The 57,671-nt window shown below is 68.9% G+C and carries 43 protein-coding genes, 1 tRNA gene and 3 pseudogenes (1 of these 47 running past the window's edge); 18 read left to right on the forward strand and 29 right to left on the reverse strand.

The window, feature by feature from the left end; genetic code table 11:
- The first annotated feature begins 929 nt into the window (after positions 1-929).
- Positions 930-1,391: a hypothetical protein gene (locus ACFU53_RS01175; RefSeq protein ID WP_383984535.1), complete on the forward strand. Its 462-nt coding sequence runs from the start codon at positions 930-932 to the stop codon at positions 1,389-1,391.
- Between the two features lie 320 nt (positions 1,392-1,711).
- Here the strand turns inward: ACFU53_RS01175 and ACFU53_RS01180 are convergent, their stop codons facing one another.
- Complete coding sequence (locus tag ACFU53_RS01180; RefSeq protein ID WP_383984538.1) at positions 1,712-1,891, reverse strand: hypothetical protein; 180 nt, start codon at positions 1,889-1,891, stop codon at positions 1,712-1,714.
- Between the two features lie 177 nt (positions 1,892-2,068).
- Between ACFU53_RS01180 and ACFU53_RS01185 the strand changes: the two genes are divergently transcribed.
- Both ACFU53_RS01185 and ACFU53_RS01190 read left to right on the forward strand, forming a co-directional pair.
- Positions 2,069-2,683 (forward strand): hypothetical protein, encoded by a 615-nt coding sequence (locus tag ACFU53_RS01185; RefSeq protein ID WP_383984541.1) that lies wholly within the window; start codon positions 2,069-2,071, stop codon positions 2,681-2,683.
- A 51-nt stretch (positions 2,684-2,734) separates the two neighbouring features.
- The gene (locus tag ACFU53_RS01190; protein ID WP_383984544.1) at positions 2,735-5,044 is read left to right on the forward strand and encodes a hypothetical protein; all 2,310 of its coding nucleotides are present in this window, start codon (positions 2,735-2,737) and stop codon (positions 5,042-5,044) included.
- Positions 5,045-5,212: 168 nt separating this feature from the next.
- On the opposite strand, the gene ACFU53_RS01195 is transcribed toward ACFU53_RS01190, so the two are convergent.
- Entirely contained in the window at positions 5,213-8,497 is a 3,285-nt protein-coding gene (locus ACFU53_RS01195) for a tetratricopeptide repeat protein (protein WP_383984547.1), read from the reverse strand.
- 187 nt (positions 8,498-8,684) lie between these two features.
- Between ACFU53_RS01195 and ACFU53_RS01200 the strand changes: the two genes are divergently transcribed.
- Positions 8,685-8,855: a hypothetical protein gene (locus ACFU53_RS01200; protein WP_383984550.1), complete on the forward strand. Its 171-nt coding sequence runs from the start codon at positions 8,685-8,687 to the stop codon at positions 8,853-8,855.
- A 390-nt stretch (positions 8,856-9,245) separates the two neighbouring features.
- On the opposite strand, the gene ACFU53_RS01205 is transcribed toward ACFU53_RS01200, so the two are convergent.
- The gene (locus ACFU53_RS01205) at positions 9,246-10,637 is read right to left on the reverse strand and encodes a sporulation protein (protein WP_383984553.1); all 1,392 of its coding nucleotides are present in this window, start codon (positions 10,635-10,637) and stop codon (positions 9,246-9,248) included.
- 359 nt (positions 10,638-10,996) lie between these two features.
- Between ACFU53_RS01205 and ACFU53_RS01210 the strand changes: the two genes are divergently transcribed.
- The 4 genes from ACFU53_RS01210 (at position 10,997) to ACFU53_RS01225 (ending at position 15,000) form a co-directional block, all read left to right on the forward strand.
- The gene (locus tag ACFU53_RS01210) at positions 10,997-12,700 is read left to right on the forward strand and encodes an asparagine synthetase B family protein (RefSeq protein ID WP_383984556.1); all 1,704 of its coding nucleotides are present in this window, start codon (positions 10,997-10,999) and stop codon (positions 12,698-12,700) included.
- Positions 12,701-12,728: 28 nt separating this feature from the next.
- Positions 12,729-13,163 (forward strand): NUDIX domain-containing protein, encoded by a 435-nt coding sequence (locus ACFU53_RS01215; RefSeq protein WP_383984559.1) that lies wholly within the window; start codon positions 12,729-12,731, stop codon positions 13,161-13,163.
- 76 nt (positions 13,164-13,239) lie between these two features.
- The gene (locus tag ACFU53_RS01220) at positions 13,240-14,559 is read left to right on the forward strand and encodes a UDP-glucose dehydrogenase family protein (RefSeq protein WP_383984562.1); all 1,320 of its coding nucleotides are present in this window, start codon (positions 13,240-13,242) and stop codon (positions 14,557-14,559) included.
- A 367-nt stretch (positions 14,560-14,926) separates the two neighbouring features.
- Positions 14,927-15,000, forward strand: a tRNA-Met gene (locus ACFU53_RS01225).
- Positions 15,001-15,545: 545 nt separating this feature from the next.
- Here the strand turns inward: ACFU53_RS01225 and ACFU53_RS01230 are convergent.
- From ACFU53_RS01230 to ACFU53_RS01265, 8 genes are all read right to left on the reverse strand, one after another.
- Positions 15,546-15,761: a hypothetical protein gene (locus ACFU53_RS01230; RefSeq protein ID WP_383984565.1), complete on the reverse strand. Its 216-nt coding sequence runs from the start codon at positions 15,759-15,761 to the stop codon at positions 15,546-15,548.
- 140 nt (positions 15,762-15,901) lie between these two features.
- A complete protein-coding gene (locus ACFU53_RS01235) occupies positions 15,902-16,606 on the reverse strand; it encodes a restriction endonuclease (protein WP_383984569.1) in 705 nt (234 codons plus the stop codon).
- Positions 16,603-16,869, reverse strand: a complete 267-nt coding sequence (locus tag ACFU53_RS01240) for a hypothetical protein (protein ID WP_383984572.1) — start codon at positions 16,867-16,869, stop codon at positions 16,603-16,605. The genes ACFU53_RS01235 and ACFU53_RS01240 overlap by 4 nt, the downstream gene beginning before the upstream one ends.
- A 652-nt stretch (positions 16,870-17,521) precedes the next feature.
- Positions 17,522-18,202: a carbon-nitrogen hydrolase family protein gene (locus tag ACFU53_RS01245; RefSeq protein WP_383984776.1), complete on the reverse strand. Its 681-nt coding sequence runs from the start codon at positions 18,200-18,202 to the stop codon at positions 17,522-17,524.
- Positions 18,203-18,253: 51 nt separating this feature from the next.
- Positions 18,254-19,047, reverse strand: a protein-coding gene (locus ACFU53_RS01250; RefSeq protein ID WP_383984779.1) for an IS5 family transposase whose coding sequence is annotated in 2 segments (ribosomal slippage) — positions 18,254-18,712 and positions 18,715-19,047 — 792 coding nt in all. Because the reading frame shifts where the segments join, the coding sequence is not laid out codon by codon here.
- A 460-nt stretch (positions 19,048-19,507) separates the two neighbouring features.
- The gene (locus ACFU53_RS01255; RefSeq protein ID WP_383984575.1) at positions 19,508-21,760 is read right to left on the reverse strand and encodes a Helicase associated domain protein; all 2,253 of its coding nucleotides are present in this window, start codon (positions 21,758-21,760) and stop codon (positions 19,508-19,510) included.
- A gap of 189 nt (positions 21,761-21,949) precedes the next feature.
- Entirely contained in the window at positions 21,950-24,964 is a 3,015-nt protein-coding gene (locus tag ACFU53_RS01260; protein WP_383984578.1) for an AAA family ATPase, read from the reverse strand.
- A 14-nt stretch (positions 24,965-24,978) separates the two neighbouring features.
- A complete protein-coding gene (locus tag ACFU53_RS01265; protein WP_383984581.1) occupies positions 24,979-26,133 on the reverse strand; it encodes an exonuclease SbcCD subunit D in 1,155 nt (384 codons plus the stop codon).
- Positions 26,134-26,550: 417 nt separating this feature from the next.
- On the opposite strand from ACFU53_RS01265, the gene ACFU53_RS01270 reads away from it, so the two are divergent.
- Positions 26,551-26,709, forward strand: a complete 159-nt coding sequence (locus ACFU53_RS01270; RefSeq protein WP_383984584.1) for a hypothetical protein — start codon at positions 26,551-26,553, stop codon at positions 26,707-26,709.
- A gap of 223 nt (positions 26,710-26,932) precedes the next feature.
- Here the strand turns inward: ACFU53_RS01270 and ACFU53_RS01275 are convergent, their stop codons facing one another.
- From ACFU53_RS01275 to ACFU53_RS01290, 4 genes are all read right to left on the reverse strand, one after another.
- Positions 26,933-27,820 carry a hypothetical protein gene (locus tag ACFU53_RS01275; protein ID WP_383984587.1) on the reverse strand — a complete coding sequence of 296 codons (888 nt, stop codon included), beginning with the start codon at positions 27,818-27,820 and terminating at the stop codon, positions 26,933-26,935.
- A gap of 954 nt (positions 27,821-28,774) precedes the next feature.
- Positions 28,775-30,643 (reverse strand): protein kinase, encoded by a 1,869-nt coding sequence (locus ACFU53_RS01280; RefSeq protein ID WP_383984590.1) that lies wholly within the window; start codon positions 30,641-30,643, stop codon positions 28,775-28,777.
- Positions 30,644-31,319: 676 nt separating this feature from the next.
- Positions 31,320-32,129, reverse strand: a complete 810-nt coding sequence (locus ACFU53_RS01285; protein ID WP_383984593.1) for a septum formation family protein — start codon at positions 32,127-32,129, stop codon at positions 31,320-31,322.
- Positions 32,130-32,484: 355 nt separating this feature from the next.
- Positions 32,485-34,383, reverse strand: coding sequence for a protein kinase (locus ACFU53_RS01290; protein ID WP_383984596.1), 1,899 nt, complete (start codon positions 34,381-34,383; stop codon positions 32,485-32,487).
- 636 nt (positions 34,384-35,019) lie between these two features.
- On the opposite strand from ACFU53_RS01290, the pseudogene ACFU53_RS01295 reads away from it, so the two are divergent.
- A pseudogene (locus ACFU53_RS01295) lies at positions 35,020-35,143 on the forward strand (IS21 family transposase); the annotation flags it as partial.
- Positions 35,144-35,253: 110 nt separating this feature from the next.
- Here ACFU53_RS01295 and ACFU53_RS01300 read toward each other — a convergent pair.
- The gene (locus tag ACFU53_RS01300) at positions 35,254-35,490 is read right to left on the reverse strand and encodes a response regulator transcription factor (RefSeq protein ID WP_383984599.1); all 237 of its coding nucleotides are present in this window, start codon (positions 35,488-35,490) and stop codon (positions 35,254-35,256) included.
- A gap of 380 nt (positions 35,491-35,870) precedes the next feature.
- Here ACFU53_RS01300 and ACFU53_RS01305 point away from each other — a divergent pair, with 380 nt between their 5' ends.
- The gene (locus ACFU53_RS01305) at positions 35,871-38,300 is read left to right on the forward strand and encodes a SpoIIE family protein phosphatase (protein WP_383984782.1); all 2,430 of its coding nucleotides are present in this window, start codon (positions 35,871-35,873) and stop codon (positions 38,298-38,300) included.
- A gap of 55 nt (positions 38,301-38,355) precedes the next feature.
- On the opposite strand, the pseudogene ACFU53_RS01310 reads toward ACFU53_RS01305, so the two are convergent.
- Positions 38,356-38,818, reverse strand: a pseudogene (locus ACFU53_RS01310) (sensor histidine kinase); the annotation flags it as partial.
- 15 nt (positions 38,819-38,833) lie between these two features.
- On the opposite strand from ACFU53_RS01310, the pseudogene ACFU53_RS01315 reads away from it, so the two are divergent.
- Positions 38,834-39,103, forward strand: a pseudogene (locus tag ACFU53_RS01315) (transposase); the annotation flags it as partial.
- A gap of 286 nt (positions 39,104-39,389) precedes the next feature.
- On the opposite strand, the gene ACFU53_RS01320 reads toward ACFU53_RS01315, so the two are convergent.
- The gene (locus tag ACFU53_RS01320) at positions 39,390-39,839 is read right to left on the reverse strand and encodes a hypothetical protein (protein ID WP_383984602.1); all 450 of its coding nucleotides are present in this window, start codon (positions 39,837-39,839) and stop codon (positions 39,390-39,392) included.
- A 737-nt stretch (positions 39,840-40,576) separates the two neighbouring features.
- Here ACFU53_RS01320 and ACFU53_RS01325 point away from each other — a divergent pair.
- The 3 genes from ACFU53_RS01325 (at position 40,577) to ACFU53_RS01335 (ending at position 43,381) form a co-directional block, all read left to right on the forward strand.
- Positions 40,577-41,473, forward strand: a complete 897-nt coding sequence (locus ACFU53_RS01325) for a hypothetical protein (RefSeq protein ID WP_383984605.1) — start codon at positions 40,577-40,579, stop codon at positions 41,471-41,473.
- 276 nt (positions 41,474-41,749) lie between these two features.
- On the forward strand, positions 41,750-42,103 hold the full coding sequence (locus ACFU53_RS01330; protein ID WP_383984608.1) for a transposase: 354 nt from the start codon (positions 41,750-41,752) through the stop codon (positions 42,101-42,103).
- Positions 42,104-42,316: 213 nt separating this feature from the next.
- Positions 42,317-43,381: an IS110 family transposase gene (locus ACFU53_RS01335; RefSeq protein ID WP_383984611.1), complete on the forward strand. Its 1,065-nt coding sequence runs from the start codon at positions 42,317-42,319 to the stop codon at positions 43,379-43,381.
- A gap of 361 nt (positions 43,382-43,742) precedes the next feature.
- Here ACFU53_RS01335 and ACFU53_RS01340 read toward each other — a convergent pair whose 3' ends face one another.
- The 4 genes from ACFU53_RS01340 to ACFU53_RS01355 all read right to left on the reverse strand — a co-directional run bounded on the left by ACFU53_RS01340 (position 43,743) and on the right by ACFU53_RS01355 (position 46,978).
- The gene (locus ACFU53_RS01340; protein ID WP_383984614.1) at positions 43,743-45,209 is read right to left on the reverse strand and encodes a UvrD-helicase domain-containing protein; all 1,467 of its coding nucleotides are present in this window, start codon (positions 45,207-45,209) and stop codon (positions 43,743-43,745) included.
- On the reverse strand, positions 45,206-45,688 hold the full coding sequence (locus tag ACFU53_RS01345; RefSeq protein WP_383984616.1) for a hypothetical protein: 483 nt from the start codon (positions 45,686-45,688) through the stop codon (positions 45,206-45,208). The genes ACFU53_RS01340 and ACFU53_RS01345 overlap by 4 nt, the downstream gene beginning before the upstream one ends.
- Positions 45,685-46,545, reverse strand: coding sequence for a DUF6083 domain-containing protein (locus tag ACFU53_RS01350; RefSeq protein WP_383984619.1), 861 nt, complete (start codon positions 46,543-46,545; stop codon positions 45,685-45,687). Before ACFU53_RS01350 ends, ACFU53_RS01345 begins: the two co-directional genes overlap by 4 nt.
- 169 nt (positions 46,546-46,714) lie before the next feature.
- Positions 46,715-46,978, reverse strand: a complete 264-nt coding sequence (locus tag ACFU53_RS01355; RefSeq protein ID WP_383984622.1) for a helix-turn-helix transcriptional regulator — start codon at positions 46,976-46,978, stop codon at positions 46,715-46,717.
- A 150-nt stretch (positions 46,979-47,128) separates the two neighbouring features.
- Between ACFU53_RS01355 and ACFU53_RS01360 the strand changes: the two genes are divergently transcribed.
- Together ACFU53_RS01360 and ACFU53_RS01365 are read left to right on the forward strand one after the other, a co-directional pair.
- Entirely contained in the window at positions 47,129-48,217 is a 1,089-nt protein-coding gene (locus ACFU53_RS01360; RefSeq protein WP_383984625.1) for a hypothetical protein, read from the forward strand.
- A 182-nt stretch (positions 48,218-48,399) separates the two neighbouring features.
- The gene (locus ACFU53_RS01365) at positions 48,400-49,053 is read left to right on the forward strand and encodes a hypothetical protein (RefSeq protein WP_383984628.1); all 654 of its coding nucleotides are present in this window, start codon (positions 48,400-48,402) and stop codon (positions 49,051-49,053) included.
- Between the two features lie 459 nt (positions 49,054-49,512).
- Here ACFU53_RS01365 and ACFU53_RS01370 read toward each other — a convergent pair whose 3' ends face one another.
- The 6 genes from ACFU53_RS01370 to tpg form a co-directional block, all read right to left on the reverse strand.
- The gene (locus ACFU53_RS01370; RefSeq protein WP_383984631.1) at positions 49,513-50,184 is read right to left on the reverse strand and encodes a DUF7002 family protein; all 672 of its coding nucleotides are present in this window, start codon (positions 50,182-50,184) and stop codon (positions 49,513-49,515) included.
- Between the two features lie 221 nt (positions 50,185-50,405).
- Positions 50,406-51,128 (reverse strand): helix-turn-helix domain containing protein, encoded by a 723-nt coding sequence (locus tag ACFU53_RS01375; RefSeq protein WP_383984634.1) that lies wholly within the window; start codon positions 51,126-51,128, stop codon positions 50,406-50,408.
- The gene (locus ACFU53_RS01380) at positions 51,128-53,248 is read right to left on the reverse strand and encodes a hypothetical protein (protein ID WP_383984637.1); all 2,121 of its coding nucleotides are present in this window, start codon (positions 53,246-53,248) and stop codon (positions 51,128-51,130) included. The genes ACFU53_RS01375 and ACFU53_RS01380 overlap by 1 nt, the downstream gene beginning before the upstream one ends.
- On the reverse strand, positions 53,248-53,865 hold the full coding sequence (locus ACFU53_RS01385) for a helix-turn-helix domain-containing protein (RefSeq protein WP_383984640.1): 618 nt from the start codon (positions 53,863-53,865) through the stop codon (positions 53,248-53,250). Before ACFU53_RS01385 ends, ACFU53_RS01380 begins: the two co-directional genes overlap by 1 nt.
- Before the next feature lie 130 nt (positions 53,866-53,995).
- Positions 53,996-54,997: a hypothetical protein gene (locus tag ACFU53_RS01390; protein ID WP_383984643.1), complete on the reverse strand. Its 1,002-nt coding sequence runs from the start codon at positions 54,995-54,997 to the stop codon at positions 53,996-53,998.
- A gap of 99 nt (positions 54,998-55,096) precedes the next feature.
- Positions 55,097-55,666, reverse strand: coding sequence for a telomere-protecting terminal protein Tpg (tpg, locus tag ACFU53_RS01395; protein ID WP_383984646.1), 570 nt, complete (start codon positions 55,664-55,666; stop codon positions 55,097-55,099).
- 125 nt (positions 55,667-55,791) lie between these two features.
- Between tpg and ACFU53_RS01400 the strand changes: the two genes are divergently transcribed.
- Positions 55,792-56,826 carry a TniQ family protein gene (locus ACFU53_RS01400; protein WP_383984649.1) on the forward strand — a complete coding sequence of 345 codons (1,035 nt, stop codon included), beginning with the start codon at positions 55,792-55,794 and terminating at the stop codon, positions 56,824-56,826.
- Between the two features lie 53 nt (positions 56,827-56,879).
- Here the strand turns inward: ACFU53_RS01400 and ACFU53_RS01405 are convergent, their stop codons facing one another.
- Positions 56,880-57,671 carry the final stretch of a helix-turn-helix domain-containing protein gene (locus ACFU53_RS01405; RefSeq protein WP_383984652.1) on the reverse strand. 1,350 nt of this gene lie beyond the right edge of the window, so only the last 792 of its 2,142 coding nucleotides appear in the window; the start codon falls outside the window, past its right edge; its stop codon occupies positions 56,880-56,882.

Below are 57,671 nucleotides of genomic sequence, written 5' to 3' on the forward strand. Positions count from 1 at the left end.
CGGCACGACTGTGTGTCGTGTACGGGGTTGGCCCTGGCGGGCCAACTTGGTTGGTTTCTCTGTGAGTTGGCGGGCCTGGCGGCCCGCTCGGCAGAGGGATGGGTGTCCTGCCTGGCGGCAGGACGAGGGGTGGTGAAGGCCCCTCCCCTGGCGGGGAGGGAATGGTGAGACTTGAGGACCGGCGCCTGGCGGCGCCGGTGATGTCATAACGGGGTGGGTTGCACAGATATTTGGGTTGCTTGCAGCTTCCCTGTCGGGAAGCTTGAGTAAGTGTTCGGCTGTCTCAGGACTGAGGAAGTGTCAGTTTCCTTTGCTGAGGCAGGTGTTGTGTTTCTTTGGCGGTTCATGCCTGACGGCATGGGGTGGCGGCAGGTACATGTTCCTCGTCTTTCTGCGGGAGATGCCGCCTGACGGCGTCAGGAGGTTTGGGCGGTGGCGTCAGGAGTATGGGTTTATGTGTTGTTGGCCGGTCTTCTGGCGGCCAAACGGTAAGCCGCAGTGCCGCAGGGGTTCCTCAGATCTCCTGGATCGCCAGTGCGTCCGCTGATCCGGCAAGCGGGCGGGCCGTCCCAGCTACGGCCTGATCTGGCACTTCGGCCGCTGGGTTGCTCCGGTACTCCCCCATTGCCGCTTAAAGTGCCTGGAGGTTGCCGTCGGCTCCTTCATCTGAACATCCCACTCCAGGAGACTCAGTGAGACGCGCTGTCATACCCGTCTTGATCATGTCCTGCGCCGCCCTGCTCGCCGGGTGCGGCCGCGGAGAGATTGACGCGAAGGGTGACATGCCGCATAACGCCGCCTCCGAAGCCGGGTCTAGCCCCCCGCAACCCCCTTCGGCGGAGCCCTTCCCTGACACCGGCGCCCTGGTCAAGAAGAGCGTGGGCAGCGCGGCGAAGCACGCTGACCGCTCTGGATTCTCACTGGACTTCATGACTTACACCCACGGCGACGGGCTGGCTGAGGCGGGTTATGAGATCAACCTCTACACCCACAACGAGGACCACAAGGTGTCCTTCGTGACGGACTTGTCCTCGATCGCACGACACAAAAACAGCCTGGTCTGCCGGGCAAAGAAGACCGGACCGAAGTCTTACGCGATCTACTTCGACGACACCTACGACCTGTGCCTGCGCAAGAGGAAGCCGAAGTCAACGCCCACCCCTACTCACTCGCCCGAACCCACGCTCATCCATACGCCGACGAAGTCCGCGCCCACCTACGCGCCGCCCAAGCCTGCCGGGTGCACACCGAAGTCTCCGGCCGGCAACTGCTATCAGGCTGGGCAGTTCTGCCCGCAGGCGCTGGCGGGAACCTCGGGTACGAACTCGTCGGGCACAGTGATCTACTGCCGGTTGGACTCGACGGACAACCGCTGGCACTGGCGGTACTGACCTCGCCCTCGCCCACAGGCCCACACGCGGAAGGCTGCATGCCGGGGGGCAGCTCCTCTGGAAGGACGGGCTGAGCTGGGACGTTGGCGAATCGCCTGTATACCGGTGCGGTTGCCCCTCGTTGAAGCGCCGCAGGAAGGCGTGTCGGCCATACCCAAGATCGCCGAGCGGTCCGCGCTGATGAGTGGCGGGGCGACCGGAACCACTGGAAAGATCACAGCCCAAATGTGAACTCGCAGCTCGGTGCTGGTGGGGTCGTCCCTCCAGAGGAACTACGCCAGCTCAGCCCGGCTTGGGGCCTGTTGTCCGGGCGGGCATGCTCAGTCGCGGGAGCGTGGCGAGCGGCCGAGCAGCACGGCCAGTGCCTTGAGGGCTGCTTGCCGGCGCTGGGCCGTCGGTGCGTACACGGCGGTCAGGGCGAGTCCCCCGACGGTGAGGGAGTGGGTCGCCAACAGGGTGGTGGCGAGGGGGCTGTTGAGCAGGTCGAGCAGTCGGTACATGGGCGTGGCCTCCTTGGGTGTTCCGCCGGTGCGGCGGGGCTCTTGGTGGCCTTATTGGGCTCCGTCCGACAGGTTTCCGGCGATGTTCTGGATGGAGGGTGGGGAGCGTCTACGCTGGTCAGTGCCCATATGGCGGGTTTTCCGGGGCAAGCGCGGCGGACGGATGTAGGGGGGCGGGTGGAACAGGGCACGGCGGCGCGGGCTTTTGCGGCCATGCTGAAGGGCCTGTATGAGAGGGCGGGTTCGCCCCCGTTGGCGGCGGTGGTGCGTCAGGGGCGGCTGCAGCGGCCGTCCGTCGGGCTGAGTACGTCCTCGTTGAGTGATTGGCTGGCGGGGCGGGCCGTGCCGTCGCAGGCGCGGGTGGTGCAGTTCCTGGTCTCCTTCTTCGCCCAGCAGGCTCTACAGGCGGGCTGTGCGGGGGCGCCTGGCGGGTGGTCGAGGCTGTGGGAGGGGGCGGTTGAGGAGCGGCGGCAGCGGCGTGGCGGTCGTCCTGCTCGCCCGGTCCCGGGAGACGGGCCCGCGCTGCGGGTGCCGGTCCGGGGCCGGTTGGTGGCCGAGCTGCGGCCTGAGGAGGCGTTCAGCGAGTGGGAGGTGCACCAGCCCGTCGACGTGGCGGCCGCGGTGCCGGGGGCGTTGCCGCTGTATGTGCGGCGCGCCCACGATGAGGTTGTTCGTGGGGTGGTGGAACAGGCCGTCGGCGGTGCGAGCCGGATGGTGGTGCTGGTCGGTGAGTCGTCCTCGGGCAAGACGAGGGCGTGCTGGGAGGCGGTGGCCGAGCTGCCGGCTGGGTGACGGCTGTGGCAGCCGCTCGACCCGTCGCCGGCCCGGGCTCTGGCGAACGCGTTGCAGGAGGGCATCGCGCCGCGTACCGCGATCTGGCTGAACGAGCTGCAGCAGTACGTCGGCGAGCAGGCAGGCGCGGGCGCTGAGCAGGTTGCGGCTGGTCTGCGGGAGATGTTGCAGGACAGCACGAACGGGCCGGTGCTCGTTGTGGGGACCGTCTGGCCGGAGTTCTGGGACACGCTGACCGCCTCACGCGTGGCGGGTAGGCCCGATTCGTATGCGCAGGCGCGGGCGTTGCTCGAGGGCAAGGCCGTGCACGTGCCGGCTGCGTTCGAGGCGCAGGAGCTGGAGGATGCGCGGACGGTGGGCGGCCACGATCCCCGGCTGGCCGACGCGCTGGCGCATACCGCGGATGGCCGCATCACCCAGTACCTGGCAGGGGCTCCGGCCCTGCTGGAGCGCTACCGTACGGCCCCGGCTGCGGCGCGTGCGGTGATCAGTGCCGCCATGGACGCGAGCCGGTTGGGCGGTGTGACGCTGGTGGAGCGGGAGTTCCTCAAGGCCGCGGCCGAGGGTTATCTCAGCGACGATGCCTACGACGTGCTGGGCGAGGACTGGCTGGAGGACGCCTTCGCTTACACGCAGCAGCCGAGCAAGGGTGTACGGGGGCTGCTCAGCCGTGTACGGGCCCGGCCTGCGGGCAGCGGGCGGGACGGGTTCCGGTTGGCCGACTACATGGACCATGTCGGGCGGATGGAGCGCCGGTTCTCCGCTCCCCCGGCCTCGTTCTGGCGCGCGGCCCGCAGCCACCTGCCCGATGCTCACCTCGTGCGGGCGCTGGGACAGGCGGCGCAGGCACGCTGGCGTGATGCCGAGGCCGCCGGCTTGTATCAGCGGGCTCTGGATCTGGGTGACCTTCAGGCCGGGCAGTCTCTGGCCTGGCTGTGGCAGGAGCGTCAGCGGGCCGGCGAAGCCCGCCGTGTCCAGGAGCAGGCCTCGCTGGCCGGTGACGGCGATGTTCTGGAGGAGCTGCTGATGCCGCTGCTGGAGCAGGAGGAGTATCAGCAGGCCGAACAGCTGGTGCGGGAGGCCTCAGGCCGGGGTAACGCCACTGCCCAGCTGCATCTGGCCCGCGCTCTGATGCTGGACGGTGAGACACAGGAGGCGGACCGTTGGTATGCCGAGGTCGCTCGGTGTAGCGATCCGGAGGTTCTGCGCGCCTACGCGGGCGACCTGCGCGAGCGAGGCGACCTGGCCGGGGCGCGGGCGGTGTTGCGGGCAGCGGGCGACCGCCGTGCGCTGGGCGAGCTGGCTGCCTTGGCGGGCGGGTCCGCGGCTGAGGCGGAGCAGGCCGCCCGGGAGGCCTTCGCCGCAGGCGAGGCCACCCCGTTGAAGGAGCTCGCCAAGCAGGCTGAGGCCGACGGGCGCAGCGCGGATGCCGGCCGCCTGTACCGGGGTGCGATCGCTGTCTTCGAACGCCGCCGTCGGCAGCGGGAAGCCGGAGTGGCCCTCATCGACTTCGAGATGGGCGGCCGGTCGCTTCGCGAGTACCTCGACCCGGCCGTGCTGCCCATGGCGTCCGGACAGACGTGGGCGCTGCGCCAGCTGGTGGCTCTGCTGGACGGTACGCAGGGTGCGACGGCGGGCGACGGCGCGCTGAAGGAAGTCGCGGAGGCCGGAAACGCCTGGGCGCTGGAGCAGTTGCTGCGCCGTCTGCGCGAGCGCGGGCAGACGCAGGAGGCGGAGTCGCTGCTGCAGAGCGAAGTGGTCCGGGCGAACCCGTGGGCGCTGTGGGCCTTGGCTCACCGTGCCCTGCGCGACGAGCAGGTTCCGGATGCCGTGCGCCGGGTGTTGTTGGAGCGTGCGGCAGCCGCCCGGGTGAGACAGGCCGTCCGGGCGCTGGTGGAGCGGGCCGAGCAGGCCGGCCTGGCCGGTGAGGCCGACCAGTGGGCTCTGCATGCTGCGGCTCGCGGCTACACCACGCCCTTGTGGGAGCTGGTGCGGGGCCGTGAGCAGGAGGGCCGGCTGGAGGCGGCCGAGCAGCTCGCCTGGCAGGCACCGGCCAGCCAGCGCTCCTGGGCGCTGCGCCGCCTGGCACAAGACCGCACAGGCGAGCGGGTAATGCCGTTGCTGTGGCGTGCCTACGACGAGGCTCTGGCATGGGCGCCGGGCCTGCTCGCCGAACACCTGGAAGCGGCGGGCGAGTTCACCCGGGCCGAACACTTCGCACGGCTCGCTGCCGACGCAGGTGACCGGCAAGCGCTGGAGGACCTGGCTGCACGACGCAAGGACGACGACCCCGACCGGCAGTGGCAGGCGCTGCTGGCAAACGGGCTGACCGCCGAGGGCACTCCCGCTGCCGCGTGGTGACCAGCTGGGGCGTGCCGCTCTCTGACGTAGCTCCGTGAGGAGCACGGGGGCAACGTCCCACCACGCGGGTCCAGGGTCGCCAGTCACAGGCTCCCCTCCTTTCGCCGGCCTGCACGGCTTCTCTGGTTGTGGGTCAGCACGCTTGCGTGGCGCGTTGAGGTCTGGGCGTTACCACGGTGTGGCTGGTGTCTGGTGGGTCACGCCCCAGCGTTGCAGCATCTGAGCTGTGGTTGGGTCGCCGCGCTCCTGGTGGTGTGCAACTAGCATTTTTGCTGCGTCTGGTACTGCCGCGTCGATTGCCTCATACAGAAGCTGGCGCTCCAGGTCTCTGTGCCCAGCAGCGCGGTGGAGTCGCGCCAGGGGGAGCAACGTCTCCGGGGCGCCTAGGTTCTTGGCCCGCTCGAGAAGAGTGAAAGCTTCGGCATGCGATCCCTGGTGTTCGCACTGTTGTCCTGCCACGGCCAGGATGGAGCGGGAAGACTGCACGTGCCGCAGCATCGTAGAAAAGGATGTGCGGTCGCCTGCTTTGGCGTAGGCGGGCAGCAGGTATTGGGCCGCTTTCAGAGTGCCGGTGGCGAAGTGCGCTTGGGCGTAAAGAATGATCTTCTCGGTCTCGTCGGCATGGGCTGCCAGGTGGATCATGTTCTCGATTGCTGAAGGGAACCCGGCGTGGGCGAGGTCGAGCGCGACTGCCAATGCGTCCTCGTGAGCGCCTTCCCGGCGCCACCTCATGGCCAGCGAGAAACCTGGGCCCTCGTCGCCGTGTTCGGCCGCCAGGCGTGCCTGCGCCCGGGCTTCAGTCCGGGCGCCCGAACGGGCGTAGTGGGCTGGCAGGTCATGCAGGGACTTGATCGTGCCGCTGGTGATGGCTTGGGTGACGACTGCATCCCTGCGTTCGGTGTCGCCGACGTCATGCCACAGGGCAGCCAGGTCGTCCCACGCGTCCGGGCAGCCCAGTTCGATGGCGCGTCTGTAGGCGGCGTCTGCCTTTTCGGTTTCGTTGTATTCGCGGTGGAATTCGCCGAGGAACCGCAGCGTTTCGCCATCCTGTGAGGCGGCGGCTTGGGCGACTGCTCGCTGGGCTTGTTCGCTGTCATGTGTGCGGGTGCTGATGTGGGCGAGCATCACCCACCCCTGATGTTCGCCGGCAGCGATCGCCTGCTCGGCTGCCTGAGTGGCGCTGTCCACAGCCCCTGCTTCCAGGTACTCGTAGGACGCGGCCAGCAGCCACCATTCCCAGCCGGGGCAGGAGCCCAGTGTCCGCAATGCCTTCGCGGATCCACGCATGTCACCGTGCTCTTCCCGGCGCCGGGACAGCCGCTTCAGCGCTTTGCCGGAATCGTGCTCGATGGCTGCCTGCCGCCCAGCCTCTTCCGCTGCTTCGGGATCACCGCTGTCCTCGAGGAGGTCGACCAAGTCTTCGTAGGCGCCGGGTGCTTCCAGTCGCCCTGTCTCGGTGAGGAGGGCGATTGCTTCGTCCCTCTGGCCGTTCTCGGCGAGTTTGTGAGCGTGTGAGAGGAGTGCGAGGAGCTTGCCGTCGGCTGCTAGCCGGCGTGCGAGTGGCAGGTGTCTGTCCCAGTGGCCCGCGTCGGTGAGCGCAGTGGCGAAATTGTCCAGACGGTAATCGTCGAGGTGGTCGGCGGCGCTGACGGCTTCATCGATCTCTCCGGCTTCCAATAGGGTCGTCGCGAGGCCGGCCCAGGCATCTTCGGCGCCAAGGGCTGTCGCTTTGCGCTGCCAGGCAATTGCGTCCCGGAGGAATCCGTCCTGGCGCAGCAGCCGGGCCAGTGCGACCACGGCATGGGTATCTCCTGCCGCCAGTGCCTTACGGGCGATGTCTTCCGCCTGTGGCCGGTGGCCTGCTTTGTAGTGCAGCTCGATGAGTGGGCTGTGGCCGGGTGCGGCGGGGTCGTGGTCCAGCGCCTGTTGGACGAGGGCTGCGCTCAGTTGGTAGCGGGCGCGGTGTCGGGCAGCGCCCGAGAGCGCCAGGAGGTTCGCGGGGGAGGTCAGATGGTCGGCAGCCGCCCGCCACCAAGCGTCGGGAGGGCACAGCAGCCTGCGCTGCGGCTCGATGTGGTGGCGCAGATAGTCCGCTAGCCGGTAGGTCTTTGGCGCTGTGTTCGGCGTCCCGGGGCCGGGGGGATCCGTTGTGAGCGGGCCGGGCACGCCGCGGCAGTCCTGCGCTGCGTCGGCAAGGGCCTCGTGGAACCAGCGCGTGTGCCAGTCCTTGTGCTGGCGTCTGCGGTAGGTCTCAGGAACCAGGGACCAACCCGCTGCCTGCAGGAAGGCCTCGGTGACGTCTTCCCGGTAGCCGAGGCGTGCCGCGTCCACTGCCGCGTCCACCAGGGCCCGTACTTCCGGGGATATCGCGTAGCGATCGAGGAGGGCCGGTCCGCCAGCCAGGTACTGCGTGATCGCCTCTTGGCCTTCGGCCAGGGCCTCAGCGAGCCGCGGGTCACGTTCTGCCGATCTAGCCAGCTCTTGGCGGGACGCCTCGTCGAAACTGTCGGGAACGCGGATGTGCCGGTCTTTCAGCAAGCGTGCTGCCGCGGGATAGGCGTCGCTGGTGAGGTCACGGTGCTCGTGCGGCCACAGCGTCCCTACGACGAGCACCGGGCCCCGTGCCACGGTGTTGAGCAGCGCATCGAGAGCTTCAGCGAGTGCCTGGGTTTGCGCTCCTTTGAGGTAGCGCTGCATTTCGTTCAGCCACAGCACGGTATGGGGCATCCGTGGGATCCGGGCAAGCGCTTCCATGAGTTCGCTGGCCCCCGATGGCCGCCATACTCGCCAGCCGTCGGGGAGGCCCTGGATCGCCTCCCACAGAGCCCGTGTCTTGCCTGTGGAGGAGTCACCGACAAGTACAACGAGCTGGCTGCCGCCGTGCGTCGCGCGGTCGACTCGCTGCCGCAGCAGGTCGTCGTGGGGCCGTTCGACGTAGAGCGGAAGGTCGCTGCTTTCCGTGGCGCCGGCCCGCGGGGCGATGGCGCGATGGACTTCCAGGCCAGTGATGGGGTTCATGGTGCTGATGGGCTCGCCCCACAGATAGGGGGCAGGGGATGACGAGGGCTTCCGCGGTTGGGGTTCGACAGCCTTCGCCTGCTCCAGCCGTTTTTTCCAGGCTTCACGGACCGCCTGTCGCAGTGCGTTTTTCGCTAGATGCGGGCCTTCTGGGCCGTGTTCTGTCTCCTCTTGCCAGTCGAGGAGCACGGTGACCAGCCGCCACAGCGGCTCGAAGTCATCGGTCACGCGGCCGAGGCGGAACCAGTCGCTGACCGTTTTCTCGTTCAGAGTCGGCAACCGGGCCTGACGGCAAGCCTGATTGGCCTCCTGGATTGCCTTCTTACGGGACCGCTTGGGGTCTCCGGTGCCGTAACCTGCGCGGCTCTCCAGGTGCTGCAGTGCCTGTGCCAGCGCAGCCCGGCCAGGGTGACCGACAGGCGTCGCAGAACTCATACAGCACCCTTCCCCTTCTGTCCGGCCGTCGGACCAGTCCGGCCCGGACAGCCTCGGATGTCTGCCTGACCAGGCAGGTTCTCGGTCCAATCCGGTTCGTCCGGAGGTTGCGGACGCGCGGAGGCCGTTCGAGTTCTCCTAGGGCTGGCCCCGCTGCGAGCGGGCCTTACCAGGGAGGAAGACACCGATGGACCCCATACTCGTCTGGCCGGCCGTGGTCATTTCCAGCCTTGCCATTGTTGCCGCTACCGCCGTGCTCGTAGCGCGGTTCGCGCTGCGTAACACCGAATCTGAGCATCGGGCAGCAGTCCTCGCAGCGGTCGCAGACATCGTTCACGCCGTCCGCGGCAAGCGCTGATTGGGCTGTCCGGCGGGACGCACGGGCTTTCTCCCTGTTTTGGAGGAGAACCCACGTCAATGCCATGTAGCCGCGGCCCCTACCGGGCCACCGGCGGTCGACGCGGACCTGCGCGAGCATAAGCACCCGATCCACCAGGGACGGTGGTGCGTGACCAGCGTAAGGCTCAGCCTGCGCCCCGCCAGACCCACCCGCGCGCCACGGATCCGGTCGGACACGGACCCCGGCTACCTGGCCGGTCAGGCGCTGGATGACTGATCGAGCCGACTACTTCTGACCCGGCACGCGAGCCGCGACGCCGCAGGCGAACTCGGGGGTGGCCTAGCCTCTACACCTGGGAGTGCTGCAGACGGCAGATCGTTCGAGTGACGTGCCACGGTCTGGCCGTGCTCAGGCGGCGACACCGAGTTCGGTGCGGGTGCGGTGGATGAACTCTCGGACGGCGGGCTCGCGCCGCCAGGGGGCGAGGGCGGTGTTGAACTCGCGTACGTAGTCCTTGGCGCGGGTGGACTGGACGCGGGCAAGGATGTCGACGGAGCGGTGGCCGAGTGCGAGGCCGTGGTCGAGGTCGCGGGCCTGGAGGTGGGCGGTCCCGACGATGGCGAGCCGCATGCCGACGGAGCGGGTGAACACCCCGGTCGGCATCGCGGCGGCCTGCTTGTTCCAGCCGAGGGCCGCTTTGGGGTTCTTCAGGTCCCGGAAGACCTCAGCAGCGTCCGCCGAGAGGCGGGCGTGGTGATAGAAGTCGATCCAGGCGGGCTCGTCGCCGCTGTCGTCCTTCGCCTGGCCCAGGAGGTCTTCGGATGTTTTCAGGGCGCGGGAGGCGGCCCGGGGGTCGTTCTCGCGGGCGTGAGCGCGGGCTTCGATCAGCTTGGTGAACGCCAGCACCCTGGGGACGGCCTGTCCCTTGGCCCGGTTGAAGGCGCCCTGGGCCATGTCCACGGCCTCGGACGCGAAGCCCCGCATCAGGGTCTGCATGGCCATGGTGGCCAGCACATAGCAGCCCAGCTGTACGTCGCCGCCCGCGCGGGCGAGGCGGAGGGCCTGGATGAAGTGCCGCTGGGCGGCATTGTGCTGGCCGACGTCGAAGGCCGTCCAGCCGGCGAGCCGGGACAACTGCGCGGTGACGGAGAACAGTTCGCGGCCGATCTCGTCGGAGAAGCTGCCTTGCAGCAGCGGGGCGGCCCGGTGGTCGAGGCAGTGGGTGACGGAGTTGGCTTTCCAGTTCCCGCCGCCGTATTTGGAGTCCCAGCGGCGGGCGTCGTCGGCGGCCTGGCGCAGTTCGTCGAGGTCGGCCCGGCCGACCTGCTGGCCGCCGCTGTGGTCGGCGGTCTCGTCGGCGGGGGTGACGAGCCATCGGGTGACGGGGGTGGTGAAGGCGGAGGCGGCGAAGCCGGATCCGGCCAGGAAGTCACGGCGGTTCACGGAGCTCCAGAACGAAGTGGCGACGCGGACGGCATCGGCGGGGTCTCTGGGGAAATCCAACCCCACATCCGCGTCGGTTGTCTCCGCCTCGCCCATGCCGATTTCGCCCAGGGCGACGGGCCGGCCGAGCCGTTCGCCGATGGCCTGCGCCAACAGCTTCGGGACCGGCCATTTCGGCGTCATCCCACGCCTGCACCAGTTCGCCACCGAAGTGTGTGAGTAGTCCGTCTCTGTCCCGGCGGCATGGGCGAGCTGATTGACGCGCAGGGCCAGGGACTTGTGGCTCGCGCCGCTGGCTTCGATGAGCCGAGCCAGGTCCGCGTTCGGCGGACGGGTCCGGCGAATGGTCGATGCCACGACCTCTCCCCTTGCCGGTCTCCGGGACCGCGGCCGACTCGAACAGACGGCTGAGCACATAGGTCTGTACTCGCCGGGGCGAAGAGTCGTACGCGTTCCGTGTGTTGGGTCACCGAGGGTAATGCCTTCCGGCTCGCGGTGAACCCCGTCTGCGAGTTGTGAGCCCCCCTGCGAGCCCTCCCCGCCCATCGACCGGGCGGCTGTGATGAGAGCCCAGGCCGCCGCCGGGACTGGACGGATCTCCTTCCGGCGGCGGCCGCCGCCAAGGCACCACCTGACTCGGGGGCGAACCAGAGATGTGCGGAATCGCAGGCCTGGCCGGAGCTGACGCCGTCCGGCATGAGCGCACGGTCGGCGCCATGGCCGCCTCGCAGGCCCACCGCGGCCCGGACGGCACCATGCGCGCCGCCTCCGGCGACGGGCAGGCGGTGCTGGCCATGAACACGTTACTGATCGTCAACCCACAGACGATGCCCGGCCCTTACCAGGATCGCGAGTCGGGAGTGCTGCTGGCCTTCAACGGCGAGATCTACAACTTCCGCCAGCAGGCCGCTGCCTGGGGCATCCCGCTAACGGCCCGGGAGAGCGACGCGCACTTCCTGCTGCGGGCCTGGGTGAAGATCGGCCCGTCCTGCCTGGACGGGCTGGACGGCATGTTCGCCCTTGCCGTCTACGACCCGCGCGTCGGCAAGCTGTTCCTGGCCCGCGACCGGCTCGGTGAGAAGCCGCTCTACTGGCGTCTGGATGGCGGCCGGCTCGCGTTCGCCTCCGAGGTCACCACCCTGACCGGCTACGGCGCCGCCCCGCTCGTCCTGCGGCCCGAGGCGATCGCGATCGAGACGCCGGTCGGCGTCGACACCCCATTTCAGGGCATCCAACTGTTGGCCCCGGCCACCCTGCTGGCCTTCGACATCGCCAGTGGCTCCCTGGACCAGCACACCTACTGGAGCCTCCAGGCCCGGCAGCCCTTCACCGGCACCTACAGCGAGGCCCTCGCGAAGTTCACCGTCGTGCTGGCCGAGCAGGTCACGCTGCGGGCCCCGGCCTGCGACTTCGCGCTCTTACTCTCGGGTGGGCTCGATTCGTCGGTGCTGGCCTATCTGCTGCGGCCGCCGGTCTGTGTCACCGTCCGCTACCCGGGACAGGACCGGCTCGACGAGTCGCAGATCGCGGCCCGGATCGCATCCGACATCGGGGCCGAGCTGGTGGTGGTCGAGCCGGACCACGTCGACTTCACCAGGGCGCTGGCGCACATGATGTCCGCCCTGGACTATCCGATGGGCAACGCGTCCACGTTCTCCGAGTACATGGCCTACCGGAAGGTCGCCGACCTGGGTTTGCGGGTCGTGGTCGGCGGGCTGGGGCCGGACGAGTTCCTGATGGGCTACGTCCGCCATGGCCTGGTCCTCTTCGGCCCGGACGCGGTCCTGGCCGCGGGGATGGACGCCTACCGGCCGCTGGCCGCGAAGCTCATGCACGCTGCCGGTGAAGGCCTCGATCCGGCAGAGGCGGTGACCCGGCTCGTCCTGCGCGGCCCCGACCCCGAGGGGCGGATCCGCGACCTCATCGCCGCCGCGATGGACACTGCTGGCGGGGATCTGGCCCGCGGCCTCACACTCGCCGACCTGGCCACGGCCTGGCGGCCGCTGGTGATGACCAGTGACAAGCTCGCCTCCACCTACGCGTTGGAACGCCGCTCCCCCTACCTGGCGCGGGAACTGGTCGAGCTGTCCTACCGGCTGCCCGCGGAGCACAAGATCTGTCACCCCGCCGAGGGCAAGCGGATCCTGCGGGACGCGGCGAAGGCCCTCGGGCTGCCCCGCGAGGTCTGGGGCAGCCGGGACAAGCTCGGCTTCGCCAGCCCGGTCCCGTCCTGGCTGAACGGGCCCCTGGCAGGCTGGGCGGACGCTCAGATCCACACCGCCCTCACCGAGGCCCCGGCGTCGTTGAGGCCGCTGCTGGAGGGCGGGCTCAAGCCGGGCGGGCGGTTCGACCGCACGAGGATGCAGGCCCTCATGGCGGCCGCCTGGTTGTGCGACCAGACGGTGAGGGCTGCCGCGTGATCCTCAGCTGCCTTACTACGGTGTCCGGATGCACCAGAACACCACCGCCGAGCACACGGCCACCGCCCGCGGAGCGGTCGCGATCATCGCCAACCGCCGCGGCGAACTCCTCCTCCACCTCCGTGACGATCTACCCGGCATCGCCTGGCCGGACCACTGGAGCGTGCTCGGCGGCGGCTGCGACCCCGGCGAGGAACCGCGCGAGACGATCGTCCGCGAACTCGACGAAGAAGCCGGCCTGACCGTCGACGGCCTGACCGAGCTCTTCGAGATCCACGACGAGCACGGCTCCGGACAGCTGATCACGTTCTTCGCCGCCTCCTGGGACGGCGACGAGAGCGCCCTGCCCCTCGCGGAGGGCGTCAAGCTCCAGTTCCTCGCCCCCGAGGACCTCGAATTCCGCACGATCCCGCCGTTCATCCGGGACGGGATCAACCGCTATCTGGCCGCCCGGCCCGCCTGAGCACCCCGCCCTTCGGAGGCGGAGCAAAGGTGAGGGGCTGTCGGCGGCCCCTCACCTCACAAAAGGGAACCCCGTCATGAAGCTCACCGTCGTCGGCTGCGGCTACCTCGGCGCCACCCACGCGGCCTGCATGGCCGAACTCGGCCACGAAGTCCTCGGCATGGACTGCGACATCGACAAGGTCACCGCCCTGGGCTCCGGCAAGGCCCCGTTCTTCGAACGCGGCCTCGACGACCTCCTCACCAAGCACACCAAGAGCGGCCGGCTGCGGTTCACCGCCTCCTACGCCGAGGCCGCCGCCTTCGGCGATCTGCACTTCATCGGCGTAGGCACCCCGCAGCAGCCCGGCGAGCACGCCTACGACCTCACCCACCTGTTCACCGCCGTCCGCCAGCTCGCCCCCCGCCTCAAACACCCGGCGGTCATCGCGGTGAAGTCGACCGTCCCGGTCGGCACCGCACCCCGCGTCCGTGATCTCCTGCACGCATACGCGCCCGCCGGGGACGCTGTCGAGGTCGCCTGGAACCCGGAGTTCCTGCGCGAGTCGTTCGCCGTCGAGGACACCCTCCGTCCCGACCGCCTCGTCCTCGGCTTCGCCACCGAGCACTCCCGGGCCGAGACGGTGCTGCGGCAGTGCTTCGAGAAGATCATCAAGGCGGGGACGCCGACGATCGTCACCGACTGGGCCACCGCCGAACTCGCCAAAGCCTCCGCGAACGCCTTTCTCGCCACGAAGATCTCCTTCATCAACGCCATCGCCGAGGTCTGCGAGGCATCCGGCGCCGACGTCGGCCGGCTCGCCGACATCCTCGGCCACGACACACGGATCGGCCGGCGCGGGATGCGTCCCGGCCTCGGCTTCGGCGGCGGCTGCCTGCCCAAGGACATCCGCGGGTTCATGGCCCGCGCCGGCGAACTCGGCGCCGGCCAGGCCCTGACGATCCTCCGCGAGGTGGACGCGATCAACAACCGGCGCCGCGAGCGCATGGTCGACCTCGCCCGCGAACAGGTCAGCGGCAACCTCAGCGGCAAGCGGATCACCGTCTGGGGCGCCGCCTTCAAGCCCGACACCGACGACATCCGTGACTCGCCCGCCCTCGCCGTCGCGCAGAAGCTCCACGAACTCGGCGCCACCGTCACCGTCACCGACCCCCAAGCCCTCGACAACGCCCGCAAGCTCCACCCCGAACTCGACTACGTCGACGACCCCATCGCCGCCGTCCAGGACACCGACCTACTCCTGCACCTCACCGAGTGGCCGCACTACTCCCACGTCGATCCACACCGCCTCGCCGCCCGCGCCGCAGTCCTGAAGGTCATCGACGGCCGCGGCACCCTCAACCCCGCCCTCTGGCGCGAAGCCGGCTGGACCTTCCGCGCCCTCGGCCGCCCTTGAATCCGTCACCACCGTCTGCGGGCCCGGCCAGGGAAAGCAGGGAGCACTCCGTTGACCGGGCCGGGGCCCAGCAGAGTGAACGACCGGCGCACGCTGACGAGAACGCGACGTGGGGGCCACGGTTCGTTGGCCGTATGTCACCACCACTGCGACGACCGGCGCCCTGGAACGCAACGCCCCGCCCTCCTGAAGGCGCATGGCTGGAGCGAGACCGGGTGGGCTGCACAACGCACCCGCCAGTGCGCCGGTCTCCGGTGCCCCGAGGGTTCGAATCCCTTGCCGTAGCCTCGTGCGCACCTCTTTCCGACGCCCTGGCCCTGTAAATCAGCGCTGGGCCCACCCGTATGGCGTAGGCTGGGCGTACCGACGCGGGGTGGAGCAGCTCGGTAGCTCGCTGGGCTCATAACCCAGAGGTCGCAGGTTCAAATCCTGTCCCCGCTACAAAGGTTCGGCCCCCTCGACGCCTGTCGAGGGGGCCGAACGCGTGTGGTACTGAAGCTACGGATCGCTGAGGAATGGATCACCTCGCCGCGCCTTGGGTCCGCCTCCTCAGCAACTTCCGCTCTCCGCTGGCCTCCTCCGCCAGCATGACCGGCACACGGCTGGCTGCTGCTCGCCGGTGTCCTCGAGAAGCAGCGCCCTGTCCTGTACTCCCGGCTGTCCGTGTGAACGGCACGGCGTGTTTGCTGCCCTGGCTCCGCGAGGGGTCTAGAAGAGGAAGCCGACGTTGGGCCACCGGCGCGGCACGGTAGGAGGAGGCAGGGTATGGGCCTGTGGCATGAGGAACCCGGAGCCCGGGCGTGGCGGGAGGCAGCCGACGCAGCAGATCGGCTGCGAGGACCGGGGGCATCGGTTACGGACCCCTGTGAGCCGCCCTACTGCCTTGGGATCTTTAGCGTCACGCCGAGCCACGTCTTCGAAAGGCAGCCCGTCAGCCACCTTCACACTGCAACCGCGTTTCGCACTTCCCTGTCTGAAGACCCGCCCTACCTTTCGTGCATGGTGGATGGCTGGTACGGCTTGGCCTCCAGGTGGTCGATCCGCTCGGCACACTGCCGCAGCCCATCCGACCTCGTCGTGCAGGTGCTCGGCGAGGCTCGCGCGCGGCCGGCCTGTTCCTCGTCGTCGCTGCCGTCCGGGTCCTCCGGGGTCGGCCAGTTCGCGGCGCGCAGCTGGCCGAGCGCGGCAATCGAGGGCCTCAAGGTCAGCGTCCATAGTGAGCTGCTGCACCCAGGTGGCGACAACCCGGCCGCCTCAACGATCTCCGCAAGGGCGGTAAGTCACACGGTGAGTCCACTTGCCGCCCCACCGTGGCAGGCTCCACCAAGGCCGCAGGAAGGCGCTATGACAGTGAGGACGGCCGGCGGGGCGGGGGGAGCGCAGAGAGCAGTTCCCACAGCGGGCGCGAACCCGCAGCCCAGGAACCGAGCAGCTGACGGTCGACGAGGTGCAGCCGTTGCTGACGGGCGAAGGTACGGCCGGGCTGGGTGATCCTGCCGTTGGTCACCATCACCACGACATCCGCCTTGTGGACCGGGCGCCCCGTTCCGTTGAGCACCTGCAGTTCCGGGGTGCCCACGGCGGCGCCCCGCTCACCGTGGCGGCGATGCTTGCACTGGATCACCCACCGCCGCCCCTGCGGATCGGTCGCCTTCACGTCCGCACCCAGGTCTCCCTGGCCGCCGACCTGAACGGCGTCGGCACAGCCGTCCCGGCGCATCAGGTCCCGGATAGCGTATTCGAACTGCCGGTGGGACAAGCCGTCCATCTGTGCCAGCCCGTAGCGCAAAGCGCGCGCCTGGATCTGCCTCCACTGCTCGCGTTGCGCCCGCTGCTGCCACCAGGCGATGCCGCCCAGAACAGCGACGACGGCCGCGACAAGCAACACCCACCAGTGCGCGAGCAGCCAGTTGACCACCGTCACCACCAGACCGACGGCCGCCACCACGACCACGCACAGGACGACGAACTGCGTTTCCTGCTGCTGCCTGCGCCGACGGCTGGGCCGCCGTGCGGGCCGCCGCCGGGCCGGCGGGCGCCGCGTCATCGCTCACCGGCCAGGGCGGAGAGGTCGATCGGATACGACACGCTCGGCGTGGGCGCCGCCCGCCGCAACGCGGGCATGTCGAACTTGACCGGGTACGACACCGTCGGCCGCGGCACGGCTGTCTTCGGTGCGCTGTTGGTGGAGTGCTCGAAGAGAATCGGATAGGTCACAGGCGGTTCGGGCGGCGTGCTGTCCGCTTCGGTTGACGTTGAGGCGTTGCCGATGCCGAGCACGGCCAGGCCGAAGGCGGCGAAGATGGTCATCTCCCGGCGCGCGCCCGGCGCCCATCGGGAGTGTCCGCGTACTGGCGTTCCGTCGGAGCGCACGTACGGGCGGACAAGGGCATGTGGTCCTCCAGCTGACGGCGGGTTTCCCTATCGCAGTCATGTTGGAGCCCAGCACTGACAGTCGATCAGCCGAATGCACTCAACAGCCCTTACTTCAGGGTGAGTTCAGGCCACACAGCGCGGGTCCTGCAAGATATTTACCTCCCTGGAGCCCTGTCCGGGACTGGGGGCACTGTCGTCTGGCACGTCTGCTGCGGGCCAGCAGGATTGCCGTTTGATCAGGCAGTCCAGTCACCTGCGACCTCTACGCAGTCGGCTGCCGCGCCGGTGGCACGACAAGCCGTGTATCCACACGTACGAAGGCGGAATCGGCCATTTCCGGGAGCTGCTGCCGTGATACTGCGGAAAGTGGACCAAAGCGGGCAGGAACAGGAGGTGGCCCTGGCCCTCAGACGCTGATCGCGGTCCCATGCGGCCGTGCGGCCGGGGCGCGGAACCGCGCGCCCCGGCCGTTCTGTCCGAGCCGGGTGACCCCGCGATCGTAGGAGTGAACGGAATTGAGGAGCATGAATCGCGCTTGGCGAACGGGGCGGAGGAAGAGCCGGAGCAGTGGGACGAAGCGGCTTCGTCAGAAGGCGGTCTTCGTGTCGCTGCGGATATCACCGTGGGTCGGCGCGGGTTCAGTCAGGCTCACTCGCGTTTTGCGGCGCCAGGGGCGGGCGTAGCGCAGTGCCACGTGGATGTCCTGGTCGGTTGCGTCGAGTTCGATGTCTGTGACGGCCAGAGCGGGGCGGTTGTCGTCTGGGCAGCGCGCGAGCCACCGCCCTCCGGGCGCCACGATCCCCGAGGGCACGGTGGCGCTGTACTGGGCGGGGATGGCGTAGCCGATCCAGTAGCCGTACAGAGCGGCGTAGGCCTGGGCGATGACGGCTCGCATGGGGTCGTCGACCATCACCGACAGCAGGAGGCAGTTGATGTCCAGGAGTTCGTACTCTGCGAACAGTTCGGGAAAGTGCGCCTCGATGCACAGCGCCACACCGAAGCGGATGCCGTCGATCTCGAAAACAGTGGGGGCGGTCCCCGGCGTGTACATGTAGGTGGCCTCGGTGTGTGACAGCAGTCGCTTGTCGTAGCGGGTGACGAGCTGTCCGGTGTCGGAGACCACGTAGAGGCTGTTGTGCGGCCGGTTCGGCGCAGTGAGGGGATGGATCGAGCCGAACGCTGCCCACAGCCCGAGTTCACCGGCAAGGGCGGCGATCTTCTCGCCTTCCTGACGCAGGATGTTCCAGGGGACCCGGTCCAGTCCGATTCAGCGACGGTGTCAGGGCCTGCGGAGGACATCACGTATTTAGACGTCGTCTCATTTGGTGAGTCGGCGGTAGCAAATGAGGGTGCAGGCGATGGCGGTGAAGGCCAGGAAGTGTTCGGCCTTGCGCTCGTAGCGGCGGTGGAGCCGACGGCAGCCTGCGAGCCAGGCCATGGTGCGCTCGATCGTCCAGCGGTGGCGGCCCAGCCGTGTGGAGGATTCGATGCCCTTGCATGCGATGCGGTGGGTGATGCCGCGCTTGCGCAGCCATCGGCGCAAGTGGTCGTAGTCGTAGCCCTTGTCGGCGTGCAGCTTGGCGGGCTTACGTCGGCGTGGGCCGCGGCGGGAGCGGATCGGCGGGATCCCGCGCACGAGTGGCTCCAGCGCCTGGCTGTCGTGCAGGTTGGCGCCGGAGATACCGACGGAGAGGGGTAAACCGGTCCGCTCCGTGATCAGGTGGATCTTCGAGCCTTTCTTGCCCCGGTCGACAGGATTCGGACCTGTCAGATCCCCCCTTTCAGTGCCCGCATATTCACGGAGTCGATCGCGCACCTCGACCAGTCCAGGTCCCCGCGGGCGCCGAGTTCGTCCAGGACCAGGCGGTGCAGCTTGGCCCAGACCCGGGCCCGGCTCCACTCGCCGAACCGACGGTGCGCGGTCGGCCCCGACGGGCCGAACGACGGCGGCAGCTGCTTCCAGGTGCACCCTGACGTGGCCACGAACACGATCGCGGCCAGCACCTCACGATCCCCGTACCGCCGCCGACCACCGCCCTGAGGCCGCGTCGGAGCGGGCGGCACCACCCGCTCGAACAACTCCCACAACTCATCCGGCACCAGACGCTCCACGATGTCCACGAACGCAGACTACCGACCGAGCCAAATGAGACGTCCTCTTACTGGGGTAGGTGATCGCTCCTTCCGGGAACTGCACCAGCCGGGCACCGACCTGGCTCGCTGCGCGCATCAGGCTGCGGATCTCCGCTCCGCTCGTGCGCAGGTTCTGCGGATCAGTCGGGTCCTGTGGAACGGTGCTCTGAGCGACCGCCAACCGTAGTGTCCTCGCCACATGCGGACAGTAAGGGACGGGGCGGCACACGCCGTCACGGCGCGGCGCTCTTCTCGGAGTTGCGGGATCTCGCTTGCTCCAGGGCCGTCATGCGGGCAGCTGGGCCAGAGATGTCCTCCATGATGCCGTGCTCGAGCCGGTGGCTGCAGGGCGCGGCACGAGCCCGGCGGTCTCCGCTTCGCCCGAGAACCTTTGTCGGCGGATTCCCAGAGAAGGGGCCGGCCCGGGGGGTGGTGGCGGTTACAGGCCGAGTTCGGTGAGCAGCGCCTGGCGCTGCGGGCTGAGGCGGGAACGGCGTCGACGCAGGTTGCTCAGCCACTGCCCCAGACGTACGGGCTCGTCCCCAAGGTTCTCGATGTGGCGCTGGGGAACGTCGAGGTGCCCTTCCCGTTCGTGGAAGGCCCGTGCTGCGGCCAGTCCGCGCTGGAAGGCACGCTCGCGTACCGGCATCCGGGTGCCGTCTGGCGAGACGTCCGTGGTTTGCGGCAGGCCGCTGCCGAGTTCCTTGAGGAGCTGGTGCTGTCCGGGGTGAAGACGGTCGGCCTGGGTGCGCTGGGCCTTGAGCCACTCCCCCGCTCGCGCGGCGTTCTCGGCCTGCTCAAGTCCGAGGCGGGCGGCGTGATAGGCACGCTGCCAGGTTGTCGGCCAGGGGGGATTCCACCACTGGTCCAGAGCGGTGAGGGCGGACATTCGCTGCGGGGTGAGGTTGCGGGCGCGGGTGCGTTGGCTGGCCAGCCAGCGGCCGAGAGGGAAGCCGTCGTGGATCTCGTCGACGGGGGCGGCGAGGTGGCCGTGGCTGGCGGCGTATGCGGTGGCATGGGCGAGGCCTCGTTCGAACGCCTGCTGGCGGGGGTTCCAGATGATGCCGAGGCGTTCGAGCGCTTGGCCGCGCGCCGGGTCGAGGGTGCCGGTGGTGTGCAGGTGGCGTTGCCAGGTGAGCCAGCGGCCCAGCGGGGAGCCGGCGGGGTCCTCGTAGGCCTGAGGGACGTCGAGGTGGTGGTGGGTGCGGTGGTAGCGGCGGGCGGCTTTCAGGCCGCTGCGCCATTCGGCGCTCTTGGGCGCCAGGACCCGCAGGGACAGGGCGAGGGCGACTTCTTCCGCCTGGGCGGGCCGGTCGAAGTGGAGCCAGGCCTCGGGGTCTTCGGTGGGCATGGTGGGGCGGTGCGTGCGAGGGTCGGCAAGGCGTGCCTCGAGGCGGTTGTCGTGGGCACGCAGGGCCTGGATGGTGCGCCACAGGGGGGTGTAGGCGTCGGCGCCGAGGAGGTCGTCGGGGTCTTCCTCGGGGGTGAGGTAGACGGGGACGACGAGGGTGGCCTTCTTGCCGGCGCCGGGTTGCTGGCGCAGGGCGCGGCCGACGGCCTGGACGGTGTCGACGGGGCTGTTCTTGGGGTCGGCGAAGACGACGGCGTCGATGGCGGGCACGTCGATGCCCTCCCCCAGCACACGGGCGTTGGACAATACGGCCGGGGTGTCGGGGGTGGTGTGGGAGGCGAACTCGAGCAGCAGGCGGCGACGGACCTGAGGGGCGTGGCGGCCGCTGATCCAGTCTGCCCACAGGCTTTCGGGCCGCAGGTGGGCGGGGAGCGTGGCGGCGGTGTCGTTGAGGGTGGTGGCGAAGGCGCGGGCGTCGGCGACACGGTGGTGGAAGGTGAGGACGCGGCGCAGTTTGTGGTCGTGGATGGCGCGCAGGGCAGCGACCTGGCGGCCAGCCAGGCGCAGTCCGTCGACGCCGGCGCCGGGTCCGGTGGCGAGCCAGTCGCGCAGGTCTTCGTCGGTGACGACGGGGACGAGGATCTGGTAGTCGGCGAGCAGTCCGAGGTCGATGGCGTCGGAGAGGGTGAGCCGGTAGGCGACGGGGCCGAAGAGGTTTTCGTCGTCCATGGAGGCCACCGTGTCTGCGTCTTCGTCCTGGCTGTCGTCGGGGTCCCAGACGCGGGGGGTGGCGGTCAGGTAGAGGCGGCGGTCGGCGGGGACCTGGTCGTCGTGGTGGACGGCGGCCCAGGACTTGCCCAGGCGGCCGGCGGTGCGGTGGGCCTCGTCGACGACCACCAGGTCCCAGGGGGGCAGGTGGTGGTCGCGGTGGGCGGTGACCACGGCGGGCAGGGAGGCGTAGGTGGCATACGCGGTGACCGGGCCGGGCCGGGAAGCGGTGATGAGCGCGGAAAGTTCCCCCGGGTCGGTGGTGAGGGGGACGTCGGCGCCGAGCGGTTCGTGGTCGAGGGCCTGGCGTTGGGAGCACACGGCAATGGCGGTGCCTTTGCGGCCGGCCAGGCGCCAGGACCGGATCGTCTGCGACAGCAGGTCCAGCGTCGGCAGCAGTACCAGGACCCGTCCACGTGGGGCGACGCGGGCGGTGGTGCGCGCGGCGATCAGGGTCTTGCCCGTGCCGCAGGCCGCGATGACGCTCGCGCGGGGGTGCTGGGCCAGGGTCCGGGTGGCTGCGGCGACCGCTTCCTTCTGGTGGGGCCGGAGTTCGATGTCAGCTTTCGGCATGCTCTCCTGCCGTGGGGACGCGGGTGACGAGGTGTCTGTCGGGCTCTTCTGCGGCCATCATCCTCTCTGCGCTGATGCCGCAGGCTAGCTGTTGGCTTGCTTCAGGCCTGTGTGGACGGGGGGGAGAAGAGGTCCGGCAGGGGCTCGCTGCCGTAGGAAACGAGCCCGGTGCGGCATGGGCGGCCAGGGTCATAGGTCGGTGGAGACCAACGGCCGCAGTGTGGAGCCGTTGCGGTGTTTCATCACGCTGAGCTGGCTGGGGATGCGGCGTCCGAGTTCGGCGACGTGGCTGACGATCCCGACCGCCCGGTTACCGGCGCGCAGCTGGTCGAGGACGTCCATCACATCCTGCAGGTTCTGCTCGTCGAGGCTGCCGAAGCCTTCGTCGATGAACAGGGTTCCCAAGGGGCGGCCGCTGGCTTCCTGGGTGACCACGTCGGCCAGACCGAGGGCCAGGGCGAGAGACGCGGTGAAGGTTTCGCCGCCGGACAGGGTGGAGGTCTCGCGTTCCGTACCAGTCCAGTTGTCCAGGATCCGTAGGCCCAGTCCTGCCTTGAGACGGCCGCGTCGGCCGGCGTCCTTCTCGTCGCTGTGCACGAGGAGGTAGCGGTCCGAGGTCATGGCCTGCAGCCGGATGTTGGCTGCGTCGGCGATCTCTTCGAGGCGGGCGGCTAGGACGTACGCCTCCAGTTCCATGCTGAGTGTGTTGGCCGCGGTAGTGGCCGAGGCGATGCCTGCCACGCGGTCGGCCAGGGCGCAGCGGGCCTGCAGGGGTTCGAGTTCGGCCAGGCGGGTTTCAAGATCGGCGACGAGTGCGGTCAGGGCGGCGAAGCGGTCTCGGGCTTGCTGGGATGCGCCTGCGGTGTTCTTCATGCGTGTTTCGGCTTGCAGGAGCGCGTCGCTGGCGGCTTGCGGGTCTGCAGGTGGCTGGGCGCTGGCCTCGAGCAGGTGGGGCGTGTTCAAGGTGTCGGTGACAATGGCGTTGTCCTTGTCCCACTGCTGGAGTTCCTCGCGCCACTGTTGCAGGAGTGCGGCGGGTTGCAGTGCGGCGGCGGCTTTTTCGCGTGTGGGGAATCCTGCGTCCTGGGCTGCATCGTCGGCGGTGGTGAGGGCGTCGCGGTGGCGGTCGGCTGCGGTGGCTGTGGTTTGCGCGGCGTCGATGGCGGCTGTGAGGTGTTCTGCGGCACGGGTGAGCTCGGTCATGCAGTCGCCCAGAGTGGTGGCGGTGCCGCGTGCGGCATCCAGGGCGAGGGCGATGGTGTGCTGCTGCTGTGCCAGGGCTTTGTGGCGTGTCCTGCATTCGGTCAGGCGGTCCTTGGCCTCCTGGCTCTGGTGGGCGCGGGTGTCGCACTCGTGTTGGAGCCGGGCCAGTTCTTCCTGGGCGGAGGGCAGTTCGCCGGCCTGGTCGCAGGCGGTCTGGTGGGCTGTGCGAGCGGCCTGAAGTTGGAGCTCAAGTTGGTCGGGCGGGGTTGATCCGGCTGTTCCGAGCGCCTGTGCGTGCTGCTCGGCGAGGTCGCTGCGGGCGCGGCTGGCCTGGCTGTGCGTGGCCTCGGCCCGTTCGTGGACAGTGCGGGCCTTCTCCTCGTCTTCGCGCGTGGGCTGGTCTGGCCGCAGCTGGGCCGGGGCTGGGTGGACGGCTGAGCCGCACACCGAGCATGCTTCTCCGTCCGTGAGTTCGGCGGCCAGTTCACCGGCCATGCCGTCCAGGCGGCGTTCGCGCAGGTCGAGCCAGTCCTTCTTGGCGTGCAAGGCCTCCGCTTCACGTTTGGTCTCGGTCTCATCGGCTGTGGCCAGCCGGGCGGCGAGACTGTCGCGCGTGCGGGCTGCTGTGAGCTGTGTGTCCAGGGCCTGGATGTCTCGCTCGAGTTGGGGGATCTGGTCGGCTGCCTTGGCCATGGCCTCCACGCGGCCGGTGTGCTCGGTCTGCAGGGCGGGCCATTCCTCCAGCCACTGTGCGGCCTCGTCTTGGTCGGCTTGCGCCTGCTCTTCCTTCTTGTTCAGCTCGCTCATCTGGGCGCCGAGTTGGGTGTGGCGTTCCTCGTCCGGCAGAAGACCTTGGAGGCGGCCTCGCTCGGCGTGGTGCTGTTCGAGGGCCAGCTGCAGCTGAGGAATCTCGGCGTGAGTGTGGGCGGCTGACAGCAGCGTGCGGGCGGTGTCTTCTGCGGTCTGGGCCTTTCGGAGTGCGAGTGCGCTGCGTTCAAGGCCATCCAGCAAAGGGCGCAGTGATTCGGCGCGTTGGCCTCTCTCGAGCAGTTCGCGCAGTCGGGGGTGATCGGCGGCTTTCTGGTCGAGGGCTGCGCGCTTTACGAGGGCTTGGCTGTGCTGGCGCTGGTGGGTGTCGAGGTCGGCGGCGCGCCGGTGGTCCTGCTTGGCCCTCTGGTGGGCTTCGTCGCTGCGCTCCTCGTCTGTCAGGGCGGCGGTCTGGGCAGCGTGGGCGCGGGTGAGCAGGTCCTGGGCCCAGGAGTGAGCGGCGGTGGGGTGCTCGGCGTCGGGGCGGACGAGCCGGTTCGAGGCGGTGTCGGCCTCCTGGAGGGCGGGTCCGGCTTCTTGATCGATGCGTTCGCTGAGCTGCTGTACTGCTGTGGCGACTTCGTCGAGGTCTTTTTTCGTGGTCTTGCTGCGCGTGGTGAGCCAGGTCTGCAGTTCTTGGAAACGGCTGGTGTCAAAGAGCCTGCGCAACAGGGTGGCGCGGTCTTTGGCGTCGGCCCGTAGGAATTTCGCGAAGTCTCCCTGCGGCAGGAGGACGACCTGGCAGAACTGTTCTTTGGACAGTCCCAGCGCCGCCTCGATCTCTCGGCTGGCGTCTTCGTGTCTGGCGCTGACCGGCTCCCAGGCGGCGGAGCCGTCCGCGGTGCCGGTCTGTTCGTGCAGTTGGACGGTGGCTTCGGCGGTGGCGGTGCCGGTTTTGGCACGTGCGCTGGGATAGGTCTGCTTGGGCGTCCGTGTGATCCTCAGGCGGCGTCCGGCTGCGGTGAACTCGAGGACGACCCTGGTGCGTGCGTCTACGGGGGCATGGTCGCTGCGCAGCCGGTGGGTCGGGCGGATGCCGGGCACGGTGCCGTAGAGGGCGAAGCAGACGGCGTCCAGAATGCTGGTCTTCCCCGCGCCGGTGTCGCCGCGCAGCAGGAACAGGCCCGCGCTGGTCAGGGCATCGAAGTCGACGTCTTCGGTGCGGGCGAACGGGCCGAATGCCTGGACGGTCAAACGGTGGAGATACATCAGCTGGCCTCTCGCGCGGCGGCTTGGGTGCGGACGCTTTCCAGTCCCTCGTGCAGCAAGTCCTGCTCCGCGCGGGTGGCCGGGATACCGCTGACGTGGTGGAGGAAACCCAGGGTGATCTCGTGGTCGGTGCGGCCCTGAACACGGGAGCGGTAGGACTCGCCCCCGGGCTGACGCTCGTGAGAGAAGCTCAACTTCAAAGCGTGGGGGAAGCGTTGCTGCAGGCGCTCCATGGCCATATGCGGCCGGCCCGGATCGGTGAGAGTGATGTGCAGCCAGCACGTCTCGTACTCGGTGTACTCGGGGCTGGTCAGCAGGTCCTGCAGGGTGCCGGTCATCTGGCGCAGGCGGCGCGGGACAGGGCAGAGGATCTTGCGTGCCGTGATGGCGGCGTCGGCGCCCAGGTCGACCAGCCACATGGCCTTGGGGTGCTCTGCTTCAGAAAAGGAGTAGGCCAGCGGGGATCCGCTGTAGCGGATGCGCTCGCTGATCTTCTGGCAGCGGTGCAGGTGCCCCAGCGCCACGTAGTCCACCCCGGTGAAGACTGAGGCGGAGACGGAGGGAACGCCGCCGGCGGTGATGTCGCGCTCGCTTTCGCTGGTGTCCGCGCCGGTGACGAACGCGTGGGCGAGGACCACTGATCGGGTGCCGGAAGGCTGGGCTGCCAGGTCGGCCCGGACCTGGTCCATGGCCGCGCTGAGTACCGCATGATGGCTGGCGCCTTCTGCGCCGAAGTGGGCGTGGACGAGGCCGGGTTCGAGGTAGGGAAGGCCGTAGAAGGCCACGGGTCCGTGGTTGTCCTGCAGGACGACCGGACGGGCGCAGTCCTCTACGCCGGTGCGCAGATGGATCCCGGCGGGCTCGATCAGACGGGCGTTGACCCCCAGTCGGCGGGGGGAGTCGTGGTTGCCGCTGATCATGACGAGCGGGACCCGAAGGGCGGCGAGTTCTTCGAGGACCCATTTGAACAGGTCTATCGCGTCCAGCGGTGGGATGGCGCGGTCGAAGACGTCGCCCGCGACGGCGACAGCCTCGACGTGTTCTCGCCGCACCGTGTCCAGCAGATGCTCCAGGAAGGCGCGTTGCTCAGCGAGCAGCGGGAATCGGTACAGCTGGCGGCCCAGGTGCCAGTCCGAGGTGTGCAGGATCCTCATGAGCACAGACCGTAACCACAGCGGTAGTAGATGCGGGTGGTTTTCCAGATAAACGGTCTTGTTTGGGGTGACATCGTGACAGGCGAGGGAAACGTTTCCTCGATTGCCCGGCCCCGCTCGCAGGGTGATTGTCAGTGGCAGGAGGCAAGATAAGCAGTGGGGGAGGAGGATGTGATGTCGTTATCGCGTTCTGCCAGGTCTGAACACGCTGTGGCCCGGGGGGGTGCCGCTGGTGCGCAATCGAGGCCCGCGGCCACGGCCGCCAATGGCTTCCGGAGGTTGGCTGGCATGCCTGGGTGGCGCCGACCGCCGAGCAGCTTACTGACTTCGGCGTATTAGGGTCCGTCCGGTCTATCGAGAGCGAGGCCGGTCCCGGCGAGAAACCCGCCGAGGATGCTGTGCCGGTACTGCAGTGCCTTGAGCCGCCTGCGGACCAGGGTCTCCAGTCTGCACGGGCTGAGTGCCCGGCTGTGCGACGACGTCGAGGCCCTGGACAGCTACCTTCCGCCGCACGTGGCGGAGTTGGCGCGGAAGGTCGCCGAGGTGTTGGAGGAGCCGCAGCCGGCACCTGTGTAACGGCGGGGTCGTGGCATCGTTTGCCATGGGGCCGTAGGGGGGCCTCAGGGTGTTCCTGTCGACATGAAGTCGAGGCGCGCGAAGCTCACCGCCGACATGCTCCAGGCGCTGGCGGCCCTCGGGCCGAAGTGGGCGGCGGCGTAGCCGCGTGGGATGCTGTACGAGGGTCCGTGCCGGACGCAGTCGGCACGGACCCTCTGCGTTGGTGCCTCAAGCGGCTGCTTCAGCCTCCGGTCCCGTAAGCTCCGTGCTTCTGCTGAAGCGCCGGGTCCTCCGGGATTTCCACCGGTCCCACCTCGTTCTTCTCCAACTCGGAAGACTTGAGGAGGCCAGCCTCGAACTTCTCCCCCTTCTCCTGTTCCATTTCGTCCAGCACCCTGATACACGAGGCAACCCCACCCGCGACGGGAACCTGTTCAGCGAAATCCCAAGCTAGCTCGTAGTACTGCCCGGTGGCCCAATCCTTACCGATAACCAGGCCATCGACAGCGGTGCCGATATCTTGGAGGACCTGCACTGTCCCATTGGCCTTGAAAATCTTCAGCACCTTGCCGACCTTGAAAATACCTCCCGTCGCGCAGTTCAGCCCCGCCTGCTGCACCGGAGTCAACTTGTTGTAGCGATCTATCAAGATCTCGATGAGACCCTGGCCAGTCTCGTGCGTGCGATTCGTCTCATCGGTCTGCGTGCCAGGCTGGTTGCCTGCCGGATCCCGCTCCTTCGGATCCCCCTTCTCCGGGTCGGTCTCGCCGGTGCCGATTAGAAGCGACTCTAGAATTCCTGTGAGCTGATCCCGCTCCTTCATCAGCGTCTTCGGGTCGTTAATCTTCGACACCGCGCCGAGCAGCGGCCCCAGAATTCCGATGAGCTTCTTCCGCACCTCTGGAGGCGTCTTCGGGTGATTGATCAGCTTAAGCGTGCCACCCACCGGCTCCAAGAACTTCGTGAGATATTTCCGCACCTCCGGCGGCGTTTTGGTGTCTTCGATTAGCTCCAATGCGACGGTCACCTGCTGCACGGACTGCGCGAGCGTGACCCGCTCCTCCAACGACGTTTTCGGGTCTTCAATTACCTTCAGTGTGGTATTCAGCTGCTCTACGGTCCCCTGCACCTCGTCAGGGACCTCCTGCTGTTCCGGCAGCTCCTCTACTTCCCTGTTCAGCTCCGGCGTGAGCTCATCCAGTTCCTCCCGTTGCTCTGCCGGGTCAGCCGACGGGCCAGCCGGAGTCGGGGCAGCCGACGGGTCAGGTGTCTGCGCCGAAGGCTCAGAGGGAGAAGGCTCAGCCGGAGCAACAGACTCAGCGGGAGCAGACGGCTCAGCCGGAGCAGACGGCTCAATGGGAGCAACAGGCTCAGGGGGAGCAGAAGGCTCAATCGGAGCAGCTGGATCAGGCTCAGCAGGAGCAACAGGAGAAGCAGGCTCAGTCGGCTCAACGGGAGCAGCCGGAGCAGGGGGTTCCGGCTCCTGGGCTGCTGCCTTGGTCGATACCCCTGCAAGCGGCTGAGAGGCTGCCATGGCGGTTGTGGCCCCTGCAGAGACGAGGAGCCCACTGGTAATGCAGGATGCGCAGATAAGCCGAGTAGTTCTCCGCCGGAGTGCCGTAATCATAGTGATCTCCCTCAGATGTCGACTCCTTCCGGAGTCACGTGAGACCACCCTTACTCTGTGGCGAGCGAGAGAAAATCCACGAACTTTCGTGTCTTGACATCGGCCCGGGAACCGTAATAATTGCGGCCCTGCTGAGAACGGGCCCTCGAGTTGGCACTGCGAGGTGCCGAGGGGACCCGCTATTACTGGCATGGTGATCAGAGGTCGCTGCGGGCAGCAGGGTCGAGGTTGATGCCAAATTGTGGTCGGCGTTGAAGGCGCCGCCCTTGGCGGCGGGGGCTCGGCCGACGACCCGGCACAGCACCGCTCCGGCTCACCCGAGCAGCAGCTGTGGCGGGCAGCCGCTGCGACGCTCACCGACAAGCCAAAACCTCCGGCCCGCCTGCAGCATGGCGCGCGTTGCGCCTCGCAATGGCGGTCATACATCCGCCTGGCGGAGCGCGATACGGAACGAGCTCAGTCACCTGGTGTGGGTACGGCTGAGCCGGGCGGGAGCTTCTGGCCCTCTTCCGGCATCACCAGCAGGCACATCACATAGCGGAAGCCCTTGTTCCAGGTGTCCTCGGCGTCGATCCACGCCCACAGATCACGAGTGGGGCTCGTGTAGGACCCATACCGCTTGGTGCACAGCTCGTAATAGATGGGATTTCCAGGTTCGAACTTCACATCTTCAGGCGCCCTGACGTAGCCCAAGCCCTGCATCTCATGTGGTTTGTTGCAGTCCACAAGCGTGAAGGCAAAGTCATGCTCTGCCAGTTTCTTCGTGTCGATACAGTCGCCGATTGAGCTGTTCTCGATGGCGACACCGTCGCCGTGCTTCCGGTAGTCCCCCACCGGGCCGTAGAGGCTGACGGTCTTTCCGAAGATCAGACAGGCAGTGTTCCGCACGCCGTTGTCCCAGCCAGCCTCGCTGGGTGTCAGCGCGTAGGACTGGACATCGGCCATCTTGCGCACCGTGTCCCGCAAGAGGCCCGTACAGATCCCCGGGCCGTCGGCCCTCGCATCGGCCAGGGACGTGGTCGCGTTCACGTCCAGCACCTGGCCGTCCGGGTACGCCTTGCAGTCCACGATTTTCAGTCTGGGCTGGTCTTTGAACCTTCCCTCGGGCCAGGAGGCGTGGACACAGTCCCCGGGTTTCAGCTGGCGGGTCAGTCCGACCTCGTCGCCGTAAGGCAGCGCCTTGCCGTTGTCAGCGGTCTTGTCGTTGAGCAATGTGAGGCCCGCCCAGATCCCGCCGCCGATGAGCAGCAGGGCGGCCGCGATGGCCCCCAGGACCCGGGGTGAAGGAATCTTGGGCCGCCAGGAATGCCGCCGCTGTGGCAGTGCGCCGCCCTCGGCTGCGGGGCCTTCTTCGGCAGACGGTGCGGCAGGAGGTGGCCGCAAGACTGAGGGCTCCGGCAACGGCGTCGTCTCTACTGCCGGGAGCGCCGGCTTCTGTACCCGGGGAGCCTCCCCTGGCGTGGCGGCCAGCTCGGCGAGCTTACGCGCCGCTTCGTCGCTCCCCATCCGCTGTGCCGGGTCTTTGGCCATCAGGCCAGCCAGGACAGGCCCCAGGTCCCCTGCCCGGCTCGGGGGCGGGGGCTCTTCGAAGAGCAAGGCTGTCAGCGTCTCATAGGGCGTGGGGCGGTCGAATGGTCCGCTGCCCTCGACGGCGTAGTACAGGGTGGCGCCGAGGGAAAACAGGTCGGATGCCGGGCTTGGTGCCACTCCGCGGGAGCGCTCCGGTGCCAGGAACCCTGGGGTTCCGATGAACCCAGATGTTCCGGTCAGCCGGGTCTCGCCGGAGTCGGGCTGCAGTGAGATGCCGTAGTCGGTCAGCAACACCTGCCCGCCTTCACCATGGCCCGGCGCCTCCGGGGGCCCTCCGGCCAGCAGGATGTTGGCCGGCTTGACGTCCCGGTGCAGAATCCCGGCCCGATGACCAGCCATCAACGCTTCCAGCACGGCCAGACCGATACGCGCCGTCTCTGCAGGCGACAGTGGGCCGTACTCCCGCACCAGCTCGACAAGATCCTTCGCTCCGGGCACGAACCCCATGACGATCCAGGGCAGGCCGTGCTCTTCGACGACATCATGCACGGTGGCCACATGCGGGTGACTGCGCAGCCGGGCAGCGTGCCGGGCCTCGACTCGGGCCCGAGCGATGCGAGCGCTCAATTCCTCATCCGGGATCCCCACCGGGAGGGCGAGTTCCTTGAGTGCCACCTCACACTCGAGCGTTTGGTCATAGGCGAGCCACACCCGCCCCATCCCCCCGGCACCCAGCTTGCGCAGCAGCCGGTACCGCCCCGCTACCAGGCGTTCGGCACCGTTGCCCTCCGTCACGGCAGACCTCCACAACGCCTGTCACCAAAACCATATGATTTCTGGCGATGCGTCACAAATAGGCTCGCCCAAAGCACCTGGAGAACCCCTCTCACCAGCCCGTCGCGCCAGGGGAGGGCGCTCGTCCACTCGTGCGGGGGCGGGAAGCTGGCTCTGGCGCGGCACTGGCGCCGTTGTCTGCCGAGCGCAGGCCCTCGGTCAGGGAAATGGGCGCTAAGCGTTCGCTGGGTCGGTGGCGAGTACGGGCCGCGGTCATGGAAGTGGTGGCCTTCGTCGGCGCCTGCGTACCCAAGACAATCGCGGTGGGCCTGGCCTGCGCGGGAACTGCGGCCGTACCCGGCGGCCGCTCGATCCCGGAGTGCGTGACATACGCCCTCACGCCGACGACTGCGGCCCCCGGCCGCCACGAGGACGAGCACTCGGCCGACAAGGCGCGCCTATCGACCTATCGCTGGCAGACGCCTACGGTAGCGAGGCCGATTGCACCGACTGGGCCGCCCGCTTTGTCAAGGCACATGCTCAAGCAACGGGCGACGAGGCCGACCGGGCCGCGCCAGAGAAACCAGGTGCCGCCGGGGTCCTCATCGAGGTTGAGCCTGACGCCCTCACATGGCGCGTTGTGTGCCCAGCGCGGCCGTCATGCATCCACCGGGCGGGGCAGAACGCCGGAGCCAGCTCAGTTATCTGGTGTGCGTACAGCTGAGCCGGGCGGGAGCTTCTGGCCCTCGTCGCTGGCCACGAGCCCGCACATCACGAACCGAAAGCCGAGGTTCCAGTAATCCTCGGTGTCGGTCCACGCGAACAGGTCTCGGGTGGGGCTGATATAGGAGCCAAATTGCCTGACGCACAGGCCGTACATCGCATCCCAAGATTCGTCGAACGTCATGCCCTTGGGCGCCTCGACATAGCCCAGGACCTGCTGCTCGTGTGGTTTGTTGCAGTCCACCAGGAAGAGAGGTGTGTAGTCGTGCTTCTCCAGTTTCTTGGTGTCCAGACAGTCGCCGATTGAGCTGTTCTCGAGATAGAGCTCGTCGCCGTAGTGCCGGTAGGAGCCCACCGGGCCGTAGACACCGACGGTTTTGCCGAAGAGCAGGCAGGCGGTGTTCCGCACGCCGTTGTCCCAGCCCGCCTCGCTAGGGACCAGCGCGAAGGACTGGACGTCGGCCATCTTGCTCGTCGTGTCGCGCAGGAGTCCCCTGCAGATGCCCTGGCCGTTGCTCCTCGCGTCGTCCAGGGACGTGGTTGCGTTGACGTCCAGGACCTGGCCGTCGGGGTAGGTCTTACAGTCGACGATTTTCAACTCGGGCGGATCTTTGAACCGCTCCTCGGGCCAGGAAGCCGAGACACAGTCGCCGGGTTTCAGTTCGCGAGTCAGTCCGGCCTCGTCGCCGTACGGCAGGACCGGGCCGGCCTTCGGTGTCTTGGAGCCCGGACTGTTGAGCAGTGCGATGCCCGCCCATATGCCACCGCCGATGAGTAGCAGCACGGTAGCAATGAACCCAAGCATCCGGCCCGAGATCGCCTTGGAAGACCTCCCGGGATGCTGAGGCTGCGGCGGGGCTGCCGCTGGGCTACCTTCCGCAGCCGACGGTCCGGTGGACGGCTGTGAGACGGGTGGCTGGTCGCGGGTGAGCTGGCCTCGCCTTATTCCGCCGCGCCCAAGCCTGCGTAGCGGTCGGTACAGCTTCGCTATCAGGCGCTCGGCACCGTTGCCTTTCGTCATGGCAGATCTCCCAACGCCTGGTTCCTTAAACCGTATATTCATTGGCGACAGAGGGTGAACGTGATAAAAGGGCTCTGCAGGGCATGGGCGGCATATCAGGGGCGGTTCTGACCGGCTGTCACCGGGCCCCCATCGGCTCGACGTTGACTGGGGAGGGCGCGGGTGGGGCTGAGCCGGGCGGGAGCTTCTGGCCCTCTTCACGCATCGCTAGCAGGCACATCACGAATCGGAACCCTTGGTTCCAGGTATTCTCCGCGTGATTCCACGCGTACAGGTCGCGTGTGGGACTCTTGTAGGACCCGTAGCGCTTGACGCATAGGTCGTACATCGAGTCCCAGGACTCGAACCTCATGCTCTCTGGTGCCTTGACGTAGCCCAATCCCTGCAGCTCGTGTGGCTGTTTGCAATCCACAAGCAAGTGGGCGTAGTTGTTCTCCTCCAGTTTCTTGAGGTTGTAGCAGTCGCCGATTGAGCTGTTCTCAACGAAGATCTGTTCGCCGTACTTCCGGTAGTCACCCACCGGGCCGTAGAGGCCGACGGTTTTGCCGAAGAGCAGGCAGGCGGTGTTCCGCACGCCGTTGTCCCAGCCGGCCTCGCTGGGTACCAGCGCGTAGGACTGGACATTGACCATACTGTTCGTCGTGTCGCGCAGGAGTCCCCTGCAGATGCCCTGGCCATTGGCCCTCGCGTCGTCCAGGGACGTGGTTGCGTTGACGTCCAGGACCTGGCCGTCGGGGTAGGTCTTACAGTCGACGATTTTCAACTCGGGCGGATCTTTGAACCGCTCCTCGGGCCAGGAAGCCGACACGCAGTTGCCGGGTTTCAGTTCGCGAGTCAGTGCGACCTGGTCCCCGTACGGCGGCACATCGGTCTTCGGGGCCTTGGTGTCCGGGCTGGCGAGCAGTGTGACCCCTGCCCAAATGCCGCCCCCGATGAGCAGCAGGGCGGCCGCGATGGCCCTCAGAACCCGGCCCGAAGGTACCTTGGCGCTCCAGCGATGCCGCGGTCGCGGCGGAGGTGGGGCGGGCGAAGGGCCTTCTTCGGCCGGCGGTGCGCCAGGAGGCGGCCGCGAGGCCGGTTGCTCTTCCGGCAGCGGCGTCGTCTCCCCCTCCGGGACGGCCGGCTTCTCCACTCTCGGTTCCGCGCCCGGCGTGGCGGTGAGCCCGGCGAGCGTGCGCATCGCCTCGTCGCTGCCCATCCGCTGTTCGGGATCCTTGGCCATCAGACCGGCCAGGACCGCTCCCAGGTCTCCCGCCCGGGTCGGGGGTGGGGGTTCCTCAAATAGCAGTGCCGACAGGGTCTCATAGGGCGTCGGCCGGTCGAACGGTCCACTCCCCTCCACGGCGTAATACAAGGTGGCGCCGAGTGAGAAGAGGTCGGAAGCCGGGCTTGGTGCCACTCCGCGGGAGCGCTCCGGTGCCAGGAACCCTGGGGTTCCGATGAACCCCGACGTTGTGGTCAGCCGTGTCTCGCCAGAGTCCGGCTGCAGCGAGATGCCGTAGTCGGTCAGCAAGACGTGCCCGCCTGCTGCGCCGCCTGGGGTCTGTGCGCCAGGCCCGGTCAGCAGGATGTTGGCCGGTTTGACGTCCCGGTGCAGGATCCCGACCCGATGGCCTGCCATCAGTGCATCGAGTACGGCCACACCGATTCGCGCAGTGTCGGAGGGTGACAGCGGTCCGTGATCGCGCACCACCTCGGCGAGATCCTTCGCCCCGGGCATGAAGCCCATCACGATCCAGGGCAGGCCGTTTTCCTCCACGACGTCGTGCACCGTGGCGACGTGCGGATGGCTGCGCAGCCGGGCAGCATGCCGCGCCTCGACTCGCGCACGGGCAATCCGGGTGCCCAGTTGCTCCTCTGGTACGTCTACGGGGAGAGCGAGTTCCTTGAGGGCGACCTCGCAGTCGAGTATCTGGTCGTAGGCGAGCCATACCCGCCCCATCCCCCCGGCCCCGAGCCTGCGCAGCAGCCGGTACCGTCCCGCCACCAGGCGCTCGACGCCGTCGCCCTCCGCCATGCAGACCTCCATAACGCCTGACATCAAAACCGCATAACCCCTAATCGAAAACTACAAATACTCCCAAAATGACTAACACGCCCACCAGACACGCACCGCCTCCCGGGCGAGGGCAAGCGGTGCGGGTGATGCCTACACGGCGGCCCGGTGCGGCGGCGTCATCAGCGTGGGCTGCCCGAGGCTGATCACACTCGGGAGCGCCTCGACCCGGGCGGCGTGCGGAGGTGGCTGCGCCAGCGCAGTTACTGACCTTGGCGTTATAGCGTCTGGGTCTTTGTCGGACCTGGTGACAGGGGCCCCGTCTTGGCTGGTAGCCCGGAAGTATGCGGTATCCGGAGGCGGGCTGACCGCCGAGCAGCGCAGGTGCCGCGAAGAGGTACTGCGGCGGGCCGCTGACCTCTTCGAGGAGGACGTGAAAAGTCCCGTGTATCGCCCGGGAGTGATGCCCGCCCGGCCCGCCGCAGAGCGCGACGAGGACGCGGCTACCGCATGGCGGGAGGCGACCTGGCGGGAGGCAGAACCCTCCGGGCGGCGACCGGCGCATTCCTCTGCTTCGAGGACGAAGCGGGCGTGACCGGCCGGCCGCCCAAGGGCCGCACCTGGGGCCGACGCGGCATCACCCCGAGGGTCAAAGGCGATGATCCGCCGAAGTACCGGCGGGCACCGAGGGGCTCGATCGTGGATGCGGTGGAGCCGGCGATTCGCGAACTGCTGGCGGAGTACCCGCGGATGCCCGCGACGGTGATCGCCGAGCGGATCAGCCCGCCTGAGTATCTCCAGTCGTCCCGCAGTCGGCAGTTCTCCCGCAAGCAGCGCGGCCGCCCCTCACGTTCGCCGCTGGTCAGCCCCTCCCGCTCGGGTGGCCGGGCGTCACAGTCCGAGGGAGACGGCGAGTCGTGTGAGTTCCGCCGTGCTGTTGATGCCGAGCTTGGTCCGGATACGGCGGAGATAGGCATCGACCGTGTGCTGGGAAAGCCCCATGTGGCGCGCCGTTTGAAGGTAGGTGCACCCTTCGGCGATGTGTCGCAGGGTCTCCTGCTCACGCGGGGCCAGCGCAGGCCGCGCAGGTGCGGGCGCCTCGGTGTGCGGCGTGGGGTTGAAGCTCATGGACTGCCTCCGACAGATCGGCTCTGCCCTCACTGCTCACACCTTCTAAGCGGGGGGCAAATGCTCAAATTTCACTATTTGCTTAGATTCACGCGAGGAGGCCAGGGTTCGGTTCCACGCCATTGCACATTTCCTGAAGTAGCCGCACCGCCGCCTGCGGGTGTCCGGGGCGACGAACAGCGCCCGGGCGGCGCAGGCGGTACGTGCGGGTTAGCCGCGCAAAACGGCCCGGTCGAGCACCTCGTCGGCGGGCCGGGTCAGAGCCCTCATAGACAGCACTGCGTTGGTGTTCCGTGCCGCGCAGGATCATGCTTGTCAGTAGAGCCCTGGCCATGCAGGTTCCCGCGGGGCAGCGGGGACACGGAACGAGCAAGGGCGAGATGATGGAGCGACTTCCCATCCCTGAGCGGCCGGACGAGTCGGACGCATCCCCCGAGTCGGCGTTCACGGCCACGGCCACCATCAATGAGCAGGGCATCGTGACGGGGTGGAGCGAAGGTGCCCGGCGGCTGCTCGGCTACACGGCCTCGGAGGTCGCGGGGCGGACGGCCGCCGGGCTGCTCGCGGACGACGTCGGCGAGACGCCCCCGCGGCCCCCGGGCGGGCGGGAACGGTGCAGCGGTACTTTGGCGCTGCGGCACCGGGACGGCCACCGGCTGGAGCTGCGACTGCTCGCGCACCGCCGGACGTCGGACGGGGGCATCACCGAGTGGCTCGTGGTATCCGCCGTGGCGGGCAAGCGACGCTCGCCCGAGGAGGAACCGCTGAGGGAATGGACGTTCTCCCAGTCCCCCGACATCCTGGCGATCTTCGACACCGACCTGCGACTGGTGGCGGCGAACGCCAGGATGGAGCGCGCACTGTCCCTTGCCGAGGCTGAGATGCGCGGGCTGCACCTGCCCGAGATCGCGCCGTATGCCGTGAGCCATGAGACCGAGAGGAGGATGCGCCTTGCGCTGGAGACCGGCGAGCAGCAGTACGTGGAGGCCTACATCTGTGCCACGGGTGTGAGCCCGGAGCGCGGCTGGTCGACATCCCTGGCCCCGCTGAAGGACGCGGACGGCAGAGTGCGCGCCGTGTGCCTGACGGCGCACTCCAGGCCCGAGGGGTACCTTGCCCGGCAGCGGATGCTTTTGCTGAGCGACGCCGGCGCCCGCATCGGCACCACTGTGGACATCGCACGCACCGCGCAGGAACTGGCCGACATAGCCGTCCCCTGGCTCGCGGACTTCACCGCCGTCGACCTGCTTGACCTTCCGCAGCAGGGCGATAAGCCGGCCTCGGCCCCATCGGCAGGACCGGTCACCATGCGCCGCACCGCTGTGCGGTCGGTCCTCGAAGGGAGCCCGGAGTCCCTGGTCGCAGTGGGCGAGACGGCCGCCTACCCGGCGCTGTCACCTCCGGCCGAGTGCCTGGCCGCAGGCCATCCCTCCCTGTACAGGATGACCGACTCGACCATCGCCCGATGGGCGGCCCAGGCCCCCTCAGCCGCCTGGATCCGCGAGTACGGGACACACTCGATGATGATCGTGCCGATGCGTGCCCACGGCATCACGCTCGGCGTGGTCCTCTTCAGCCGTCACCAGCGCCGGGAACCCTTCGAGCCGGACGACCTGCTGCTGGCCGAGGAGCTCACGGCCCGAGCGGCCGTCAGCATCCACGACGCCCGGCGGTACGCCCAGGAGCACACCTCCACCATCACCCTGCAGCGCAGCCTGCTCCCGCACGCGCTGCCCGGTCAGGCGGCACTCGAGATCGCCTCCCGCTACCTGCCCACCGGTACCTCCGCCGGCGTGGGCGGCGACTGGTTCGACGTGATTCCGCTGTCCGGCGCACGGGTGGCCCTCGTCGTGGGCGATGTCGTCGGCCACGGCATTCGCGCCTCCGCCACCATGGGCCGCCTGCGCACCGCAGTGCGCACCCTGGCCGACGTCGACCTGCCACCCGACGAGCTGCTCACCCACCTCGACGACCTCGTCATCCACCTGGCCGCTGACGAAGGCAGCACGGACCCCTCTGCCGAAACCGCCGGAGGTATTGGCACCACCTGCCTGTACGCGGTCTACGACCCGATCTCCCGCCGCTGCACCCTCGCGCGTGCCGGCCACCCCCCACCCGCCGCCGTCACCCCGGACGGCGCCGTCTACTTCCTCGATGTGCCAGCCGGCCCTCCGCTGGGCCTGGGCGGGCTGCCCTTCGAGACCTTCGAGACCGAACTACCCGAGGGCAGCATCCTCGCCCTGTACACCGACGGTCTGCTCGAAGCCCGCGACCACGACATCGACGAAGCCCTCGACCAGCTGTTCGCGGCCCTCTCTTCCCCCACCCCGACGCTGGACACGGTATGCGACCGGATTCTCACGCCCGTGCTGAGCCACCGCCGCGATGACGACATCGCCCTGCTGATCGCACGCACCCGCGCCCTGCACGCCGACCGGGTCGCCACCTGGGACCTGGCGTCCGATCCCGTCATCGTCGCCCAGGCCCGCAAACACGCCACCGACCAGCTGACCGCCTGGGGACTGGACAACGCTGCCTTCATCACCGAACTGACCGTCAGCGAGCTCGTCACCAACGCCATCCGCTACGGCCAACCCCCCATCCATCTGCGACTGATCCACGAGAACAACACCCTGATCTGCGAAGTCTTCGACTCAAGCAACACGTCCCCACACCTGCGCCGCGCCCGGACCTACGACGAAGGAGGACGCGGCCTGCTGCTCGTCGCCCAACTCTCCGACCGCTGGGGCACACGGCATGCCACCACCGGCAAAACCATCTGGGCCGAGCAGTCACTTTCAGCCGCGTAGGACACCGAAGGGCCGTAACAAGAACCATCAACGGTCGGTCCCCCGGCCTCTGCCGGCCTTCCGATAATCCGTCGTCTCCCGCCGCACCCCCGCAGAGCGACCTGGGCGAGCGCCCGTCCGGTCCCCCGGCCGATCCGTCGCCGCCTCGCCGTTCCACACCACCCGAAGCATCACGCAGCACCCGGAACGTGAACACAGCTCCACCCCCGGGAGAGTTCGCCGCCGTGATTTCACCCCCGTGGATACGGGCGCGATCGACAGACCAAGGCCGCTGCCCTCGGACCGTGGCCGCGAAGCGCTCGCCTTGTAGAAACGGTCGAAGACGTGTGGCAGTACGTCCTCGGGAATCCCCGGCCCGTGATCGCGGAACTCGCTGGCCACCACCTGGCCGTCCAGGCCCTCGGTCCGCACGCCGACACGCGCCGGCGAACCGCCGTGCTGGAGAGCGTTCCCGATCAGATTCGCGAGGATCACATCCAGCCGCCGCGGATCAAGCGGGCCACGATGCCGCGCTCGGCAGAACAGCCGAACCCGTTTGTGTCTTCGCGGAGTTGATGAACGACCGCCGGGGCCGGGACCTCAGTCAGTGGACAGAGTGCGTGCAGGCTGACGACCTGCCCGCCCTGCACGGCTTCGTCACCGGCCTCGGCCAGGACTTCGATGCCGTCGTCGCCGGGCTCAGCCTGCCCTATAGCTCTGGCGCGGTCGAGGGCCACAACAACAAGATCAAAATGCTGAAGCGGCAGATGTTCGGCCGCGCCAACTTCGATCTGCTCCGCAAGCGGGTCCTCCTCGCAGCGTGAAGCCGTTCACGATCGCGGTTGTGGTGACCCTCCGTGGCTCTGGCACGGAAAGTGATCCAGAACCAGAGTTCAGCCGACGCCGACAGCACTGACGTCATTTGCTCCGGTCGGCACGGGCCCGGCTGCCACCCTGCCGCTCACATGTGGGGCAGGCAAGCTCCTGGGATCACATGGCACGCCGTCCGGCATGCTGGCAAGGGAACTCCTGACCGCTCGCCATCCATCTACAGGAGCCAACGGGTGGCCGTTAGGTTTACCGAGAGAGGGCTACGCGGGCATCTCGATATTACAGATCGCGCGCTTTCGGAAGCATAGCGAAAACCGCCACGATCATAATCGTGACAGGGATCAGCATAAGCGCGATTATTGCCCCGATCGCCAACCCCGGAAGGGCGGCACCCCGGTCGCCAGCAGGAAGACCTTGCCACACCTTGCCGAGACGCGTCTTCTTCCACGCCACCACACCTGCGATTACCATAAGCGGACCGAAGATAATGCCTGCCGCACCCCCTTCCGCTATGCCAGCAACGAAGGCTATTATGCCGACGAGCGTAGTCAGCAGAATTGCAGCAGTGAAAAACTTGTGCCGCGGTTCGCGCACAAATGTTGACGTCCCATCCGAGTGTTGCGCTACCGGCACCCAACCAATACGCCAGCCACAAGCTTCACATACGCCATCGCGGTACATTTCATGCCCGCAGTTCTGGCAGACCATCATTGTCGCGGGATTCGCCATTTCCGGTCATTCCCTTCCTTTAGAACGCTGTCCTCCGGATGACGCCGGTGCGGCATCTGATCCGGCATGAACCCATACATCAAGGGAGTCATGGGAAATCAGCCCGGTCATGCCACGAAATTTCGCGACTTGACGGACAGCGATAGCCACGGTAATAGCCAGGCCTCCTGGCCCCTCGCTGCTCATGACGGGGCTTGCTTGGGCTTGATCCGCGTTGACAGACACCTGAGATCAGGAGCTTCCGCCCCGGAAGAGAGACGTCTGCCATGGAGAGCACGGGAAGGAGTCACGTCCTCGCCACTCTTTCACGGCGGAATTCAAGGCCCAGATCGTCGAGCAGTGCTGACGGGGTGACCGGCCGATCGGTCAGGTCGCCAAGGACTTGTGCCGACGCACAACAGTTGTACCCCCAGGCTGAAGCCCGCCGCGGATCCCGGGAATGAGGCACCGTGGTTGTGACGAAGCAAGCTACTTGTCATCAGCCGTGCAACGCAGGGCAGTTGCCGCCACCCATCCTCGCGGAGCGCCGCGCTGACCTCTGTCCGCGCTGACGCCCCGGGATCGGTGGCGGCGCCGGACCGGTCGGTCAGCTGCGGGACCGGGTCCTGAGCAGTCCCGCACTACGGCCCTGCCCCGAGGCAACGGAGGCCGTCCGACAGCGGCTCGCAGAGAACATCGTCGATGACGCGCCGGAGTCAGAGTGATCAGGCCGCTGGCCGGAGGCAGGACGGGCTGACGTGACGCTGAACGGCCTGGCCGGGCCTTGCGACGAGTCAGCCGCCGCGCAACTTGAAATACCTGGTCACCAGGGCTCTCTGTGTCTCCCCGAGCCCGAGGTGGCGAAGGCCAGGAGGGCAGCACATCGTGGAAGAGAGGGGGCAGATCAGCGAGGGGAGACGATGATGGCTAAGGGCAAGCTCCTGGCGAGGCGGTCTGGGGTTGTCATGGCGGTGGTGGCGTTCGGCGGACTTACGGTCGGTACAACTGCACAGGACATCGAGGACCTCCCCGCGAAGGAGATCGCAGAGAAAGCGATCGATGCCAGCAGGAACGCGGATTCCCTCCGGATCAACGGCAAAGGCGTGGTCGAACAGGGCAACTACCGGACAGACGTGTCCCTAGAGAAGCAAGGCGATTGCCGAGGCATGGACGAGGTCGACGACGGATCCGCCCAGTTCACCAAGATCGGTGATACCACCTACACGATGGGTAACGACGCCTTCTGGAGGAACTACGCAGAGTGGTGGGGTAGCGACGAACAGGCGGCGCAACGCGTGGTCGAGACCATGCAGGACCGCTGGTTGAAGGCCCCTGCGGGAGGCGACGCACTTGGTCTTGTGGAGTTCTGCGATGCGGACTTCTGGCTCGAGGGCCTGAAGACGGGTGGCCTGAAGAAAGCTGGCACCGCTGAGGTCGATGGTCAGTCGACGATCACCCTGACCAGGGAACAGGCGGGGGTCACCGACAGGTGGTACGTCGCAACCGAGGGTCAGCCGTACGTTCTGAAATACACCAGCAGCGGTGGCGACTGGCCCTTCGAGTCGACGGTGAAGGACTACAACAAGCCGATCGATGCCAAGGCGCCGCCCGCTGATGACGTCGTCGATCTCAACAGGCTCCGGGAGCTGTTCTGAGACGCCATCTAGGCGGCCCCGTGGGTGGAACTGCGCCATCGCAAGCTCGGTGGCGCGCTGTTCGCGCTCCGTCCGGGTCTCGACGTGCGCCGTCACGAACATCTCCACGATGCCGCAGGCGTGGCGCCTCTCGAAGAGAACAGCAGGAACAGCACGGCAAGTGACACCCCGCCCCGCTCCCCCCATTGCCACCAGGTCATGGACTGGGCTTGATCCGCTTTGACGGACATTCGAGATCAGGGGTTCCGCCCCGGGAGGATGTCCATCATGGAGAGCATGAGGAAGAAGAAGCCTCGGCCTCGTCGTTCGTTCACGCCGGAGTTCAAGGCCGAAATCGTCGAGCTGTGCCGACGTGGTGACCGCTCGGTCGGTCAGATCGCCAAGGACTTCGATCTGACCGAGACCGCGGTGAGGCTGTGGGGCAGCCAGGCCGAGGTCGACGCGGGCGAGCGCGACGGGCTGACCAGCAGTGAACGCGAGGAGTTGGCCGCGCTGCGGCGGGAGAACCGCCGGCTGCGCGAGGACGTGGAGGTCCTCAAGCGAGCTACGGCTTTCTTCGCGTCAATGTCAGGCTGTTGGCGATCGGTGGGTGGGCGCCGTCCGAAGTCGCCTTTGGTGGCTGGTCCTTGATGTGTCGCCCTCCGGTGGCAGGATCCTGTTGACCGGTGGGCTGGCTCGTTTCTTCGCTGCCCCGCACGGCGGTGGCTTGTCGGCGATGTGCCGCCCGCCAGTCACAGGCTGTCCGGTGCGGTGTGGCTTGATAGGAGCGTGCCGCTGGCCCGATTGAGGCGTGCCCCCGGCACCGGACGATCGCCTGAGCCAGCATCGTCGCAGGGAGGCACGTTGATCGTCGTCAGGATAGACGGACACAAGAACACGCACACGCTGGTGGCGGTCGATCCGCTGGGAAAGCGGCTGGCGGAACTGACCGTGGCCGCCCGACCAGCCGGCCATCTCAAGGCGCTGGCCTGGCTGCACGGTTTCGGTCCGGTGCTGGTAGCAGTCGAGGACTGCCGCCACTTGACCCGCCGGTTCGAGGCCGACCTGCTCAACAGTGGACACGCGGTGGTGCGGGTACACACCCGGCTGATGGCCGGCGCACGGCGCTCGGCCCGGGAGCGCGGAAAGTCCGACCCGATCGACGCCGAGGCAGTGGCCCGGGTCGCTCTGCGCGAGCCCGACCTGCCCAAGGCGTGCCTGGACGGGCCGAGCCGGGACATTAAGTTACTGATCGACCATCGACGCACGCTGGTGGCCCAGCGCACCGCGATCGGCAACAAGCTGCGCTGGTTCCTGCACGAGCTCGATCCCGAGCTTGCTGTCGCCTCTCGTGGTCTGCGCCGCCTGTGCGTCCTGGACCAGTTGGCCCAAGCCTTGATCCCGCATCGCGGAACGCTCGCGGCCATCGCTGCCGAACAGGTTGCGGACTGCCGCCGACTCTCGGAACGCATCAACGCGCTGGACAGCCAGATCCGTCGGTTGGTCACCGCCCGGGCACCCCATCTGCTGGCGATCCCAGGCTGCGGCGTTCTGGGGGCTGCGGTCCTCATCGGAGAGGCCGCCGACGCCACTCGGTTCGTCTCCAAGGCCGCCTTCGCCCGGTTCAACGGAACTGCCCCGATCCCCGTCTGGTCAGGCAACAAGGTCCGCGTTCGGCTCAACCGGGGCGGCAACCGCACCGTCAACCACGCTCTGCACATGATCGCCGTGACCCAGGTACGAGGCGATGGCGAAGGCGCCGCCTACTTCGCCAAGCAACTCACCGTCGGCAAGACCAAGACGGAGGCCCTGCGCCTGCTGCGGCGTCGCATCTCCGACCGCGTCTACCGAGCCCTGCTCGCCGACCAAACCGATCTCGACCAACCCCTCAACCCGCTACCCCCAACGCCCGTGAGCCTGGCCGCTTGACATAGGAGCATCAAGGAGACCCGGTGACGGTGCACCCGTTCATCGAGGCGGAGAAGCAGAGCGGCCACAGCGTCAAGCGAGCGTGTGAACTGCTGCAGGTCTCCCGAACCGCCTTCTATGCCCGCCGCACCGGCACTCCCGGCCCGCGGGCGGTCCGTGACACCGAGCTGACCAAACAGGTCACGGCCGTGCACGAACGCTCGCGTGGCACCTACGGCGCCCCGCGCGTGCATGCCGTACAAGCGGGAGGGCTCCGGATGCGGCCGCCGCCGCGTCGCCTGGCTGATGCGGGCCGCCGGCCTGCAGGGCCGACACCGCAGACGGCGGCACCTGACAACGATCCCCGATCCACGAGCCGCCATCAGGCCCGACCTCGTTGACCGTGGGGGTGGTCGTGGATCCAGGACAGGCCGCCGAGGTCCAGCCGCTGGCGGGTGCGGGTGACGGCCACGTAGGCGAGTCGGGCCTCGGAGTCGTCGATGGGCTCTGGCCGCGCTTGGGGGCTTGTGCCGTCGCTGGCGTTGTCGGAGCGGGCGAAGTCGTCTGCGATCAGTACACGGGGCCATTCGCGTCCCTTGGCCTTGTGGGCGGTGGAAACGGTGACCTGGGCCTGCGGCTCGGCGGTGAGTTGGGCAACGGCGGCGAGGATGGCGTCGGTGCCGTGGGCGTCGACGAGGTTGACCAGGGGCTGAAGGTCGCGTCCGGCCGGATCCTGGGCGGCGTAGTCCTGCAGATCACCCCAGGAGGGGAAGAGGATCAGTTCGGGGTGGTGGCTGCGGCGGCCTTTCTTCAGGTCGCCAGCGGCCTGGGCCAGGGTGCGCAGGCTGTCTCCTCCTCCGGCCAGGGCGACTCGGTATCCGGCGGCCATGAGTGCCATGACCTGGGCCATGGCGCCGACGTTGGTGCGGCACAGTACTGCGTCCGGGCTGGTGACGGGGCCGAGTTCGGTGGGAACGGTGGGGGTGCCGGTGAGGCGGATGGGGGCGTCGGCCAGGTGCAGCCAGCGGTTGGCTTCCGCCGCGAGGTCGGGGCCGAAGCGGAAGGACTGCGAGAGGGTCAGCTGGGTGCCGTCGAAGCCGGTCATGACGTCTTTGGCGCCGCGCCAGTGGTAGATGGCCTGGGCGGAGTCGCCGACCATGACCAGTTGGGCGTGGTCGCGCTGGTGAAGGAAGATCTGTTCGACGGCGGGGTTGGTGTCCTGGGCCTCGTCCAGCAGGAGGAAGTCGGCGTCGACGCGGGGCTGGGTGAGGGCCCAGATCTTCAGGTAGTGGTCGTGGTCGAAGCGGACTGCACCGTCGTCGGGATGCTGCAGGTCGGCCCAGGCCTTGCGGGCGAACGGCAGGAGGTGGGCGGCCAGTTCGGTATGCAGGTCTGTGTTCTCCAGGCCGCGCAGGTGGGGTACATGGTGGCGGGTGATGGCCGGGTCGGCGCTGTGGCAGAAGCGGGTCACGGTGTTCATCAGGGCGTTGGACAGGGCCCGTTGGGAGACTTCACGGTCGCCGATGCGGATGGCTTTGGTGACGCCGAGGGCTTGTCCGGTCTGCCAGGCCGGGCGGCGGGGTGCGTTCAGGCGGCGGGTGTAGTGGTGGCCGACGGCGGCGTAGGCGAGGGCGTGGGCGGTTTTGCACTGGACGGTGTGCGGGAAGCGGGCGCGTGCGTCCTGGGCGATGGCCCGGTTGTAGGCGAGGTAGCGGCCGCGGCGTGTGGTGGCGTGGGCGAGGAGGGCGAGGGTGGTGGTCTTTCCGGTGCCGGCGCCGGCTTGCAGGGCGAGGTGGTCGCCGGCGTGGAAGGCGTCGGCCGCGGCTGTCTGTTCGTCGGTCGGCTTCATGGCGTGGGGCTTTCGGGGAGTCGGGTCAAAGCGTGTCCGACTGCGGACAGCAGGTGGGCGGGATTGGCGTGGGCCAGCAGCTGGCGTACCGCGAGGCCGAGGCGGTCGGTCTCCTGGTCGGCGTACGCGGCCAGGGCCCGGTGCAGGGCCAGTTCCACGAAGCGCTCAGGGGGTTGAGCGGCGCGGCGTGCTGCGTCCGTGAGGACGGCGTGGGCGGCGGGCGGGAGGTCGACGTTGAGCAGGATCCTGTTGTCTGCGTCCGGGTAGTGCGTGGTGATCACGTCGATGGGGAGTCGGGATGCGAGGTGGCGGCGTAGCCGTCGTACGGCCTGGTGGTCGGTCTTGGCCTGCACGAGGGCCATGACGCGAGTGGCGTCGTGATTTGCGGCGAGCGGCAAGCTGCGGGCGGCGCGGTGCAGGGCTGCCGGGGAGAGGGGGCGGGTCAGAGTGATCTCCAGGACGTGGTGCGGCACCGTCATCCCCTCTCCGGCTGGAGTGCAGGCGGGTGCGGAATGCGGGTGCGGATGTGGGCGGCGTGCCGGCGGGGGTGGAAGGTCTGCCAGTCGCTCAGGGCGAGATCGGGGGCCCCGCTGGCGGCGTGCGCCGGGCAGCGCTGGGCGCTCCAGCGCAGTTGTTCGGTGTAGGGCAGGTGGCCCAGGTCATAGACGGCCACCAGCGTGTCGGGCAGGGCTAGTCGGCCGCGGCAGGGGCTCGGGGGCAGCAGCGTCCAGCGTCCGGCGGGACTGCCGGGGGTCAGGACGGGCCGGGGGCAGCGGTGGCGGTGGCGGGTCTGGGCCACGCAGCGGATGGCGTCGAGCGGGCCGGGTGCGAGGTAGCGGATCAGCAGAATCTGCACGACCGGCCGGGCGGGATCTGCAGCGGCACGGGGTGGAGGGCCAGCGGCGGGAGGCGGGGCAGGGGTGAAGGCGCCGATGTCGATCAGGCGGCGGGTGCGGACGGCGATGTGGCGGCGTACTGCCTCAAGGTGCGGGCTGGCGGGGCAGGTGGGGGTGCAGGCCGGGCACACGACCGCGTGCGGGATGCGGCACCAGGCGCTGCCGTCGCCGTGCGGGTGGGCGATGCCGCTGCTCAGGTGCCAGCGGCAGGAGGCGGGAACGTGGGTGGTGGCCAGTTCGGCGGGGTGCAGGGCGATGGGCCGCTGGTCGGTGCGCGGGTAGACGTCGGTGCGGTGGCCGCAGCGGCGGCAGCGGCTGCTGTGGCCGGCGCGCAGCAGGCGGCTGGGGCTGGTGGCGGCCACTCGCAGGGAGCGGGGGTGCCGGCTGATGCGCGGGCTGCCGACCCAGTGGCGGCCTACGGAGGAGGGGGTGGGGTGCATGGCGGGGACCGTGCCAGGCAACACGCGGCGGTGGGCCATGTGTTGCGGGGTATGTCCCACGGTCGGCCCAGCCGGCTCGAACGCGTACGCCGGTACACGGTCAGGTGTTCTGTGACTGTTCGCCGGTTCGGGTGATTCGTGATGTGGTGCCCGCAGGGCGGCGCGGGGGTCAGGAGTTCGGCGTGCCGGGTGGGGTGTGGTCGTCGCAGAGGGTGCCCAGCAGGTGCTCGATTGAGACGTCGAAGGTGTGGGCGAGGGTGTGCCAGGTGGTGAGGCTGCCGGTGGTGCGGCCGTGTTCGAGGTCGATGAGGGTGCGCCGTGCCAGGCCGCTGCGGTCGGCGAGTTCGTCGAAGGTCCAGCCGCGCTCGCCCCGCAGGCGCGCGAGTTCGACGCGCAGCGCGGTGAGGTCGGGGTCGGGCGGCAAGATCGTCACCCCACCATCCGACGGTGCAGAACCCTGCCCTGTCAGTGCAGACTTCTGCACTATCTGCCGGTGACGGGAGTGACATTCGCGGTGCGGGGATCTGCTCTACCGTGCGCCCGGTCCCGGGCCTTCAGCAGCCCGGGTACCGGTCATCGCCGCGTGGACGGACGGGAGGACGACCAGCCGATGAGGCTTGCCGGCGCGCATGGCGCAGTGCGGCGTATCTGGACGGTGGAACTGCGTCCGCGGGCGGGTGGACCACGTCTCGTCTGCCCTCACTGCACCGCCCACACACCCTCTCTCAAGGCATCCTCCGCACGTTCCGCCGCCCTGGCGCATCTGGCCTGCCACGCCCGCGCCGACACGCTGCCGGGTCATCTGCGCACCTGCCAGTGCCGGGAACGCGGCTGCTCCTGGCATCCGCGTCACCGCGGCTGCGGCGGGCCGGTACTGCTCGCCCTCACCCGCGACCGCAGCGGCCGCACCTGGCGCCTGGCCGACACCTGCGCAGCCTGCGCGGCTGCGACCAGCCACACCGCTGTCGTGCCGGACACACTGCTCGGTCCTCGCAGGCTTCGCCCGGACGCCTGCCCGCCGGCTCCCGTACGCGACAACCCCGGCGCCGGACGCGACGAGCGGGTGCGCGTACGGGAGATGCTCACCTACCTGGCATCGGCACTCCCCCGCTTCACTTCCCCCGCCGCCCGGCTGCTGGCCCTGCAGTGCGCCCTGCGCGCCGACGCCCGCGGCCAGGTCCGGCTCCCGGCAGGCCTACTGCGCGGCATGCGCCTGCAGGGACGCCAGGAACTGTGGCAGGAACTGGCCCAGGACCGGTGGCTGGAGATGCCGGTCCTGAAGTCGGCGCCGGTGACGGTGCGCCTGCTCGATGCCACAGTCCTGGACCAGGCACCCGGCCGCAGCGCACGCCGCCGCGCCGCTCACTGGGCGCTTCACTGCGCCCCCTTGGTCCCGCCAGCCGCCGCACCACCCGTGCTGCGGCTCACCGCCCTGGTGCTGGCGGCACACCTCTCCGGCCATGGCAGCCACGGCACCGACATGGACGTCCTCGCCCGGCTGTGCGGTCATTCCCCTCACCAGACAGGAGAGCTCCTGGACCGGCTGGTGGCTCTGCGCACACTGACAGCCTGGCACCGCGACCGGGAAACCGACGAGGTGGTCTGGCAACTGCCCATGCAGCACGCGCATCCTCAGCCTGCCCGTCTGCGAACCCCGTCACCGGATCACTGAACGCTGAGACCAGCTCACAGACATGCTCGAGGAGAACAGCCCGCTCCGGCTATCCGTACTATCTCTACAGCAGGGCACTGTGCACTGAATATTGTGCCGCCCCGCAGCACCGGCCTGGGAAAGCACACATGTGTGGCAGGTCCTTCAACTCCGGCCTTAAGCCGGGAAAGGTTGTGCACCCCATGTCCGAGAAAGTTTCCGCCACCGAACTGACATCGCAGTACAGCGCTCAAGTGAGTGCAGACCTCGAACGCAACGCCAAGGAGCAACAACGGATCGGCGCAGAAATCGCCGCGCTGCAGGAGCAGTTGGCAGCCCATCAACGTGACCACACGGTGCTGGTCAGCATCCAGCAGGCGATCGGCGCAGCACCGGCTTCCGCAGAGCCTGCGGCCTTGTCGGACAGCACCACGGTGCCCGCCCCCCGCGCGACGAAGAAGACCGCCGGGTCCGGCACGGGCAAGCGGGCGCGGACCAAGAAGACCGCCCCCACTCCCAGTCGTGGCACGGCAGGGAAGCAGGCCGCCGAGAAGGGCGCCGGCAAGGCGGAGTCCGCTAAGACGGCGCAGCCGACGCTGGTCGAGCTGATCCGTGGCCATCTCGCCGAACAGAGCGAGCCGCGTTCGGCGGCGGAGATCGCCGCAGCCCTCGGCCAGGCTCATCCTGACCGCAGCGTCAAGACGACCGTGGTGCGCACCACGGTCGAAGGGCTGGTGGCCAAAAGCCAGGCGCAGCGCAGCAAGCAGGGCTCGTCCGTCTTCTACACCGCTTCTGCGGTTCCGGAGCAGGCGGCACCGCAGCAGGCCGAGGAGCAACCCTCACCAGTCAGCGCGTGACACCGCTGCGGCACAGCCGTGTCGGCCGCTGTGGCCCCTGGCAGGGCGTCGGGTGGTCTACTGCGCGCTTGGCATCAACAGGGAGTCCCGGCCTCACCGGCCGGGGCTCTCTTTGTGCCGCCAGCAGCTTCTCCAAAGGACGGGTGACGGCAAGCCGACCGGCTGTGCCGTGCCCCTGCGGCTCCCGGCTCGCCTGCTGCTGGCCGGACAACGGCGGGAGCCGGCAGGCTCGGGACCGGGCGGGCGGTGGGAACAGCAGCCACCAAGTCGGCAAGGTCCGGACCGAACTGGTCAGCCAGACGGCTGGCCGGGCGGCGCGCATCCGCCAGGGACTTGACGCCGCCCGGGCATCGATGCGGCCAGACCCCTTCGACAGCAACGGCGGTCATCCAGTGTGAGGGGCGGACACCGCACGGTTCGCGCCCGGCCCGGGATGGCTCTCCTGGACCGTTTGGGGTGTCATCTCTCGAGGAGAATCCCTGTGCAGGCGCCGCCTTCCCAGCGCTCTACCCGAAGCACGAGGTCCGCAGCGTCAGGCACGGCGTAGTCGACGGTCAGTTCCACCACGGCGTCCCGGCGCGGGCCGCGTTGTCTGCGCCATCTGCCGTAGGGGTATTCGTCGATGTCGACGAATACGTCGCGTCCGCGCCTGGGCGAGTACGGAGGAGGCCTCAGCATGCTGCCCGTGTTGTAGGGGGCCAGCTGCACGTTCTTGCCGTAGCGCCGTAGGAGTTCGGCGGTGTCGAGGCACAGGACCAGATGCGGGTGAGAACGGTATTGCCGGGCCCGGAGCAGCCGGGAAAGACGTTCGCGGGTAAGCCAGAAGAAGACCCTGCCGTTGAGCAGAGCCAGGTATTCCTGGGGGGTGGTTCCGTCCGTCAGGCCCTGCTCGAGGTACTTCAGGGGCAGTTGATCGCGTATGACGGCAGGAGCAAGGCCGGAACGGGCCAGGACAATCTGGGAACGGCGCACCGTGTGGAGGATCGCCTCGCTCACGGCGAAAGCCGGTTGGTAGAGGTCCACCAGGGCGCGCGTGCTCAGCAGTCCTTGAGTCCGGATGGAGGGCCAGGTGCCGTCCTCAGCCATGTGGAACACCACAGGGTGCTCTTTGACCAGTTGTTCCGGATCCATCTGGTGAAGGCTACTGCCCACCCGGCATGCGGGTGCTGGTGCCGAGACCGTGAGCGTCCGGCCGCCCCGCACTGTGGGCCCTGCAGGACCCGCACCTCGATCCGCTGGAGCACCCCAGTATCCGCACTGTCGGCGTGGAGAGGCATACGCGCCATACCCACACTCGTGCACTGCATCGCCTCTATATGGGCTGCGTAGAGGTGTCGGCGGGCTGCGGCAAGTCAGCGCGGGCGCCAGGTGCGCACTTCGAGGTGGATGAGCTGGGCGTCCGCGCGGATGCGTCCGCTTTCCACGAGCCATTGGTGGACGGCCGCCGTGACATCGCCGCCGGCTGCGTCGACGCGGCGGGCGAAGTCGGCGGCGTCGAGACCCCCGGTCTGGGCGGAGCCGTAGGAGCGTTCCTCGGTGTGGTCGGCGCGCTGGATGACGTCTCGGCGGATACCGGGTGAGTCGGTGCGGCTGCCGGAAGGGTGCAAGTAGGCGGTCTTGGCCAGGCGGACGGTGAAGGCCACGCGCAGGCTTTGGCGGGCGGCTTCGGCGATCAAGGGGCGCAGGCGGGCGGAGCCGGAGGCGATGGCCTGGGCGCCGACGCGGCCGGTGCCGGAGCCGGTGGGGGTGATCAGGACGGCTTTGGTGCGGACTCGGGCGCGGGCGCCGGAGGCGGTGGTGCGGCGGGTGATGTGCCGGGCGGCGATCGCGGCTAGTTCGGGCAGGTCGGTGATGCCGCCGGTCTCCACGGCGGTGAGGGCTTCGCGCAGGGCGGTGACGAACGCCGCGCCCTTGTTCTTGGTGTAGAACTGCGAGACCAGGGACGGGTCGCGGTTGATGATGCGAGCGATGTCGCGTTTGGTGTAGCCGACGGCCTGGAGACGGTCGGCGAGTTGGGCCGCCTCATTCAACTCGCCCTGGGAAGCTGGCCGGTTGTCGCGTGGGCGGGGCGGCATCACGTCTCCCGTGCGGTGGCAAGGGCGGCACGTCCGGCATTGCGCACGATGAGGAGTTCCTCTTCGCTGGTGGGGGCGGACAGGGGCCCGGTGAGGTGGCCTTTGAGGAGGTAGTCGCCGGGCTGATGGTGATGCGGCCAGGCCTGCGGCTGGGTGAGGTAGAGGGCGTCGGTGCGGAAGGCGATCACCGTGCCGGGCGGGGTGTGCAGGGCTCCGGCATAGGTGTCGTCGTCGCGGTGGCGCTGGGTGAGCAGGGCAGCGCGGGCGGCGGACCAGATCGCGGCAGACCATTCGGGGTGGGCGTTGGGGTCGCGGGCGAAGCCGGTGGGTTTCTGCCAGGTGATCAGTTCGTCGTCGAAGCCGATGATTTCGGCGTCCGGCGGGACGTCGCGTTCCAGGGTGCGGGGGGTGGAGCCGGTGACCATGCGGGGGCGCTGGGCGAAGGCGCCGATGCCGTACAGGAGGATGGCGCGCACGGCGCGGGAGGCGAGGTGGGCGGCGCGGGCCTGCTGGGCGTCGCCTTGGAAGTGGGCCTGGGCGGAGATGTTGGTCCAGGTCTCTTTGAGTTTCTTGGCCCAGTCGTCGAGGGGTTTGCCGTCCTCCCACAGGATGCCGTCGAGGATTTCGATCTTCCACGGGGTGATGGGGTTGGTCAGGGCGGTGTGGATTTCGGGGCCGCCGGCCCAGGTGGTGAAAGTGGTGCTGGGTGTGGCCGGGTAGTGCCAGGCGCGCTCGCCCGGTGCGGGGGCTGGCAGGATGCCGACGTGGTTCCAGGTGTCGGGGACGGTGACCCGCACCTGCCAGTGACCGCAGCCGTACAGGGCCCGGGTCTGCTCCTTCTCGCTCCAGGAGGCGAAGGCGGCGGCCGTGATCCGGCGGGGGGTGCCGACCGGGGACTTCCAGGTGTGTTTGGCGTAGGCGAAAGTGCGGTCGTACTCGACGAGTTGGGGCAGTTCCTCCGGGACGCGGGGCGGGGTGATGAGTTCGTTGCGGCCCTGGCCGGCGGTGGCGTGCAGCAGGCCGCGCAGTTCCTCGGACAGGACGGGGAAGCCGTCGGCGTGCTGGCCGCGGGTGGGGATGGTGCGGGTCCACAGGTCGCGGCCGGTCTGGGAGGGGGAGCCCATGATGACGGCGTCGGTCCAGTGGCGGCGCAGGGCCTGCCACAGCAGTACGAACGCGTCCCGGATGGTGGCCGGGTCGTCGCCGCCGGTGTCGAACCACTCCCCCGCCGAGCGGATTTCGACGTGGCTGTCGCCGTTGTCGCGCTGGTAGCGGCCGACGGGGTTGCGGGCGTGGACGAAGTGTCCGGCCATCCGGTCTTTGCCGCGGCCGGTGTCGGTGCGCCAGCCCGGCGTGGGGGCGTTCAGCCAGGCCGCGACGGCATCCCGCAGGTAGGGGTAGCGGTCGGCGTCGCGGTGCCAGGGTTCACCTGCGGTGATGTAGATGCGCTCCGTGCCTTCGGGAAGGGTCTGGAAGACGGCGGTCAGGATGGCGGCGACCGAGGTGTCCGCCAGGTCGAGGCGGTGGGTCTGGCTGCGGTTCACCAGCACGCCCGTGTCCGTGTCCAGGAAGACGGTGGAGCGGGCCTGCTGGGTGAAGTTCGGTGGCGTGGAGAGCAGGTTCGGGGTGTGCGTGAACCAGTTGTTGCCCGCTGCCCCGCCGGGGATCGACGGGAGGGCACGCGGCGCATCCGGGGTTTCGGGCTTCGCGGAGGCACGGTCCTCGGCAGGAGCAGCCGACGGGGAGGCGGCGACGGGCTGGGCTGCTGTGGCGGCGGCCATCGCGGGCGCCACCGCTGCCGTCTGGGTGGCGGGGTGGGGCGGAGTCTCCGTGCCGTCATCGGCGGCGGCTGGGGCGTCCGGCTCGGGGTGGGGCGGGTTGGTCTCGGCTGTGGTGAGGCGGTCGGGGGCCAGAGCGGGGGCCAGGCTGACGACGTGGGCCAGGCTCAGTCCGGCCGCCGGGGCGATCCGTTCCGCCTTCGCCTTCTCGTACCCGGCCAGCTGCGTGATCTGCCTGTCCCGCTCGGCCTCCAGCTTCGCCAGGGCCGCCCGGGTCTTTTTGATCTCGTCCCGTACGGTGCGCAGTTCGGCTAGGGCTGCGGTGTAGCGCTGTGCGTCCATCAGGCTTCCTTGTCCGGACGGCGGGCGGCGGCGGGTGCGGGGACGTAGGCGATGGCCCCGCCCGAGTGGGAGACAAGCCGGCTACCCAGCAGCAGATCAGCGAGCATCCGGTCGGCCTGCGAGGAGGCAGTCACGTGATGGACAGGCGTGGCCAGGTCGGTGACGTAGCCCGCCAGCCGCGCGTGAGGGAAGGCATAGCGGCCCTTGGCGTTCTTCTCCCAGACTTCCAAACCGGTCAGCACGGCCACCACGTAGCCCGACAGGGTCACCGGCAGGACTCCGGCGGCCGCCACGCTCGGCGCATCGCAGCGCCACCAGCCGCGCAGCGCCTTGAGGATGTCCTCGGGGGCGAGTGAGGCCGCGAAGCCGATCCAGTTCCGGTCCGGTTCCTGTACCTGCTTGGCCGCGTCGACCCGCAGGACGGCGATCTCTTGAGCATCTAGCCGGTCCAGCGGGGCGTGCCGGCGCTGACCGAGTGCCTGGACCACATGGAGCGGAACCATGACACGCACACCCCGGCGGGACAGGCCCGGCAGCAGCCCGGCGTGCACGAGACGGCGGAAGGTGGTGATGGCGCAGCCGAGTTCCTGGGCTGCCTGTCCCGTGGTCAGCAGCACTGCTGCCTCCTCGGGATGCGGGTGCCTGCCGTGCCTGAACGGTATTGGCTCCCCATGCAGGATGCAAGCCTGATCAGATATTTGATCAGGCTTGTCGCTGAGGTGGTGTGTCCGGGGATGCCGGCCGGCGTCAGAACTCCGGTGTGCGGGCCTTGTCGGCGGCAGGGCCCTGTGCGCCGATGACGCTCAGACGCTTGTTGATGGCTCTCTCGGTGCGGCCGAACTCCCGGCTCATCTCCTCGGCTGTGGCGCCCTGGGCGCAGCGCTGGGCGAGCTGCTTCTCCTCTGCCTCCGTCCATCCCTCGTGGGAGCGGCTGTGGGTCTTGCGGCGTTCCTCAAGGGTGGGGGCGTGGGTCTGCTTCGGCACGGGCGCGGGCCAGGCGGCGGGCGACGGCGGGGCCGGGCGGAGGGTGAGACCGAGGCGGGCGAGCTGGTGGTGGATGGCCAGCGGGGTGCGCCCGAACTCCCGGCCCAGTGCGGCGAAGTCGCGTTCATGACGGTATCTCTCGGCCAGGTGGGCGCTGTCTTCGTCGGTCCACGGCTCGCCACGCCGCGGGGCCGCAGGGGCGGGGGGCTCCGGGCCTGTGGCGGGGACGGGGGCGGCGGCTTGTACCGGGGTGGCGCGGGTTGCGGCACCGAGCAGCCGGGCCAGGCCGTCGAGGTGGGCGCTGTCGATGTCCCCGCACAGTTCTCCTTCGATGTCGCCGGCGAGGGTGCTGACGGTGAGGGTGGCGGCGAGACGGCCGTCGTCGTGGCGGGTGGCGGTCAGGAGGTAGCGGCGGCCGTGGTCGGTCGCGGCCAGCTCCAGGTACGGCTCGGGGGTGTTGTCGCGGTCGGGCGGATTCGGCAGGGTGCGGCTGCTGCCGACGGGCGTGGCCAGGAGGGCGTGCACGTGCCAGGAGGCCGTAAAGGTGCCGCCGCTGTCGAGCTGGTAGGCGACGGGGCCGGGGTCCAGGTCGGTGACGGCGAACAGGACGTTGAGGGTCTGCCCCGCGAAGGGGCTGGCCGCCTCGGGAGTGCCGGGCACCGGGAGGTAGGTGAGGGTGCCGTGCCCGGGGTCTGCGACGAGGGGGGTGTCGAGGTCTCCGTGCCAGTGTCCGGCGGTGTCCTGGAAGGCGTAGATGAGGGCCATGGGCGTGGTGTCTTTCGCATCAGCGGGCGGCCCGGGTCACGGGCGACGGGGTGTGCGGCGGGCGGCCTGGCGCGGGCGCCCCGCTGTTGCGAGGGGTGCTCAGTAGTGGAACTGGACGAGGTGGAGGTCGCTGATGGCGACAGCGGCCTGCTGCTGGTCGGTGGGCAGGGCGCGGAAGAAGTAGGCCTCGCCCATGCCGTCGGCCAGGATGCCGCGCAGTTCGTCCTCGTCCGCGTTGCGGTGGCGGGCCTCGAAGAGCGTCCGGGCGTGGACGGTGGGCAGGTCTTCGATCAGCGAGCGCAGGCGGGGGTCGCAGAACTCGCCACAGCTGGTGGTGTAGGTGAAGCGGGCGTGCAGTTGGACGGTGACGGAGCCGCCGTGGTGCAGGATCTGCTGGTGGGCGCGGCGCCTGACATCTGGCTGCCAGGCGCGGTAGATCTCCCGCTCGATGAGGGTCTGTTGGGCGGGGGTGAGGCCGCTGGTGTCTCCTGCGGCCCACCGGGTGACCGCATCCGGAAAGGCGAAAAGCCGGGGGGCCAGCTCTGCGGCGCCCTGGTGGCGCAGCAGATGACGCACGCGCGCGGGGGGCCGGACCGGGGGGCGGCTGGTCCAGTGGCGGGCGTCGGCGATGTCCAGGGCCTCGGCGACCGACGTGCTGGGGTGGGGCACGGTGCGGGGGTCCTCCTGTCGGGTTGGGGGCGCGTTGCCCCGGCCGGGTGGTGGTCGTTGTCCGGATGGCGGGGCGGGGCCGAGCCACGCGGGGGTGCCGACGGCGAAGTGAGGGGCGGGGCGCGGTGGGTGTGCTGGTGGCGAAGCCGGTGGATTTGTCGGCGGTGCGGGGAGAGGCGGCGAGTTCGTTCGTCGTCCGGCTGGCTGCCGCCAACGGCATCCTGCCGGCTGGTGTCCTTGACGATCTGGGGGTCCGGGGACATCACGCACTGGATCCGCGCACGAGCGAGGTGTTGCTGAGCAGTCAGGGGATCGGGCTGCTGTCGGTGCTGGCCGGCCGGGACGAGGCGCACCTGCGCCGGACCCTGCCCACCGCCGCTGCGGGGCCGGTTTCCTCGCGGGCGCGGCCGGCGCGTGTCGGCCCTTGGCCTGCGGGCTGGACGGTGCTGGCGGAGTGCTCGGGATGCACGGCCCGCCGCAGCGATGGACTGCCGCTGGTGTGGCTGGCCCTGCGCGCGTCTTGGCAGGTGTGTGTGCGCCACGGGCAGTGGCTGCAGGGCTCCGACCGGGCGCAGCACATCAGTCTTGCGGGGCTGGAGGAGGTGGTGGAGGCTCATCGGCGCCGGATGCGGCTGGAGCAGCGGGTGGGCCCGTACGCGCGGGCCCTGCTGGCCGACGCCCTGCAGGTGGCCGGGTTTTGGTGGCGGTGCCGACAGATGGGCTCGGACACGGTGTGGGCCCGACGGGAGCGGGCACTGGGCCTGGTGCGCCGGCCGCAGGCCCTGCCGCTGGTGGTTTACCCGGAGGCGGTCACGGTGGCGGAGGCGATGGCTGTGCACGAGCGGCAGCGGTGCTGGGGCCGGGACTTCGACAACGGTGCGCCCGGCTGGGTGTCGCGGCGCTGGATCACGTGGGTCGGTGAGCGGCTGGGCATGACCGAGCAGATGGAGCACGGGGGCTACCGGACGCTGCGGAGCTGGACGATGCAGCACCGCGTCGCCGCCCCGGTGGCGGCCCGGCTGGCGCAGACGGCTCCGCCGCCGGGTTACCGCTCGGGTCAGATGCAGCCGTTGGAGCCGCACCGGCCGCTGTCCGAGACGCTGGAGGACTCCTCTTGCCTGCCCTGGAGGCTGGACGGGCCGGTGACCAGTCTGCCGTGAGGAGCGCGGCGGCCGTTGGGGCGGTGTGGGGCGGCCGGTTCGGGCGGGCGCCGTCACCATGGGACGGCGGTGTCGGTCAGCGCCTGTGCGGGGTTGTGGTCCTGGCGGCAGTGCTCGAGGAACCAGTCCATGGTGCGGACGGCGACCGGCCGGACGTGGCCGGGCGAGATGCCGACCCGGAATCCGCAGTCGGCCTCTCCGGTGATCTCCAGGATGCTGGGGGTCCGGGTGGCGTAGACGATGTGGCCTGCGTGGACGGCCAGCGGGAAGTGTCCCGTGCGGGCGGTCTGGCACAGTTTGCGGTGCACGTTGGCGCGGGTGTTGGCGGTCACTGCGGCCAGCAGGTCGGGGCGCCAGCTGGGGTCGGACGGGCTCGGCCAGGGCAGGGCGGGGTGGTGGTCGGGGTCGGCGGGCTGGGCGGCCAGCCGGGCAAGGCCGCCGTCGGCGGAGGCGTGCACTGCGCGCAGCAGGGCCACGCCTGCCGGATCACCGTGGGGCAGATCGTGCAGGGCGGTCTCGAACGCCTGCGGGGTCATCTGGGCGGTGATGCCCAGGCGTTCCAGCGCGGTGAGGTGGGCTTTGCGGAAGCGGTCGTACCAGGGGTTGAGGTAGGGCCCGGGCGGGCTGGTGCGCCGCAGCCAGCCTTTGACGGGCCGGATGGTGATGCCGCGCTCCAGGGCGTAGGCGACCGCCGGAGTGGGGTGCCAGGCCAGGCCTTCGGTGGGGAAGGGGGACGGCAGCTGGGGGTGTTGCGGACGGACGGGGGGCAGGGCGACCAGCCAGCTGCCGGGGGTTCTGCGGTCGAAAGGAGGTTCATCGACCTCGCAGGCCGGGCCGTCGGCGAC

The sequence above is a fragment of the Streptomyces sp. NPDC057474 genome, assembly GCF_042802555.1.
Lineage (GTDB): Bacteria > Actinomycetota > Actinomycetes > Streptomycetales > Streptomycetaceae > Streptomyces.

What these genes read in the sequence shown, in the direction of transcription:
- ACFU53_RS01380 (WP_383984637.1), bottom strand. Translation starts at nt 53,248, where the DNA reads ATGGACGCACAGCGCTACACCGCAGCCCTAGCCGAACTGCGCACCGTA.
- ACFU53_RS01240 (WP_383984572.1), bottom strand. Translation starts at nt 16,869, where the DNA reads ATGACCATCTTCGCCGCCTTCGGCCTGGCCGTGCTCGGCATCGGCAAC.
- ACFU53_RS01305 (WP_383984782.1), top strand. Translation starts at nt 35,871, where the DNA reads ATGATGGAGCGACTTCCCATCCCTGAGCGGCCGGACGAGTCGGACGCA.
- ACFU53_RS01365 (WP_383984628.1), top strand. Translation starts at nt 48,400, where the DNA reads ATGTCCGAGAAAGTTTCCGCCACCGAACTGACATCGCAGTACAGCGCT.
- ACFU53_RS01200 (WP_383984550.1), top strand. Translation starts at nt 8,685, where the DNA reads ATGGACCCCATACTCGTCTGGCCGGCCGTGGTCATTTCCAGCCTTGCC.
- ACFU53_RS01370 (WP_383984631.1), bottom strand. Translation starts at nt 50,184, where the DNA reads ATGGATCCGGAACAACTGGTCAAAGAGCACCCTGTGGTGTTCCACATG.
- ACFU53_RS01220 (WP_383984562.1), top strand. Translation starts at nt 13,240, where the DNA reads ATGAAGCTCACCGTCGTCGGCTGCGGCTACCTCGGCGCCACCCACGCG.
- ACFU53_RS01175 (WP_383984535.1), top strand. Translation starts at nt 930, where the DNA reads ATGACTTACACCCACGGCGACGGGCTGGCTGAGGCGGGTTATGAGATC.
- ACFU53_RS01290 (WP_383984596.1), bottom strand. Translation starts at nt 34,383, where the DNA reads ATGGCGGAGGGCGACGGCGTCGAGCGCCTGGTGGCGGGACGGTACCGG.
- ACFU53_RS01215 (WP_383984559.1), top strand. Translation starts at nt 12,729, where the DNA reads ATGCACCAGAACACCACCGCCGAGCACACGGCCACCGCCCGCGGAGCG.
- ACFU53_RS01390 (WP_383984643.1), bottom strand. Translation starts at nt 54,997, where the DNA reads ATGGCCCTCATCTACGCCTTCCAGGACACCGCCGGACACTGGCACGGA.
- ACFU53_RS01180 (WP_383984538.1), bottom strand. Translation starts at nt 1,891, where the DNA reads ATGTACCGACTGCTCGACCTGCTCAACAGCCCCCTCGCCACCACCCTG.
- ACFU53_RS01265 (WP_383984581.1), bottom strand. Translation starts at nt 26,133, where the DNA reads ATGAGGATCCTGCACACCTCGGACTGGCACCTGGGCCGCCAGCTGTAC.
- ACFU53_RS01210 (WP_383984556.1), top strand. Translation starts at nt 10,997, where the DNA reads ATGGCCGCCTCGCAGGCCCACCGCGGCCCGGACGGCACCATGCGCGCC.
- ACFU53_RS01235 (WP_383984569.1), bottom strand. Translation starts at nt 16,606, where the DNA reads ATGACGCGGCGCCCGCCGGCCCGGCGGCGGCCCGCACGGCGGCCCAGC.
- ACFU53_RS01255 (WP_383984575.1), bottom strand. Translation starts at nt 21,760, where the DNA reads ATGCCGAAAGCTGACATCGAACTCCGGCCCCACCAGAAGGAAGCGGTC.
- ACFU53_RS01320 (WP_383984602.1), bottom strand. Translation starts at nt 39,839, where the DNA reads ATGGCGAATCCCGCGACAATGATGGTCTGCCAGAACTGCGGGCATGAA.
- ACFU53_RS01330 (WP_383984608.1), top strand. Translation starts at nt 41,750, where the DNA reads ATGAGGAAGAAGAAGCCTCGGCCTCGTCGTTCGTTCACGCCGGAGTTC.
- ACFU53_RS01345 (WP_383984616.1), bottom strand. Translation starts at nt 45,688, where the DNA reads ATGACGGTGCCGCACCACGTCCTGGAGATCACTCTGACCCGCCCCCTC.
- ACFU53_RS01375 (WP_383984634.1), bottom strand. Translation starts at nt 51,128, where the DNA reads ATGCCGCCCCGCCCACGCGACAACCGGCCAGCTTCCCAGGGCGAGTTG.
- ACFU53_RS01340 (WP_383984614.1), bottom strand. Translation starts at nt 45,209, where the DNA reads ATGAAGCCGACCGACGAACAGACAGCCGCGGCCGACGCCTTCCACGCC.
- ACFU53_RS01300 (WP_383984599.1), bottom strand. Translation starts at nt 35,490, where the DNA reads ATGAGCTTCAACCCCACGCCGCACACCGAGGCGCCCGCACCTGCGCGG.
- ACFU53_RS01195 (WP_383984547.1), bottom strand. Translation starts at nt 8,497, where the DNA reads ATGAGTTCTGCGACGCCTGTCGGTCACCCTGGCCGGGCTGCGCTGGCA.
- ACFU53_RS01350 (WP_383984619.1), bottom strand. Translation starts at nt 46,545, where the DNA reads ATGCACCCCACCCCCTCCTCCGTAGGCCGCCACTGGGTCGGCAGCCCG.